Below are 57671 nucleotides of genomic sequence, written 5' to 3'. Positions count from 1 at the left end.
GTACACCCCCGCCGACAATTGCCGAGGCGTAGGGTCGGTGGCATTGATGAAGTGCAGTTCCTGGCGATTTCCCACCAAAAGGTTGAAGCCGCCATACTCAGCCGAGCGTCCTGCGACCTCGCGCAAGTATTCGTCAATCGACAACGGACTGTTCAAGAAATGAGCAACCAGCTCGCCCCGCGAGCGACGACCCGGCGGTTTGCCTGGATCGCGAATATTGGTCAGCGCCGCAAAACGCCCGTCTGCGCTGACTCCCAGCCAAGTGCCACCGGCCTCCAGGTCGCGCCCTGCATACACGTTCGGGGCTTCCTCCCACTGTCCCAGCGGCAGAGTCGGGCGGGCATAGAATTCGTCACGATTGGCCGCCAGAATCAGCGGCTGCGAGTGGTCAGGGCGCCAGGCGAAGACGATCAGGCACATGCAGGTCTCCTTTTTTTGTCACTCTACGCACAGATCCGGTGGACATCCATCGCGCGCTGCTAGAGAGGAATCGGTCGGTCCGGTAACATGCCGCACTGATTTTCGGAGACTCCCATGGAATTTCTGCTCTATCTGGCTCTGGGCGCATGCGCCGGGGTGCTGGCCGGGCTGTTCGGCGTCGGCGGTGGCATCATCATCGTTCCGGTGCTGGTATTCAGTTTCACCCTGCAAGGTTTCGATACGTCGGTGCTCACCCATCTGGCTGTCGGCACCTCGCTGGCGACCATCGTCTTCACGTCGATCCAGTCGGTTCGTGCGCATCATCGCGTCGGCGCGGTGCAATGGCGGGTGGTCGGCTGGATGACCCTCGGCATTCTTGTAGGCGCGGGTCTGGGTGCGTTGACCGCGAGCTACATTGCCGGGCCGTACCTGCAAAAGATCATTGGCGTGTTCGCGATTCTGGTGGCGTTGCAGATGTTTCTCGATCTGCGACCCAAGGCCAGTGAACAACCTCACGGCAAACCAGGCCTGACCATCGCGGGTGTGGTGATCGGCTGGGCGTCGGCGATTTTCGGGATCGGCGGTGGATCGTTGACCGTGCCTTTCCTGACCTGGCGCAGTCTGACCATGCAACAGGCGGTGGCCACCTCATCGGCCTGTGGCTTCCCGATTGCCGTCGCCAGTGCCCTAAGTTTCATGATTCTTGGGTGGCACGATGCGTTGCTGCCACCGCATAGTCTCGGGTTCGTGTACCTGCCCGCCTTGGTCGGCATCGCAGTAACCAGCATGTTCTTCGCAAGGTTTGGCGCGAAACTGGCGCACAAACTGTCGCCCAGAGTGCTGAAACGACTGTTCGCGCTGTTGCTGGTAGTCGTGGGCACGAGTTTTCTGATCTAGTTCTGCTTTGTCGCTCGATGAGCGTTTCTATCTTGAGGAGTCGCAATGCTGCCTTACCCGCAGATTGACCCGGTAGCCGTGGCCATCGGTCCGCTGCAAATTCACTGGTACGGCCTGATGTATCTGGTCGGTATCGGCAGTGCCTGGTACCTGGCGTCACGTCGCTTGAATCGTTTCGATCCGACATGGACCAAGGAAAAGCTCTCGGACATGATCTTCTGGGTCGCGATGGGGGTCATCGTCGGCGGACGACTGGGTTACGTGCTGTTCTACGACCTGCCGAACTACATCGCCAATCCGCTGCTGATCTTCGAAGTGTGGAAGGGCGGGATGGCGTTCCACGGTGGATTCATCGGAGTGATGATCGCCACGTACTGGTTCGGCAAGCGCAACGGCAAGTCGTTCTTCCAGTTGATGGACTTCATCGCGCCGATGGTGCCGATTGGCCTGGGTGCCGGACGCATCGGCAACTTCATCAATGGTGAGCTATGGGGTAAACCGACTGACCTGCCCTGGGCCATGGTTTTCCCTCCATACAGCGATCCTGCGCAACTGCCGCGCCATCCGTCGCAGCTGTATCAGTTTGCGCTCGAGGGTGTGGCACTGTTTGTCATTCTCTATTTCTTCTCCCGTAAGCCGCGCCCGACGATGGCGGTGTCCGGCATGTTCGCGCTGTTCTACGGGATTTTCCGTTTTGTCGTGGAGTTCGTCCGCGTGCCGGACGCCCAGTTGGGTTATCTGGCCTGGGGCTGGGTCACCATGGGGCAGATTCTCAGCCTGCCGATGATCATTGGCGGTCTGGTGCTGATCTGGCTGGCCTACCACCGCGCGCCGGCTGCCAACAAGGCAGCCGTTTGATTCGAATCGCCGAGCTCCAAGGGCTCGGCGGATTCACTGATACAGAGGGCCTTTGGGCATGAAGCAATACCTTGAGCTGTTACAGGACGTCATCGCCAACGGAACGCGCAAGGGCGACCGCACCGGCACTGGCACCACCGCTGTGTTCGGTCGTCAGATTCGCCACAACCTGGCCGATGGCTTTCCGTTGCTGACCACCAAAAAACTGCACTTCAAAAGTATCGCCAATGAGCTGATCTGGATGCTCAGTGGCAATACCAATACCCAGTGGCTGAACGAAAACGGTGTGACCATCTGGGATGAGTGGGCCACCGAAGACGGCGACCTTGGGCCCGTCTATGGCGCGCAGTGGACCGGCTGGCCAACGAAGGATGGCGGCAAGATCAACCAGATCGACTACATGGTCGATTGCCTGAAGAACAACCCCAACAGCCGACGAATCCTGTTCCATGGCTGGAACACCGAATACCTGCCGGACGAGAAGCTGTCGCCGCAGGAGAACGTCAAGGCCGGTCGCCAGGCGCTGGCGGTCTGTCATCTGCTGTATCAGGCGTTCGTCGCAGACGGCAAGCTGTCCATGCAGTTGTACATTCGCAGCTCCGATGTGTTCCTCGGCCTGCCTTACAACATTGCGGCCCTGGCGTTGCTGACTCACATGCTAGCGCAGCAATGCGATTTGATCCCTCACGAAATCATCGTCAGCCTGGGCGATACCCATGCGTACTCGAACCACGAAGAGCAGATTGCAACGCAACTGACCCGCACGCCGAAAAAGCTGCCTCAGTTGAGGATCAATCGTCGTCCAGAAAGCATCTACGACTACCGTTTCGAAGACTTCGAAATTGTCGGCTATGATGCTGACCCAAGCATCAAGGCCCCCGTCGCCGTTTAAGTCTCACTCCTCGCACGACCTCGCCCTGTGGGAACCCGCTTGCTGGCTCCCACACCGGCTGCATGCAATTCCATCATCTCTATTAAAACCGCACAAATATTCTATGTTCTAACCGGTACAAACGAAGTTGTGCGCCTGACTGCAGCCAATAACACTTTCGATTGTTGCAGTTGCGTAATAACTGTTTTGCACGCCCGTAAACAAAATTGTCTTGATAGATATTTTCAATCCATGGATTGAATATATCGAGTTTAAATTCATTGAATGTTTGTTCTATAGTCGGGGCTACCTATAAGTCTTTAGCCTGACACGCGTTCGGAAATAACCATCCATGACCACGACGAACTTCAGCACTGACACCTTTTCCACCCATACCTCCGGTCTCTATCGCACCGCCGCCCGGATACTCAACCAAGCCGGGATCCAGATTAACGGGGCGGCGCCTTCTGATATCCGCTTCAACGGCCCGGGGGTTATCGAAAGGGCGTTTGCTCAAGGGAATCTGGGGCTTGGCGAGGCTTACATGGAGGGGCAGTGGGACAGTGAACATCTGGATGAGTTTTTCCACCGTCTGCTGAAAACCGGCATGACCGATGATGTGAAGCCTATGCGCCTGGTGTTCTATGCGCTGATGGCCAAGTTCATGAACCGGCAGAACGTCAAACGCTCCAAGACCGTCGGCGAAGTGCATTACGATCTGGGTAATGAGTTTTACTCGAAGATGCTTGACTCGCGCATGACGTATACCTGCGGGTACTGGGAGAATGCAACCAGCCTTGAAGAGGCTCAAGCCGCCAAGCTGGATCTGATCTGCCGCAAGCTGCAGCTCAAGCCCGGCATGCGGGTGCTGGATATCGGCTGCGGCTGGGGCAGCTTCATGAGCTACGCCGCCGAGCACTATGGCGTCGAAGCGGTGGGCGTGAGTATTTCCAAAGAGCAGATCGCCTGGGCCCAGGAGCGGTACAAAGGACTGCCACTGGAGTTCCGTTTTCAGGATTACCGAGAGCTGAACGAATCCTTCGATGCCATTGCCAGCGTGGGCATGTTCGAACACGTCGGTCGCAAGAATCATCGTGAATACATGGAACTGGCCCATCGCTGTTTGAAGCCTGGCGGTTTGTTCCTGTTGCACACGATTGGCAAGAACCAGCGTAACTCTTATCCTGACCCGTGGATCGACAAATACATATTCCCCAATGGCGACCTTCCTTCCATCGGGCAAATGGGCGATGCCATGGACGGGCTGTTTGTCGTCGAAGACTTGCACAACTTCGGTGCTGATTACGATAAGACACTGATGGCCTGGCATGACAACTTCATGAAGGCCTGGCCGCAGTTCGAAGCGCAGTTGGGCCAGCGTTTTTTCCGCATGTGGCGCTATTATCTGTTGTCCTGCGCCGGTGCATTCCGCGCCAGGGACATTCAATTGTGGCAATGGGTGCTGTCCAAGGGCGGCGTGCCGCATGGCTACCACCGCAGCCAGATTTAACGCCTCACCGTGTAGGAGGGCGCTTGCCCGCGATGGGGGAACGTCAGTGACAAATATGTCGATTGGCGGACTTTATCGCGGGCAAGCGCGCTCCTACAATGTAAACAATCATCGCTCTACGCTATCGATCAATTAATAAACGATTGATTTCCTCTATTCACCCAGTGTGGACTCACAATGAGCTTAAGCACCGGGTTTTCCCTATCGTTCTCCACATCGAACAGACAAAGGCCGGTTTCGACAGAGACCGCCCAAGCACGTGACCCTTGTGGAGAGAAGCGCATGAGCAACAAACTGACGACCGCATTTGGCGCCCCCGTAGTCGATAACCAGAACATCCAGACGGCAGGCCCCAATGGCCCTGCACTGCTGCAGGACGTCTGGTTTCTGGAGAAGCTGGCTCACTTCGACCGTGAGGTCATCCCGGAGCGCCGCATGCACGCCAAAGGCTCAGGCGCATTCGGCACGTTTACCGTAACCCACGACATCACCCGATACACCCGGGCTAAAATTTTCTCGCAGATCGGCAAGCAGACCGAAATGTTCGCCCGCTTCTCTACAGTGGCAGGTGAACGCGGCGCAGCGGATGCCGAGCGCGACATTCGCGGTTTCGCGCTGAAGTTCTACACCGAAGAAGGCAACTGGGACCTGGTGGGCAACAACACACCGGTGTTCTTCCTGCGCGATCCGCTGAAATTCCCTGACCTGAACCATGCCGTCAAACGCGATCCGCGCACCGGCATGCGCAGTGCTGAAAACAACTGGGACTTCTGGACGCAGCTTCCTGAAGCCTTCCATCAGGTCACTGTGGTCATGAGTGAGCGTGGCATTCCGCGCAGCTACCGCGAGATGCATGGTTTCGGCAGTCACACCTACAGCTTCCTCAGCGCGCAGCACGAGCGTTTCTGGGTCAAGTTCCACTTCGTCTCGCAGCAAGGCATCGCCAATCTGAGCGACGCCGAGGCGCAGGATCTGGTGGGCCGTGACCGTGAGTCGCATCACCGTGACCTGTACGAGAGCATCGAGAACGGTAACTTCCCGCGTTGGAAACTGTTCGTGCAGATCATGCCGGAGAAAGAAGCCGGCTCATATCACATCAACCCGTTCGACCTGACCAAGGTCTGGCCGAAGAGTGACTACCCGCTGATCGAAGTAGGCGTGTTCGAACTGAACCGCAACCCGGAGAACAACTTTGCCGATGTGGAGCAGGCCGCCTTTGCGCCTTCCAGCGTGGTGCCCGGCATCAGCTTCTCGCCAGACAAGATGCTGCAAGGTCGGTTGTTCTCTTACGGTGATGCGCAGCGCTACCGCCTGACCGTCAACTTCCATCAGATCCCTGTGAACTCGCCACGTGCCGCGTTGCACGTGAACAGCTACCACCGCGATGGCGTGATGCGCATCGATGGCAACCGCGGCGGCATGACCTCTTACGAGCCCAACACCAGGGGCGCGTTTCAGGAGCAACCGGATTTCAGAGAGCCGCCGCTGTCCATCGAGGGCGCTGCGGGCCACTGGAACCACCGTGTGGATGACGATTATTTCTCCCAGCCGGGCAATCTGTTCCGCAAGATGAGCCCGAAAGAGAAACAGTCATTGTTCGACAACACAGCCCGAGCCCTGCGCGGCGTATCGGCGCCGATCATTGAGTTGCACATCAAGCACTGCACCCTGGCCGATCCGGAGTACGGCGCAGGCGTGACCGAGGCGGTGGAGCGTATTCATCACGGTTGATTGCGATTAAACAAAGCCCCCGACTGATGAGGTCGGGGGCTTTGTTATGTCTGTTGCCCTACGCCAATTCTCTGTAGGAGTGAGCTTGCTCGCGATTGCGGCGCGTCAGGTACGAATATCTCAGATGACACACCGCAATCGCGAGCAAGCTCACTCCTACACAGGCGGCATTCGCGCTAATGCCCGTGGCTTCTGCCTACGTGAGAATGTTCGAGTTCAGGCGTAACCACGCTGCCGCTTACCTCTAACCGATCCAGAATTCCGCAGTGATCCGGGGCACCTTCGCTGCAGCGCTGGCGAAGGTCGATCAACTGTTCCTGAAGCGCCTGCAGGCTGGCGATGCGTGCACTGACATGCTGGATGTGTTCGTCGATCAGCGCATTGACGCTCTCGCACTGATCCTGAGGACTGTCTCGCAAGGTCAGCAGGCTGCGGATCTCATCAAGGGTCATGTCCAGGCTGCGGCAATTGCGGATGAAGGTCAGGCGCTCGACGTGCTCCTGGGTGTACAGCCGATAGTTGCCTTCGCTGCGAGCAGGCTCGTCCAACAGGCCTTCGCGCTCGTAATAGCGAATGGTTTCAACCGGGCAGTCCGTGAGTTTTGCCAGCTCGCCGATCTTGAAAGACGCAGTCATGGTCATCGATCTCATTTTGTGGCTTGACCCTATAGTGGCTACAGGGTGTTCACTTGGCAACACGCACACCAAGAGACTCAACCGATGAGTGACTCTGTACACAAACATTCGCCGCACGATCATGCCGGGCACGACCATTCGGCTCATGGCCATGATCATCCGGCTCCTGTGGAATTTACCCCCGTAGGCAAGCACGAGCCTCACGCTCACTCTTGCTGTTCCCATGAAGATGCGCCTGCCGTCGTCAACGTTGGCACCGGTTCGACTGACAACGCTCAGCTCAGCCGCTTGCGTATCGAAGCCATGGACTGCCCCACCGAGCAAACGCTGATTCAGAACAAACTGGGCAAGATGTCCGGCATTCAGAAGCTCGAATTCAATCTGATCAACCGCGTGCTGGGTGTCTGGCATGAGTTGCCCTCCACCGATCCGATCCGTGAGGCGATTGGCTCATTGGGCATGCAGGCGGACGTGATCGAGGAGGGCGCCGACAAGGACACGGCATCGCTGCCTGCACCGAAAAAACCATGGTGGCCGCTGGCGTTGTCCGGGGTCATGGCCGTAGCCGCCGAGATCATCCACTTCACCGATGCTGCGCCCACCTGGGTGGTGGCGTTGATTGCCTTGGTCGCGATTTCAAGCGGCGGCTTGACCACCTATAAAAAAGGCTGGATTGCCCTCAAGAACTTCAATCTCAACATCAACGCGCTGATGAGCATCGCGGTGACCGGCGCTGTGCTGATCGGGCAATGGCCGGAAGCGGCAATGGTGATGTTTCTGTTCACCGTGGCTGAACTGATCGAAGCCAAGTCGCTGGATCGGGCACGCAATGCCATTGGTGGTTTGATGCAGCTGACGCCTGAAACCGCGACCGTCCAGCAGGATGGCCAGTGGATTGAGGTCGAGGTCAACCAGATCGCTCTGGGCAGTGTGGTTCGGGTCAAGCCGGGCGAGCGGATCGGGTTGGACGGCGAAGTGGTATCGGGCCATTCCACTATTGATCAGGCGCCGATCACTGGTGAAAGTATGCCGGTGGAGAAGACCATTGGCGATAAGGTGTTCGCCGGGACCATCAACCAGGCTGGCTCACTGGAATACACGGTGACGGCTGCGGCGAAGAATTCGACGCTGGCGCGGATCATTCATGCGGTTGAGGCAGCTCAGGGCGCGCGGGCGCCCACTCAGCGTTTCGTCGACCGTTTCTCGAAGATTTACACCCCGGCCGTGTTCGCTCTGGCACTGGCGATGGCGGTGATCCCGCCGCTGTTCATGGGCGCGGCATGGTTCGACTGGATCTACCGCGCGCTGGTGCTGCTGGTGGTGGCCTGCCCCTGTGCCTTGGTGATTTCGACCCCGGTGAGCATTGTCAGCGGCCTGGCTGCGGCGGCGCGCAAAGGTATTCTGGTCAAGGGCGGCGTCTATCTGGAAATGGGGCACAAGCTCGATTATCTAGCGCTGGACAAGACCGGCACCATTACCCATGGCAAGCCGGTGCAGACCGATTACGTGCTGCTCGACGATACAGTCGGCGAACAGGCTGTGGCGATTTCAGCAAGCCTGGCCGGGCGTTCCGATCATCCGGTTTCGCAGGCGATCGCGACTGCGTACGGTAAGGACGGCCACTTGCAGGTCGAGGTGTTCGAAGCCTTGGGCGGGCGTGGCGTAAAAGGCGAAGTCAACGGGCGCCTGTACCACTTGGGCAACCACCGCCTGGTGCATGAATCGGGCCTGTGTTCGCCAGCGTTGGAGGCCAGGCTGGAAGCGCTGGAAAGCCAAGGTAAGACCGTGGTCTTGCTGTTCGATGAGACAGGGCCATTGGCGCTGTTTGCGGTTGCCGATACGGTCAAGGACAGCAGCCGCGAAGCCATTTCGCAGCTGCATGCGCTGGGTGTGAAAACCGTGATGTTGACCGGCGATAACCCCCATACCGCCAAGGCCATTGCGGCTCAGGTCGGGATCGATCAGGCGCAAGGTAATTTGCTGCCCACCGACAAGCTGCAGGTCATCGAGAACCTTTACGCGCAGAACCATCGTGTCGGCATGGTCGGAGACGGCATCAACGATGCGCCGGCCCTCGCCCGGGCCGAGATCGGCTTTGCCATGGCGGCCGCAGGGACAGATACCGCCATTGAGACTGCCGACGTGGCGCTGATGGATGATGACTTGCGCAAGATACCGGCGTTCATTCGCCTGTCCCGCGATACCTCGGCCGTGCTCAAGCAGAACATCGCACTGGCGCTGGTGATCAAGGTGATCTTTTTGGTCGTGACCTTCGCAGGCATGGCGACCATGTGGATGGCGGTGTTTGCTGATATGGGCGTGAGTCTGCTGGTGGTGTTCAACGGATTGCGGTTGTTGAGGAAGTGACTCGGTTCTCGGCGGATCGCTTTTGATTCTGGCCGGAGGGCGTGGGAGGCCGGCTTGCCGACGATCTGCCGGGAACCGGCGGTAAATTCTATGGACGCGGTGTGTCTGATCCAGCCAGGGCGCCTGATTTAACTGCTGCTGCGCAGTAGATCGTCAGCTAGCTGGACTCCCACGGCCTTCGGCCAGAAGCTTATCTCGGCGTGCCAGATGACTACTTCCCGTATTTCTCCCGCCCCCAGGTAATCATGCCTTCGAGCAGTTCCTTGAGCACCGCACGGGTCGGCTCGGCCAGATCCTTGCGGTAGTGGAACGGCACGAACTCTTCCATGTAGGTGCTTTGCGCAAGTTCCAGCTGAACCGCGTGGATGTTCTGCGCCGGGTTGCCGTAATGGCGAGTGATGTGGCCGCCTTTGAAGCGCCCGTTCAGCACGTGGCTGTAGCTCCTGGCGCCTGCGCAGACCGCTTCGACGCGCTTCTCCAGTTCCGGATCGCAGCTGGCGCCGTTGAAGGTGCCGAGGTTGAAGTCTGGCAAGCGGCCGTCGAACAGGTGCGGGATGTGCCCACGAATCGAGTGGGCGTCGAACAGCATGGCGTAGCCGAACGCGTCACGCAGCCGCTCCAGCTCGATGCGCAGCGTGTCATGGTACGGCGTCCAGATCTGCTCCAGATAACGTGCCCGCTCTTCCTTGCTCGGCTCTTTGCCTTCCTTGAACAACGGATCGCCTTCGAACAAGGTCGAGGGATACAGCCCGGTGGTCGCTCCCGCATAAAGCGGCTTGTCATCGGAGGGGCGATTGAGGTCGATGACGAAGCGCGAATATTCGGCAGCCAGCGTGCTTGCGCCCAGATCATGGGCGAAGTCATAGAGGCGCGGAATGTGCCAGTCGGTGTCCGGCAGGCTCACGGCCTCGTCGACCAGACCATCGCGCACGACAGGCGTCAGATTCAAGCCTGGGTGCGGCATGCTGATCAGCAGCGGTACGCGACCGCGAGTGAAACTCAGAACCTTGTCCACGGTGTTCTCCTGATTCAGAAGGTGCTTTCGACGCCGTGACGCACGACGCGTTTGTCCAGATCGCCGCCCAGCCAGTACGCCAGGTCGGCCGGTCGTTCGATGTTCCATGCCACGAAGTCGGCGACCTTGCCGACCTCAAGCGAGCCATGGGTATCGGCCATGCCCAGCGCTGTGGCGGCATGGAGGGTCGCACCCGCCAGCGCTTCTTCCGGCGTCATGCGGAACAGCGTACAGGCCATGTTCAGCATCAGTCGCAGCGACAGGCCCGGCGAGGTGCCGGGATTGAGGTCGGTGGCGATGGCGATCTTCACGCCGTGTTTGCGCAATGCGTCCATTGGCGGCAACTGGGTCTCGCGCAGGAAATAAAACGCGCCCGGCAACAGCACGGCTACAGTGCCGGAAGCCGCCATGGCGATGGCGTCATCCTCGGTCATGAATTCCAGATGATCCGCCGACAACGCCTGATAACGCGCTGCCAGGCTCGATCCATGCAACGACGACAGTTGCTCGGCATGCAGCTTGACCGGCAGGCCCAGTTGACCCGCCGTAATGAATACCTGCTCGACCTGCTCCGGCGAAAACGCCAGGTATTCGCAGAACGCATCGACAGCATCCACCAGATTTTCCGCGGCCAGCGCGGGCAGCATTTCGCTACAGATGTGGGCGATGTAGTCGTCGGCGCGATCTTTGTATTCCGGCGGCAAGGCGTGTGCCGCCAGGCAGGTGCTGCGCACGGTGACCGGGAGTTTTTCACCCAGCTGGCGGATGACGCGCAGGATTTTGCGCTCGCTGGCCAGGTCCAGGCCGTAGCCGGATTTGATCTCCACCGTGGTCACGCCGTCCTTGAGCAAGTGTTGCAGACCTCGCTCGGCGCTGGCGTAAAGCTGCTCTTCAGTGGCCGCGCGGGTGGCCCGAACGGTACTGGCAATGCCGCCCCCTGCCGCTGCGATGTCAGCGTAGCTGACCCCTTGCAGGCGCTGCTCGAATTCACCGCTGCGATTGCCGCCGAACACCGTGTGGGTGTGGCAGTCGATCAGGCCCGGCGTCACCCACGCGCCGCTCAGATCGAAAGCCCTGATGTCGCCCTGATCCGGCAGTTCGCTATGCGGGCCGATCCACGCGATGTGCGCGCCTTCGGTCACGATGGCGGCGTTCTCGATGATCGAGTAACTGCCGTTCGCCATGCTTGCTGCATGACAGTTATGCCAGAGCGTTTTCATCAGTGCCTCCAGAGAGCAATGTGATTTGGACCCTGTGGGAGTGCGCTTGCTCGCGATAGCTGTGTGTCAGGCAAACAATCCTTGTCTGCTACACCGTGATCGCGAGCAAGCTCACGCCTACAGGTTATTCATCAGCCGTTCGATCCGGCGTTTATCAGGTCCTGCCTGGGCTTCACCCACAACCGGTACGCGATCACCAGCAACACGATCCACACGGCGCCGACCACCAGCGCGGGCTGGCTGTCGGGGAAGTAACCCAGCACGCCGAACACGAACACCATGAACGCCGTGGCAACAAGGGGTGCGACCGGCCAGAACGGCACCGGGAATTTCAGTTGAGCAACTTCATCGGCATTCATCGACCGGCGCATGGCGATCTGTGTGACGAGGATCATCAGCCACACCCAGACCGTCGCGAAGGTAGCGATGGATGCGATCAGCAGGAACACGTTTTCCGGGATCAAGTAGTTCAGCACCACCCCGCAGAGCAGAGCTGCGCCCATGACCAGAACGGTCATCCACGGCACGCCCTGAGAAGACAATTGCGCGAAGCCCTTGGGTGCCTGTCCTTGTTTGGCCAGGCCATACATCATGCGTCCGGCGCCAAAAATATCGCTGTTGATCGCCGAGACGGCGGCAGAGATCACCACGATGTTGAGGATGATCGCGGCGGAGGAAATGCCCAGGTGATCGAAGATCTGGACGAACGGACTGCCCTGGTCGCCGATCTGGTGCCATGGGTACAGTGACATCAGCACGAACAGCGTCAGCACGTAGAACAGCAGGATGCGCAGTGGTACTGCGTTGATCGCGCGTGGAATCACCCGCTCCGGGTTACGGGCTTCGCCAGCGGCGACGCCGATGATCTCGATTCCACCGAAGGCGAACATGACCACCGCCAGCGAGGCGACCAGACCGCCGACTCCATTGGGCATGAAACCGCCCTGGGTCCACAGATTGCTGATGTGGCTCACCGATTCGCCTGACGCAGAACCGATCCCGAACAGCATGATGCCGAAGCCTGCGAGAATCATCGCGATGATCGCGCCGACCTTGAGCAGCGACAGCCAGAATTCCATTTCACCGAAGACCTTGACGCTGCAGAGGTTGAGCGCGCCAATGACAAATACGATGCCGAGCACCCAGATCCAGCGGGGTACCTCGGGAAACCAGAAACCCATGTAGATACCGAACGCCGTGACATCGGCCAGGCAGACGATGATCATCTCGAAAGCGTAGGTCCAGCCCAGCACGAAGCCGGCCATCGGACCCAGATAGGTGGTGGCGTATTCACTGAATGAACCGGCCACCGGATTGCGCACGGCCATTTCGCCGAGTGCGCGCATGACCATGTACACCGCAGCGCCCGCTAGGATGTACACCAGCAGGACCGCAGGTCCCGCGAGTTTGATGGCTGAAGCCGAGCCGTAGAACAGCCCGGTCCCGATCGCCGAACCCAGCGCCATGAAGCGAATGTGGCGAGCGCTGAGCCCACGTTTTAAATCTGTAGCGGTTTGCGGTTTCATTTCACACTTTCCTAGTCTTTCTTTTGCTGTGAAATGACGGTGATTGCGCTGCCCCGTAGGAGCGCGCTTGCCCGCGATAACGTCGGCACATCCAACATCGTTGGCGTTTGACCCACCGCAATCGCGGGCAAGCGCGCTCCTGCAATGGAACGGCTTGATGCTCTCACCCTCATTTCAACGACAGGCCCTCCTGGCCTGTCACCGATCAGAAGCTCGGCAGCAGGTCAGCAGAGACCAATTCGCTCAGACAGTTCGAAGCCAGCAGCTCGGTGGCGGCTTCGATATCTGGTGCGAAGAAGCGGTCTTTTTCGTAGAACGGTACTTTGCCACGCAGGGTGGTGCGGGCGATTTCCAGCTTTTCGGAGGTTTTCAGGCCATTGCGAAGATCCAGGCCCTGACACGCAGCCAGCCATTCTACAGCCAGCACGCCGCGAGTGTTCTCCGCCATTTCCCAAAGGCGCTTGCCGGCAGCCGGAGCCATCGATACGTGGTCTTCCTGGTTGGCGGAGGTGGGCAGGCTATCGACGCTGTGCGGATGGGAAAGCGCCTTGTTTTCGCTTGCCAGGGCCGCAGCCGTCACCTGAGCGATCATGAACCCGGAGTTCACCCCGCCATTGGCAACCAGAAATGGCGGCAGCTGGGACATGTGCTTATCCATCATCAGCGAGATGCGGCGTTCGCTCAGCGAACCGATTTCAGCGATGGCCAGTGCGATGTTGTCGGCGGCCATGGCGACCGGCTCGGCATGGAAGTTACCGCCAGAGATGACTTCACCTTCGGCTGCGAACACCAACGGGTTGTCGGACACCGCGTTGGATTCGATTGCCAGCACTTCGGCAGCCTGGCGCAGTTGGGTCAGGCAGGCGCCCATGACTTGCGGCTGGCAACGCAGGGAGTAGGGGTCTTGAACCTTGTCGCAGTCGCGATGGGATTCGGAAACCTGACTGCCGTCGCCGAGCAGATCGCGATAAGCGGCAGCGGCATCTATCTGCCCACGCTGGCCACGTGCGGCATGAATGCGAGGGTCGAACGGGGCGCGCGAGCCAAGCACGGCTTCAACGGTCAGGGCGCCGCAGCTCAGAGCGCCCGCGAACAGGTCTTCGGCTTCGAACAGGCCACGCAGCGCGTAAGCGGTGGACACCTGAGTGCCGTTGAGCAGCGCCAGACCTTCTTTGGCCGCCAGTGTCAGTGGCTTGAGACCGGCCACTGCCAGCGCCTCGACCGCGTTCAACCATTGCCCTTTGTAACGCGCCTTGCCTTCGCCCAGCAGCACCAGCGACATGTGCGCGAGCGGCGCCAGGTCGCCGGATGCACCGACCGAGCCCTTGAGTGGGATGTGCGGGTACACCTCGGCGTTGATCAGCGCGATCAGCGCATCGATGACCTGACGGCGAATGCCCGAGAAACCACGGCTCAGGCTGTTGACCTTGAGCACCATGATCAGGCGCACCAGTTCGTCGCTGATCGGCTGACCGACGCCAGCGGCATGGGACAAGACCAGCGAGCGCTGGAGGTTTTCCAGGTCGGCGCTGGCGATGCGCGTGGAGGCCAGCAGGCCGAAGCCGGTGTTGATGCCGTAGGCCGTACGGTTCTCTGCCAGGATCTGCTCGACGCAGGCCACGCTGTTGTCGATTTGCTGATCGGCGCTGGCGTCCAGGCTCAGGGTCACGGGTTGCCGATAGATCGCGCGCAATTGCGCCAGGGTCAACTGGCCGGGGATCAGGTTCAGCGGGGTCGCCTTTTGGGAATCGGTCACGATGCTGCTACTCCTTGGTGGATGTCGGTCGCGTGCCTTGAACTGGTTCCTGTCTGTCCCGCGCTTGTGGCGCTCGGGCTGCGACTGATGTTGTTGTGGTTATGCGCTGCCGCATGATCGCGGCAGACCTGAAAGACGGATTCCAAAGACTCTTCGTTCTTGAGCAGCGTCACACTGCTGGCGATATCCGGTGCCAGCCACCGGTCTTCGTCGTAGGCCGGCACGCGCTCGCGCAAAAGGCGCCACGCGGCCTCGGTGCCGACCCCGAATTGCGGGCCTTTGAAAAATTCGAACGCCTGAGCCGCCAACAGGTACTCGATGGCCAGAATCTGCGTGGCGTTCTCCAGTACTTTGAGCAGCTTCAACGCGGCGCTGGTGCCCATGCTCAGATGATCTTCTTGCAGTCCCGAGGTCACGTAGTTGTCGATGACCGCCGGTTGCGCCATCTGGCGGTTTTCCGCGCACAGCGAAGCAGCAACGTACTGCACGATCATCATCCCGGAATTGACCCCCGGCTGGCTGACCAGAAACGCCGGCAGTCCACTGACGGTCGGGTTGATCAGGCGATCAAGACGTCGTTCGGCAATCGAACCCAGCTCAGCCATGGCAATGGCGAGGAGGTCTGCGGCCATCGCGACCGATTGGCCGTGAGGGTTGGCCTGAGACACGACGCGATACGCCTCGGGGGTGCCCAGCAAAAGCGGGTTATCGGTAGCGGAATTAAGCTCGATCTCGATCTGCCGCGTGGCGTGCGCGAGCTGGTCGCGCGTGGCGCCGTGGACCTGGGGTATCGAACGAATGCTCAAGGCATCCTGCGTGCGAATGCCCTTGCTGTTGGCAAGCACTTCGCTCCCCGCCAGCAGTCCGCGCAGGTTCTTGCCTACTTGCTGCATGCCGGGGTGCGGCTTGAGGGCGATGATGGTTTCGTCGAACGCATCCAGCTGCCCGCGCAGCGCTTCGAAAGTCATGGCGCCGATCACGTCGGCCCACTGCGTCAGACGGTTCACGTCGGCGATGGCCAGGCAACTGAGGCCGGTCATGCACGGCGTGCCGTTGACCAGACACAACCCGTCCTTGGCCCCCAGCTCAACCGGCGCCAGGCCCTCTTCGTTCAGTGCCTGAAGTGCCGAGATGACCTGGCCGCGATAGCTCACCTGCCCGACTCCCAGCAACGCCACGCCGATGTGTGCCATGTGGGTCAGATAACCCACCGAACCCTGGGAGGGCACCTGCGGCGTGATGCTATGGTTGAGCAAGGCCAGAAGCGCTTCGACTACCTGGCGATGAATCCCGGACTTGCCCTGGCTGTAGTTAATGATCGCGGCACAGATGATTGCGCGGGTCTGCTCGTCAGGCAGAGCCGGGCCGACACCGCAGGCGTGGCTGAGCAGGGTGTTGCGCGACAGGCGGCTCAGTTGCTCACGCTCCAGCGAAACGTTGCACAGCGCGCCCAATCCGGTGTTCACACCGTAGGCGCGCTCACCGCTGGCAACGATGCTCTGGACGATCGCCTGCGCATTGGCGATACGTNCGGCGACCACGTCCTGCCAGGTGACCTGAGCGTCGCCGATGATGATCTGTTCTGCTCGCGACATGGTTACAGCCGTCCTTAAAGGGTCGCCACGCGCCGCTGGACGAAACGATCAACGTATTCGTCGGCAGGCGAGTAGAGGATTTCTTTCGGTGTTCCGACCTGGATCAACCGGCCGTCCTTGAGGATGGCGATGCGGTTGCCGATGCGCACGGCTTCGTCGAGGTCGTGGGTGATGAAGACGATGGTTTTCTTCAGGGTCGATTGCAGCTCCAGCAGTTGATCCTGCATCTCGGCACGGATCAACGGATCGAGGGCGCTGAAGGCTTCGTCCATGAGGATGATGTCAGTGTCGGCTGCCAGGGCGCGGGCCAGGCCCACACGTTGACGCATGCCGCCGGACAGCTGATGGGGGTATTTTTTCTCGTAGCCTTTCAGGCCCACGGTGGTAATCCAGTGCTGGGCGCGCTCGGCGCATTGCGCTTTGCTTTCGCCACGTATGGTCAGCCCATAAGCGACGTTTTCCATCACGGTCTTGTGCGGCAGCAGGCCGAAGCTCTGAAACACCATGCTGATCTTGTGCCGACGGAAGTTGCGCAGCGCTTCCATGTCGTAGGTCATGATGTTCTCGCCATCGACCAGAATCTCGCCACTGGTGGGATCAATCAGACGGTTGAAGTGACGCACCAGCGTTGATTTACCGGAGCCCGACAGGCCCATGATCACGAAGATTTCGCCGCTGCCGATTGACAGCGACAGGTCGTTCACACCGACCACGCAGCCGGTCTTCGAAAGCACCTGATCCTTGCTCTGGTTCTGTTGAACCATGGCGAGCGCTTCTTTCGCGCGGCCGCCGAAAATCTTGTAGACGTTCCTGACGACGATTTTGCCGTCGGTACTCGCAGTGTCGACACTCATCATTTGTTTGCCTCATGCCGTGGCCGACCATAGGCCTGCGTGATGCGGTCAATGACGACCGCCAGGATGACGATGGCCAGACCGGCTTCCAGTCCGCGCCCGACGTTGAGGGTCTGAATGCCCACCAGTACGTCTTCACCCAGACCGCGCGCGCCGATCATCGAGGCGATGACCACCATCGACAGGGCCATCATGGTGGTCTGGTTGATTCCCGCCATGATGCTCGGCAGGGCCAGCGGCAGTTGCACGCCGAACAGTTGCTGCCAGCGGTTGGCGCCGAAGGCGTTGATCGCTTCCATGACTTCGCCGTCCACCTGGCGAATGCCCAGATCGGTCAGGCGAATCAGCGGCGGTGCGGCGTAGATGACGGTGGCGAAAATCGCCGGAACCTTGCCCAGACCGAACAGCATCAGCACCGGGATCAGGTACACGAAGCTGGGCATCGTCTGCATGATGTCGAGCAACGGCATCAGCACCGAGCGCAGGCGATTGCTGCGCGCCGAAAGAATGCCCAGCGGCACACCGATCAGTACCGAGATGAAGGTCGCGACCAGCATCAGGGCCAGGGTTTGCATCAGCTTGTCCCACAGACCCACGGCGCCGACCAGAAACAGCAGGCCAATGATCACGGCGGTGGTGGTGACTTTGCGGGTGGCGTGCCAGGCGATGATGCCGACGATCGCCAACAGCACCCACCACGGCGCGATGCGCAGCAGGCCTTCGAGTTTGACGATGGCCCACAGCAACGTATCGGAAATGTGCCGGAACACGTCGCCGTAGTTGGTGACCAGTTTGTCGACCCAGTCGTTGACCCAGTCGGCGATGGAGAACGTGAAGCTTTCGGGGAACATAAGCGTGTCTCGATCTATTAGGTGGTGCGTGTCTGCTGTCAGATGCCGCGCTGCCTTTGTAGGAGCGCGCTTGCCCGCGATTGCGTTATGTCAGTCACCACAGATATCAGGTGTGCCGACGTCATCGCGGGCAAGCGCGCTCCTACAGGTCGTATGCCTCAACCCTCTACAACGAAGCATCCACCTTCCTGGCTGCGTCTTCGCTGACCCACTGGTGCCAGACTTCAGGATGTTCCTTGAGGAAGATCTTCGCCAGTTTTGGCGACTCGATGCGGTCCTTGGTCATGCGTGCCAGGTTCTGGTTAAGCAGGTCGATCGGGATGTTGACCTTCTCCATGACCGAGACCAGTTCAGGCGCCTGTTCGTGGAATGCCTTGGACAGGCCAACCTTGATGTCGATGGTCTTGTTCACGCCGGCTTTTTCTTCCAGACGCACCATGTCCACCTGGCCCATCAGCGGCGTTGGCGACCAGTAATAGGCCAGGATCGGCTCGCCACGCTTGTAGCTCGAAAGGATGGCCGCATCCAGGGCCGGGCCGGTACCGGGGCGGAAGTTGGTGTATTTGTCTTCCAGGCCATAGCTTTTCAGCATTTCGCTGTTTTCCAGCTCGCAGGTCCAGCCGGCGGGACAATTGTAGAAGCGGCCTTTTTCCGGCTCTTCGGCGTCCTTGAACAGCGCCGAATATTTGCCCAGATCAGCGATGGACTTGAGGTCTGGCGCCTTGGCTTCCAGCTTGCGCTTGGCGTCGCCTTCAATCACGTAACGAGGCACATACCAGCCTTCCTCTGCGCCTTTGACCGGTGCGCCGACACCGACCACTTTGCCCGCCGCCTCGGCCTTGTTCCAGACTTCGCTGCGGCCTACCCACTCCTCGGCGAAGACCTGAATATCGTTGGTGCCCAAGGCGTTTTCCATGGTGATGGAATTGCCTGGCAGGCTATCGGTTTGGCAGCCATAGCCATTGTTCAGGATCACTTGCAGCACGTCGGTCAGCAGCATCGCGCTTTCCCAGTTCAGACCGGCGAATTTCACCGGTTTGCCGGACTCACACCATCCCGCCGCCTGAGTCGCGCCACTGGCGAGCACGCCGACGGTCAGCAACGTGGATAGCAAGGCCTTTTTCGTTTTCATTGTGTGACGCTCCTGGTCTTGTATGGGCTGTATTGCATGGACTGGGGCAGTAACGAAAGCAGATGGCATCCAGCCGATGGGGGCAGGCACTCTCGGCGCCGCGCCCCGCTTCACTCCAGCTTTAACAGACGTGCCTGACGGGGCTCAGTTCACCGCAGGTGGCGTTATCGAGGTCGCCACCGTCGGCATGCCGTGCTGCTACAGACAGACGTTTGAGCCTGGACTGTCTATCAGCTATCGATCATCGGCAGGTTCAGACCCTGCTCTTTGGCGCAGTCGATTGCAATCTGATAACCGGCATCGGCGTGACGCATGACACCGGTGGCCGGGTCGTTGTGCAGCACGCGGGCGATACGTTCGGCCGCCTCGTCCGTGCCGTCGCAGACGATGACCATGCCCGAATGCTGCGAGAAGCCCATGCCCACGCCGCCACCGTGGTGCAGCGAGACCCAGGTCGCGCCGCTGGCGGTGTTGAGCAGGGCGTTAAGCAGTGGCCAGTCGGACACAGCGTCGGAACCGTCCTGTATCGATTCGGTTTCGCGGTTCGGGCTTGCGACCGAGCCCGAATCCAGGTGGTCACGACCGATTACGACCGGGGCCGACAGTTCGCCGCTGCGGACCATTTCGTTGAACGCCAGGCCCAGCTTGGCGCGCTGTCCCAACCCGACCCAGCAGATACGGGCCGGCAGGCCCTGGAAACTGATGCGTTCGCGCGCCATGTCCAGCCAGTTGTGCAGGTGCGCGTCGTCCGGGATCAGTTCCTTGACCTTGGCGTCGGTCTTGTAGATGTCCTCCGGATTGCCCGACAGCGCAGCCCAGCGGAACGGGCCGACACCCCGGCAGAACAGCGGACGGATGTAGGCAGGGACGAAGCCTGGGAAGTCGAACGCGTTGCTCACGCCTTCTTCCTTGGCCATCTGACGGATGTTGTTGCCGTAGTCGAAGGTCGGGATGCCCTGTTTCTGGAACGCAAGCATCGCTTCGACGTGTTCGGCCATCGACTGCTTGGCGGCCTTGACCACCGCGGCGGGCTCAGTGACAGCGCGGTCGCGATACTGCTCCCAGGTCCAGCCTTTTGGCAGGTAACCATTGAGCGGGTCGTGGGCGCTGGTCTGGTCGGTGACCATGTCCGGACGCACTCCGCGCTTGACCAGTTCTGGGAGGATCTCAGCGGCGTTGCCCAGCAGTGCGATGGAGATCGCTTTGCCTTCGGCTGTGTACTTGGCGATGCGCGCCAGGGCGTCGTCCAGATCAGTGGCTTGTTCGTCGACGTAACGGCTTTTCAGGCGGAAATCGATGCGGCTCTGCTGGCATTCGATGTTGAGCGAGCAAGCGCCGGCCAGCGTCGCGGCCAGTGGTTGCGCGCCACCCATGCCGCCCAGGCCTGCGGTCAGAACCCAGCGGCCTTTCAGGTTGCCGTCATAGTGTTGGCGACCGGCCTCGACGAAGGTTTCGTAGGTACCTTGAACGATGCCCTGACTGCCGATGTAGATCCAGCTGCCAGCGGTCATCTGGCCGTACATCGCCAGGCCCTTGGCGTCCAGTTCGTTGAAGTGTTCCCAGTTGGCCCAGTGCGGGACCAGATTGGAGTTGGCGATCAGCACACGAGGGGCGTTGCTGTGAGTCTTGAACACGCCGACTGGCTTGCCGGATTGCACCAGCAGTGTCTCGTCACTGTTCAAGTTGGTCAGGCTCTCGACGATCTTGTCGTAGCACTCCCAGTTGCGCGCTGCGCGACCGATCCCGCCGTAGACCACCAACTCATTCGGATTCTCGGCGACTTCCGGGTCGAGGTTGTTCATCAACATCCGCAGCGGCGCTTCGGTCAGCCAGCTCTTGGCGGTCAGTTGAGTGCCGCGGGCCGCGCGGATTTCTACATCGCGGCGTTTGGTCCATTGCTGAGCTGGGGTTTTGTTATCAGTAGTCACGTAACAATCCTCGATGATCAATCCGGCCCAGGCACTGGGCTGACGGTGCCTGTGTCGAACAGGCGGAATATGGGTTTAGCAGATCGAGCGCCACTTGCCGTGTATCGAAGCGGGCGCTGACGGCGCTCTTGCATACTCATATTTACTTGTACATACAAGCATATGCAACCGTAAGGCCAACTTCTCGATAGCGGCGAATAAAAGCCGGGAAGGCTCGATGTGTCTGGGGCTGCGCTATGTTGACTACTCAACTGCACTGCCCTCGCACTCGTTACAAGAAGTGCGAGATTGTTACTTTTGGGTGCGAGCGCCCCACGACAGTGCAATCGGTAACAGAAAGTTGAATTGTCTGGTGGTGGTGTTTGGCATTTACTGCGCAACGACCGCCAACCCCGTAGCAGTCTGGCTCGCCGGCGGCAGCGATCTCCCGACGCCACCGCCGCTCGACCGCTACAGGATTGCTCGATAATTTTTTACGCAGGTGTAACCAGGGCGAGCGATGGACCGAACTACTGATCACGCTGCGCACACTGCGGCTTTGCGTAACCGGGAAATGCACCTGCAATGGCTGTTTCTGGCGGGGCAGGAAGGTGACGAGCGCGCGTACCGGACGTTTCTGAGCGAGCTGAGCGGTCACCTGCGCCGTTTTTTGCGTACGCGAATGCAGCGTCAGTCAGGCGATATCGAAGATGTGCTTCAGGAGGTGTTACTGGCCGTTCACAACGCTCGGCACACCTACCGTGTCGATCAGCCGCTAACAGCTTGGGTGTTCGCGATTGCCCGCTATAAACTGATGGACTTTTTTCGAGCCCGCTCACGCAGCGACGTGTTCAATGATGCCCTGGACGACACCGCCGAGCTGTTCGCCGAACCTGAGCTCGAACCTGCCCAGGCGAGTCGCGATCTGAGCAAGCTGCTGGATGAGCTGCCTGATCGCCAGCGACTGCCGATCATGCACGTTAAGCTTGAGGGCCTGTCGGTCACTGAAACAGCAAAGATGACGGGGCTTTCGGAGTCCGCCGTCAAGATTGGCGTGCATCGCGGCCTCAAGGCGCTGGCGGCACGCATACGAGGTGCACGATGAAAACCGATGACCTGATTGCCATGCTCGCAGGCGGTGTCGCTCCCGTGGATCGCGGATTGCTCGCCAAGCGTTTCGCCTTGGCTGTGATCATCGCCGGGTTGGGTTCGCTCGTCATGGTGCTGGCAATTTTCGGTGCGCGGCCAGACCTGTCGGTCGTGTCGAGAACGCCGTTGTTCTGGGCCAAGATCGCCTTGCCGCTATGTCTGGCGGTCGGCTCGCTGTGGATGGTCACTCGGTTGGCGCGGCCCGGGGTGAGCGCCGGTTCCGGGCGCTGGGTGGTCAGTGCGGGGGTGTTGGCGGTGTGGCTGGCCGGCTTGTATGCGTTGACTCAGGCCGAGCCGGATACGCGGGTCGCGATGATCTTCGGCAGGACCTGGCGCACCTGTGCATTCAACATCACCCTGTTGGCGATCCCCGGTTTCATCTCCATTTTTTGGGCGCTACGCAGTATGGCGCCCACGCGTCTGAGTGTCGCAGGCGCCTGTGGTGGGTTGCTCGCCGGCTCGGTGGCGACGATCGCCTACTGTCTGCATTGCCCGGAAATGGAGATTCCGTTCTGGGGTGTCTGGTATCTGCTCGGTCTGTTGCTGTCGACGTTGATCGGTGCGCTGATCGGACCGCGGGTGTTGAGGTGGTAGTAACGCCACTGTTCTGTAGCAGTCAGGCTTGCCGGCGGTGGGATATCAACAGCGTCACCGCCGGCAAGCCGGTCTGCTGCAGGTTGATCCCTGGCATGATCAGATCACCTTCACCGCACGCCCGATGAACTGAATCGGGCCAGTCGGCTTGTTGATCGGTGAGCCTGTGGATTTCTCGAGTGTCAGTTCGAACAGCTGGTTGGGCTGCAGCGGCGGCAGTTTGCCCAGCGGCACCCTGAACACCTCCCCTGGTTTGACCAGCCCCAGCGACACCGGCCCTTGCCAGTCATCGGCCTTGGTCCAGAACTGCAGAGCCTTGTCTTCGGGCACTTCGGTCTCGCTCAAGGGAATCAACTGGATTTCTCTCGCGGCATTGGCCTGAATCACCCAGCCCGGCGCCTTGTCTTGCGGCGCCACCAGGACCACCAGATACGACGGCATGGTTTGAGGAGGGGACTGGGTCAGCAGTGAGGTGCCCAATATAACTGATGCGGCCAGCCCGAGCCCGGCGAGCGTGCGCCAGACATTGAGACTGTCCCACCAGCGAGTTGGCCTCTTGCGGCTCGTTCGTACTGCAATCGGTGGCGCTGTGGAGAGTTCGTCCAGACTTCGCTCGATTCGGTGCCAAAGGCGAGAGGAAGGCGGCAGTGGCTCGGCCATTTCGGTCAATGCGAACAGGCGCGCCTCCCATCCATCGACCGCCCTGCGCAACGCCGGGTCATGATTCAGCCGTTCCTGAACCTCGGCGCGTTGCACCGCCGACAGTGTCCCCAATACGTATTCGCCCGCCAGAATCTGCACGTCATGATCAGGTGTTGTGTCTGATTTTTCGCTCATCCGATGCACTCCCGCAACGCAACAAGGCTGCGCTTGATCCAGGCTTTCACCGTGCCCAGCGGCGCACCCAGTTTTTGTGCGATTTGCTGATGAGAATAACCGTCGACGTAGGCGTAAAAAACACAGTTGCGACGCACGGGGTCCAATTGATCGAGACAGGAATCGATCCGGCCCGGACTGACCCGCCAATCGAATGCATCGGTCACGTTCTGCCAGCCTTCGAGTGTGGCCTGGGCGTGGCTGTCTTCATCGTTGTCGTCGTCCATCGTCACTTCCCGAGCGCTGTTGCGCACGCTGTTCAGTGCCAGGTGTCGGGCAACGGTGAACATCCAGCCGCGCGCCGTCCCCCGGCTGACGTCAAAGCTCGCGGCGGCGTTCCAGATCTTGATGAAGGCGTCGTGGACAATGTCTTCGGCCAGCGCCCGGTCAACGACGATGCGTTGCACCACGCCAAGCAGGCGCGGGCTTTCCTGTTCATAAAGGCGTTGCAGCGCGTGCCGTTCGCCACGGGCGCAGGCATGCAACGCTGCTTCGTAATCAAAGGGAGTCTGAGGTGCGGACACGTCGATCAGCCAGAAAAAGGTACGTCAGCCGCGGCCGTTTGCCGGGCTCCCGCGCAGGAGCATAGACCACTTCCCGCGCAGGACGACGCAACTTTAGGTGTCAGTTACTGGCCCAGAAGATGTAGTCAGCCTGGTACTTGACCACTTCTTTGGCGCCTTTGTTGGCCGCTGAGCAGGTGCTGGCCGGAGCGACTCCGCCTTTGAGCGCAACCCGCTGGATGTAGCTGACGCCGGTCATGGCACCTTTCCCTTCAGCCGGGTTGGCCTTGACCAGTTGGTACGGCAGATTTCCCGCGCCGGACGGCGCAACAGCCAACTGTGTACCGGTCACTTTCGACCCGTCCTTGGCTTCCCATGTGGCTGGAGGCCCGAAGTAGGTACCCACTTGCTTGCCGCTGCGATCATTGAGGACGGCTTTGGGGCCAACGAATGTCCACTCCATCTCTGAAGCGTTGTTGGCTTTGGCTTTGCACTCGTAAGTGATTTCACCTACGCCGGTGGTCTCCATGCTGACCTTGTGGCCAGCTGGAACTTTGATGCTGTCAGGCAGATCGGCTTGGGCGAAAACGGAGGAGGCACAGGTCAGGACCAGTGTACTGGCGGCCAGGCAGAAGTAGTGTTTAGCGTGCATCGCAGTTTCTCCTGAAGGGAATTCCGTTCGGCAGCGAAAGGCTGCTGTCTGTACTACCCGCCAGAAGGCGATCTGGATGCACGGTTCGAAAAATTAATTTTTCAACGTCTGGCCTGACGCTGGATCAATGGTGGCTCAATCGACTGCGCAACAGCAGTACACCCACGATCGCCGACAGAATCGAGCCCATCAATACACCCACTTTTACTTCGTCGATCAGATGCGGTGCGCCAGGGAATGCCAGGTTGCCGATGAACAGACTCATGGTGAAGCCGATGCCGCAAAGCAGTGCGACGCCATACATCTGCATCCAGTTGCTGCCTTCGGGCAGGCGGGCCAGACCTGAGCGAATCGCCAGGGTCGCGGCGAGGAACACACCGACCTGCTTGCCCACGAACAGCCCCAGCGCCACCCCCAGCGGTACAGGATCGATCAGATTGCCCAGCGTGATGCCGGACAACGACACGCCCGCATTGGCGAAGCCGAACACCGGTACCACGGCGAACGCGACCCAGTAGTGCATCTTCTCTTCGAGAAATAACAGTGGCGAACGGGCTTCTTCCTGGCGAGTCCCCAGCGGAATGCACAACGCCAGTGCCACACCGGCCAGCGTCGCATGGACGCCGGATTGCAAGACGAAGAACCACAGCATCAGGCCGAGCAGCAGGTAGGGCAGCAGACGCTGCACGCCCATGCGGTTCATGACGATCAATACGGCGAGCGTGGCGAAAGAGGCGCCGAGCATCGGCAGGTTCAGGCCGCTGCTGTAGAACAGCGCGATGATGGTGACAGCGCCCAGATCGTCGAGGATCGCCAGCGCGGCCAGAAAGACTTTCAGCGACGTCGGAACCCGTTTGCCGAGCAACGACAGCACGCCCAGCGCAAAAGCGATGTCGGTGGCGGCAGGAATCGCCCAGCCGCTCAGGGTTTGCGAGTTGCCCATATTGATAGCGACGTAGATCAGCGCGGGCACCAGCATGCCGCCTGCGGCAGCGAAGCCGGGCAGGGCGCGCTGTCCCCAACTGGCGAGGCCACCGGCGAGTACTTCACGCTTGATTTCCAGCCCGACCATCAGAAAGAAAATTGCCATCAGACCGTCATTGATCCACAGCTCGATCGACAACCCGCCCCAGACGCTGTGCAGTGCGGCAAAGTAATAAGCGGCCATGGGCGAGTTGGCGACGATGATCGCAGCCAGCGCAGCGCCCATCAGGACAATGCCGCCCGCCGATTCGGAGGCGACGAAACTGGCGAAAATCGCGAGGGCGCGTGGGCTTTCTTTCGGAGTGTTGAGCTTCGTCATCGGCGTCCCTGTGTGCTTGCAAAAAGAACGCAAATTAACACAGGTGGCGCGGTCTCCGTCTGTAGAAGCGCTTGCCCGGGATTCAGGCTATGCGGTTGTTCTGATGTGCCGGGTCATCGCTCATCGCGGGCAAGCACGCTCCTGCAGAGGCCGGTCAGATCGCCGTTAGTTCGATCACGCAACAACGGCTGGCGCGCGGCGCATACAGGACGACTTCCAACAACGAACCTTCTGCGTTGTCCAGTTGCAGGCAATCGTGCCGCTCCAGTAACTGCGGCGGATGTTCGCCGACATTGGCCGCCATCTGCTCCGCCGCGCTGAATACCAGAAACGCATTGGCCGAACTGAAGAAGCGCTGAGGTTGCAGCACGTCGATCCACTGTAGCCGCGCTCGAAAGCGGTTCGGCGAATAGATCAGGTTGAAATCGCGGATCGGGCCATCCAGCAAAGTGCAGGACACCCGACTGTCGCCGCTGAAGGCAAACGGGTCGGAAACCAGCAAAGGCTCGCTGTCCTTACCATCGATGTTTAGCGTCATGCCGGCGCCTTGCAGCACCGTGATGATTCGCAGATAACCGGCGAACACCGAAAAATCGCCCGGCTCGCCGATATCGGCAATCGACAGGCGCCAACCGAAACCCTCCAGCCCGTCGCCTGCGTCACGGGTGATTTCCTCGGTGCTGCCTCCACCGTTTTTCCAGGGCATGCGCGGGTAATCGACGGCACGTAGAACAGTCAGGCGGGTCATTTGCTGAAACGTCCTTCCAGGCGGTGGCGGGAGCCGGGGTGGATCAGGCGGGCGGCGGTCACCGGCTGGCGGCCGGACCAGGTACGACGCCGAACCAACAGGCATGGCTCCCCCTTTTCGATCTGCAGCAATTTGCATTCGTCAGGTTCGGCCAGAATCGCCTCGACCACGTGCTCGCCCTCGGTCAGGGGGGCGACCTGGTTGAGGTAGGCGTAGGGCGTCTGTTTGGTGAAGTCCTGTTGCAAATATTCCGGCGCAACCAAGGCGTTGACGAAACGGTCCTCGATTTGCACGGGAATACCGTTTTCGAAATGCACGATCAACGAGTGAAACACCCGCTGGCCTTCGCGCATGTCCAGTGCCAGGGCGCGTTCGGAACCGGCAGCCTCTTCGCACAGGATGATCACCTGACAGGTGTGGGTGTGGCCGCGGGCGGCGATTTCATCGGCGATATTGTGGACTTCGAACAGGGCGGACTGAGTTTTCGGCTCGGCGACAAAGGTCCCGACGCCCTGCATGCGCACCAGCATGCCTTCAGCGGTCATCTCCCGCAGGGCGCGGTTGATCGTCATGCGGCTGAAACCCAGTTGGGTGACCAGTTCACTTTCAGAAGGCACGCGATGGTGCGGCGGCCAGGTCCCGTTCTGGATCTGTTGGGTGATCATTTGCTTCACCCTGGCGTACAGCGGCGCCGGACTGTCACCCATCTGGGCGGCCAGCGGAGAGTTGGCAGGCGGAGTCGGCACTGAAAAGTCCTTGTTATGGCGTAAAAGTCGGAGGCAACTGGCGTCGTATGGCGCTCACGCTAACCATTTACGCGTACAACGACAAGCCTGCCGCAGTTTACCGGGCAGACAAACGTCTGTATATGTATAGACAATTTCAAGCCAGGGGGTGCAAAGCCATGTCCGTTTTCTTTGCCGAACGAGCGTTATTGCCCGCCGGCTGGGCGAATAACGTACGTTTCGAGATCAGCGCCGAAGGTTATCTGACTAGCGTTCAGGCCAATGCCGACCGGCAGGGGGCCGAACTGATCAGCGGTCCGGTGGTGCCGGGCATGCCGAATCTGCACTCCCACGCGTTTCAGCGCGCAATGGCCGGTCTGGCGGAGGTCGCGGGCAACCCGAATGACAGCTTCTGGACCTGGCGTGATCTGATGTATCGCCTGGTCGGGCAAATCAGCCCGGAGCAGTTGGGCGTGATTGCGCGGCAGTTGTACATCGAGATGCTCAAAGGCGGCTTCACCTCGGTCGCTGAATTCCATTACGTGCACCAGGACACCACCGGCAAGTCCTACACGAACCCTGCGGAGCTGGCGCTGCAAGTCAGTCAGGCGGCAAGTTCGGTCGGCATCGGCATGACGCTGCTACCGGTGCTTTATACCCACTCGGGTTTTGGCGGTCTTGCACCGAATGAGGGGCAACGTCGGTTCATCAACAGCACCGAACGTTATCTGGACCTGCAATCGCGCCTCAAACCGATCATGACTGCGCAACCCGCGCAGGCGCTGGGTTTGTGCTTCCATTCTCTACGCGCTGTCACACCCCAGCAGATCACTGACGTAATGGCCGCCAGCGACAGCCAATGCCCGGTCCACATTCACATCGCCGAACAGCAGAAGGAGGTCGACGATTGCCTGGCCTGGAGCGGTCGTCGCCCTCTGCAATGGCTGTACGAAAACGTCGATGTCGACGAGCGCTGGTGTCTGGTGCACGCCACCCACGCAGAGGCCGATGAAGTGGCATCGATGGCCAGGAGTCGCGCTGTGGCGGGACTGTGCCTGACGACTGAAGCGAATCTGGGCGACGGGATCTTCCCGGCCGTGGATTACATCGCTCAGGGGGGGCGTTGGGGTATCGGGTCGGACAGCCACGTCTCGCTCAGCGTCGTCGAAGAATTGCGTTGGCTGGAATATGGTCAGCGATTGCGCGATCAGCGCCGTAACCGGCTGTACCGTCCCGACCAGCCGATGGTCGGGCGCACGCTGTACGACGCTGCGCTGCTAGGCGGCGCCCAGGCGTTGGGGCAGCCGGTTGGCGCGCTGGAAGTCGGCAAACGTGCTGACTGGCTGGTGCTCGATGGCAACGATCCGTATCTGGCGACTGCTTCGGGCGATGGCATCCTCAATCGCTGGTTGTTCGGCGGTGGCGATCGACAGATTCGTGAGGTGATGGTCAACGGTCGGTGGGTGATTCGCGAAGGGCGGCATGCCGATGAAGAAGTAAGCCGCCGGTCGTTTGCGCAGGTGCTGCGCGAGTTGTTGGGTTAAACACAGGCGGATGATGAATCCCCTGTAGGCGTGAGCTTGCTCGCGATAGCGTCAGGTCGGTCACATGGATGTTGACCGGCAAACCGCAATCGCTTGTGTAGGCGCGCGCTTGCCCGCGATTGAGGTTGTCGGTCGACATCACGTTGCGTGACAAACCACATCACGGGCAAACGCGCTCCCACCAGGAAGCGGTGCTATTGAGCGGATTTGGCGATCGTCGAATCCTCAGCCCGCCAGATCAGGCGAGTGGTGTCATAACCCTGTTGTTGCGCCTTCATCACAAGCTCACTGCGCGTCGTCTCATCCACGTGCGCCGTGCGGGACAGTAGCCACAGGTACTTGCGATTCGGGTTACCGACCAGCGCCAGCTTGTAGTCGTCGCTGACGTAGAGCACCCAGTAGTTACCCTTGGCGACACCCGGCAGCAGACGTGAGAACCAATTGTCGAACACCACCCAAAGTTTGTCGGTCTTGCCTTCGACCTGCGGCGAAGCGGTGCCGGTGGCTTCTTCCCACTTGCCTTCCGGCGTGCGGCAGCGATTGGTCACGGCGATGTTGCCGTCATCCTTGAGCGCGTAATGGGCTTCGGACTGCGCGCAGTTGCGCTGGAAAAACATCGGCAGTCGCGCCAGTTCGTACCAGGTGCCCTGGTAACGCTTCAAGTTCACGCGGTCCTCGGTGCGGGGAGCCATGGATTCTGCTTGCGGAACCACTGCGCAGGCTGACAGCCACAGTGCGGTCAGCGTCAGCATGGTAAAACGCATCACTCGGTGAATGTTCATTTGAGACCCTGACCTGAATACAGCACGACCTTATCGGCGGCATATTGAACACTGATAAACGTCTTCTGATCGCCCCAGGTGCAGCTGGACATCCCCAGAGCGCCGGAGCATTCAGTCGGGCTGCCCAGCAGCTGTTCGATTTGCGCCTTCGACATGCCCGCCGAGATTTTTGAATAGTTTTCCTGATTGATCTTGCTGCACGCGGCCAGCAGCACGCAGAACGACAACAACGCGAGAGAGCGCAAAGACATGGGTGAAGCTCCTGAATCGAAAGGGGGCGACGTCGCAGTGTTGGCCGATGGCGCAATCACTGGCGTGATGCCGCAAGCTTAGAAGAGAAAAGAGCGGATCTGGTTCCGCCCCTGTGATGACTTTGCCAGAACGCTTCTGCCAGCCGCTTATGCGAATCGGTAATTAGCGAGGGTGACCAAATTAAGACTAGAATCAGTCCTGCCTAATATTGGGAGGGGCGCCATGAAATTTTCGTCACAAGTCAAGCCGATCAGCTACCTGAAAAGCCATGCCGCCGAGATCGTGAAGACGATTTCGGAGAGTCGAGAGCCAATGCTGATTACACAAAATGGTGAAGCAAAGCTCGTCGTCATGGACGTGAAAACTTACGAGGAGCAGATGGAAACGTTCGCACTGCTGAAGATACTGGCGTTGGGCAACAGAGAAATCGAAGAGGGTCACTTTGAGAATGTAGAGGACGTGTTCGGCGAGCTGGACGGGGCCGCTGACCAATGAGTTTCAACGTCGTCATCCTCCACTCTGCAAAGCTGGATCTGAAAGAACTTCGCGATTACCTGATTGCCAGATTCTCCCGGTCGGTCTGGCTGGACACATCGCAGAATCTGAAAAAAACCATGCTGATGCTGGCTGTCTCTCCGCAAGCGGGATCGGTCCCGGACGAGATCGAGATGCTAAATCTCAGTGAGTATCGACAGGTGTTGTGCGGCATGAACCGCATCATTTATGAGATTCGACAGGATGTGGTGTTTATCCACGCGGTCGTCGATGTGCGCCGGGATATGGTTTCGCTGCTGACGAGGCGTCTTTTGCGCGTTGACCGATAAGCCTCAAAACCGCGACCCGCGCTCCTTCAGAAACTCCACTTCCTCAACAGTAGACTCACGGCCCAGCAGCGCATTGCGATGCGGGTACCTGCCAAAGCGTTCGATCACCACACGATGCTTTTTCGCGTAGTCCAGCGTCCGGGTGAAATACTCGCGATCCGTGGCAGGCAGCAACGGCAGGAGGTTGGCGAAGCGTCGAACGGCTTCGTCCTGAGCGGCTAGGTTTTCGGCGTGTTCGAGCACCAGATAGATAAAGGTGCGTTGCAGCGGGCTCAGCGCCAGATCGCGTTCAAGCTTCAGACCGTGATGGACCAGTTCTTGTGCGCGTTTGTCGCCGGAAAAGGATTTGGGTGTATCGCGGAAAATCATGCGCGGCAGTTGATCCAGCAACAGCACCAGCGCCAGCCAGCCTTGCGGGGTCTCGGCCCATTCGGACAACCCACCCTTGAGCGCCAGCTCCACCAGACCACCGAAGCGGTGTAGCGCGTCGGTGTCCTGAGACTTCTTCTTGCCGAACCAGAGCTTGTTTTTCGCCTTGGCAACCTCGGTCGGCGACTCGGCAGAACCGAACCACCAATCAAGCAGAGGCCGCCAGGGCGCGCTCATGATCCTTACTCTTTGTGGTACGAAGTCGCGCGTTCCACTTCTTCTTTCGAGCCCAGGAATACGGCTACACGCTGGTGCAGGCCGTCAGGCTGAATGTCGAGGATGCGCTGATGACCGTCGGTGGACGCGCCACCCGCCTGTTCCACCAGGAATGACATCGGGTTGGCTTCGTACATCAGGCGCAGTTTGCCCGGCTTGGACGGCTCGCGAGCGTCGCGCGGGTACATGAACAGGCCACCTCGAGTCAGGATGCGGTGCACGTCTGCGACCATCGCTGCGACCCAGCGCATGTTGTAGTTCTTCTTCAGCGGGCCTTCTTCACCGGCCAGCAGTTCTTCGACGTAGCGCTTGACCGGCGCTTCCCAGTGACGCTGGTTGGACATGTTGACCGCGAACTCCTGAGTGGACTCCGGGATCTTGATGTCTTCGTGGCTCAGCACGAAGCTGCCCATTTCGCGGTCCAGCGTAAAGCCTTTGACGCCGTCGCCCAGGGTCAGCACCAGCATGGTTTGCGGACCATAGATCGCGTAACCGGCTGCCACTTGCTGAGTGCCAGGCTGAAGGAAGGCCTTTTCGTTCAGGGCTTCGTTCTGGCTCAGGTATTCATTCGGGCAGCGCAGCACAGAGAAGATGGTGCCGACCGGCGCGTTGATGTCGATGTTGGAGGAGCCGTCCAGTGGGTCGAATACCAACAGGTATGCGCCCTTCGGGTATTTGCCCGGGATCTGATAGGCGTTGTCCATTTCTTCCGACGCCATGCCAGCCAGGTGACCGCCCCATTCGTTGGCTTCGAGCAGGATTTCGTTGGACATCACGTCCAGTTTCTTCTGCACTTCACCTTGAACGTTTTCAGTACCCATGCTGCCGAGGACGCCACCCAGGGCGCCTTTGGATACTGCGTGGCTGATTTCCTTGCACGCACGCGCCACCACTTCGATAAGGAAGCGCAGATCGGCAGGAGTGTTATTGCTGCGGGTCTGCTCAATCAGATAACGACTCAGGGTAACGCGGGACATGGAGAGCTCCGAAGAAGGGGGGAAGAAAAACGCGGACAGTTTAACGCGTGTAACGACTTAATACTGCCTGTCAGACCGACTTGGTAGTGATTGAGTTCACGGGCTACATGAGCGTAGACGCACATCGGTGACAAGTTGGTGTACATCTGCCGGGTTTTTGCGTTTTCGGGATCGGTTCAGCGATAACCCGATCCCAAAATTTTATCTAGACCGTGATGCGCGGAGCGTGCCCAGTGCCATCCAGCCAAGAAAAAGCACCCCAAGCACCAGAACACTCCACAGCCCGATGCGCTTCCAGTCGGGGCCAGTCGAGACTGGAGCCACGGGCGCCGCAACGGCAACCGGCGTCACCGTCAGTTTCGCGCTGCCCAGTGCCGCCAGTTTTTCCGGCGTCACGCCGGGCACCAATGTCGACAGCGGCAGGCTTGCACTCTTTATGGTCGGGTTACCGATGGCCAGGCTGTAGGGCGGAGCACCGCGCCCCAAAAACACCAGTTGTGTCCCACGCACGGCGAAGCTCAGTTTCGGGGCTTCGCTGCCCAGACCTCCACCGCGGTCGTCCACTTCCAGCTTCAGTTGCTGCACGACATCGCCGGGTAATTCCATCTCATCCTGCACCACGTCCCGCCCGTTCTGGGTCAGGCGGTAGAGAAGACCGCTGTCGATGAGCTGCCAGGGTGAATTGCTGTCGCGACGACCATACAGCGCTGCGGGTGCAAGACTGTTGGGCTGGCTGATGGCGACTTTCATGCGCTCAAGCGGCAGGGCGACCGGTAACTGCCAGATATAGACGCCCGGCTTCTCGACGTTGCCGTCGATGGAAGGCGACCAGCTCAGAGGCAGAACGCCGGGGCGTGTGTGAACGACCTGTGCGGACGTCAGCGTCGGCGCCGATTGAGGCGTGCTCCACAGCAGACGCAGATAGCGGGCGTTGCGTCCGGGCAGGGTGACAACGCGCTGCTCGACAAGCTCATCGGCAAACGACAACCGCGCCACCTGGCCTTCGCCCCAACGCTTCCAATGCTGCAGATCGTCGCTGGCTTCGATGCTGAAACGCTGGAAGCCTTCGCGTTCGGTGCTCCAGTCGAGAATCAGTTGGTCCAGAGGCGCCTTGATGGGGCTCGTGTCCAGCAGCCAGCCACGCAGGATTTCCTCGCCCGCTTCGATTTCACCTTGCGGTTGAACCTCGACCAACGTGCCATTGCTCGAACGCTCGACACGGATTCTGGGCTCGGCGTCTCTGGCGTCATCGCTGTTGTAGAGCGGGAACCATTTCACCGCGACCGGAGTTTGGTCATCCTGGCGCTGCGGTTCTGCGAGGGTGATCGCATAAGGCTGAGCCTGACCGTCAGCGTTAAACACACGTACATCATTGAGGTTGCTCTGACGTGCATTAAGCTGCAGGGCCAGCGGCAGTTCGAGGCGATACCACGGGCCTTCGCCGCTGACGGTCAGCTGCGTGTGACTGGCGAAGTCGTCTGGCAGATCCTCTGCCCGGACCTGAGCCTGACCTAACAGCCCTGTGCAGAGTAGAGCGCCGAAAACAGCGCCCTTGACGATGGACGGATGACTCACCAACTGACTCCTGCGCTTCATTGCGGTGCCGAATCCTGAGTCGCATCGTCGGCTGATGGTGGACTGCGGGAAGGGATTTTCGGCGGTAGTGGTGCGAAATATCCCACTACGAGCAACAGAATGCCAACGCCGATAAACGATACGATCCGCTCCAGACCGCCACGATTGCTCAGCTCGACGAAGAACAGTTTGGCGACCACGATGCCGATCAGCGCCGCGCCAGCGATCCAGATTTCACGTCGTGCCCGCAGGTGTCCGCCGATCATCAAGGCCAGCGCCATCAAGGTCCAGACAATGGACAGCCCGGCTTGTACACGCATGGAATCGAAGAGCGCGTCGGTGTCCCAGGCCACATTCGCCCAGTGATGAGCGCTGCGCAGAACCATCGCGGTGACCAGCGCGAACAGCGATGCGCCGGCAATCACCAAGGCAGCCCTGCGTGCGTCTGCGCAATTGATGCCCAACTGCGGCAGTTGCTTGCGCGTCCAACTGACAATGCCGGTCAGAGTGATCAACAGCCCCAGCTCAAGCGGGTTGAGCAAAGGGATGTAGGGCAACGGATCGGCAGCACCTTCGCTGAATCCGTTCGCCAGCCAGAACCACGCCAGCATCAGCAACGCGAGCGGCGCGGCCGCCCATACGCGATACTCGCGAGGGTAGGCATTCAACGGCCAAGGCCCATTGCGCGAAGCGGTCATCGCGAGCAGATACAGGCTTGGCAACAGCGCCCAGCCGAGCCAGCGCCAGGCGTTGTAGGACTCGGACAACACCAGCAATCCATAGCGCAATTCCAGCGACAAAACCCCAATGATCAGCCAACAACCGAGTACATGAGCGGCACTGCGCAAGCGGGGGTGCAGGATTGCGTCGAGCTGTCGCAATGACAACAGGTGAGCGGCCAATACGGCCAGCCAACCCAACCACCCCCAATCGGCGGCGGGGTGGTAATACGGGTCGAAAAGCATGAGACCGAGCAACAGGCAGCTGGTGGGCGTAAGCAATACGCACAGTTGCGCAAGCCCCGACCATTTAAGACGCAATGAGGCGAGGGTCCATAGCACGACGCTGATACCGCCCAGCAGCAACAGCGTTGGCATTTCCCGTGCGCCCGGCACGTAGTGCGTGCTGACGCGCAGGGCGATTGACCACCACGCCGCGCCCCAGATCAGCAGTGCGGGTTGCAACAGACGTTCGCTGAGTGCCAGGCGCAGGGTGCCGATGCGTTCGGTGATAAAAGCACTGATCAGACCGGCGAGGGCGATGATCAGCGGTGTCCAGAAATCGCCTGGATTGAAGCTCTGTGAGTGCTCGCGCCCCACCATCCCCAGAAACGCAGCCCCTGCCCCGAGTTGCAACAAAATGCCGAAGACGCGGGCCAGCATTCTGTTCTGACGCATACCGAGCCAGAACACAGCAGCGCCTTCGACCGCCCAGGCGACGGTCGTCCATTGCGCGCTCAAGCCCAGAGGGACCGCCAGCGTCGCAAACACAACACCCAGCGCCAAGCAGGTTTCCACCAACAGCAACGCCCGATCGGCTCCACCCGCAGCCGACGCACGACCGGCTAGCACTCGTGCGATTCCCATATAAAGGAGGCCCATCACCAGCGCGCTGAAGGCCGGACCGAATTCGAAGTGCTGGACGATCGCGTATTGCAGGCCGAACCCGGCAATCGGCGTGCCGAACAACAGACTGCCATCGACGTAATGACTTTGCGTTGCCGACCAGCGCAGCATGGCCTCGCGACTGTCGTCATCGGGGCCGGTGCTGTGCTCCTGCAATTTACGACGAGCGAACAGCAGACCGATGGCCAGATACATCAGGAAGAACAGAACCAGAAAGGGCTCGGTACTCCAGAACAATTCCGATGTATAGGATTTCAACCCCCACGCGCAGCCGATGCCGAACGTGCCGATGAAGCCGATCAGGTTCAATGGACGCCAGGCCTTGAACCAGGCAATGGCGAAAATGCCTGCGTTGAGTAGCGCGAAGTAACTGAACAGCGCGACATGGCTGCCTTCCCCGCTGGAAGTCAGTAGCGGCGCTGCGAATCCGCCAAGGGCTGCCACGCAAGCCAGAGCCAGCGAGTTCTGGGTAAGTGCCAGGATCGCCGAAAACACCGTGACGGCGATCAGCAAACCGAAGGCCATGCCCGGCGCCAGCAATGTGTGCACTTTCATTGCGGCGAATACGGTCAGGTACAGCACCGCCACACCGGTGCCCTGCAGCATCAAGGCAAAGGACTCGTTGCGCTGTCGCAGCCACCAGCCCAGGCCCAGCAACACTAACGCGGCGAATGCGACCCCGGCGTAACGCGCCTCTATGGGCACGACCATGCCTTCTGTCGCATAGCGCAGCAGGAACGCCAGCCCCAGAAACAGCAGCACAACACCGATTCGCAGCACGGTATTGCCGCCCAGCAGCCAGTCTCTGGCGCGCAGAAGGGCACTGTCGAAGAAATTGGGTCCAGCCGATACCGAAGGGCGAGCAGGTTGCGGCGCGTCGGCTGGTCGGCGCCATTCGGAATCGCTCGAGGTCTGGCCGGGTTCTGGCTCAAGATCCGGAAGATCGAACAGCAGTTCAGGCCCGGAGTCGGCGACAGGCTGGATATTCAGGGGTGCAGGGGCGGGTGCGTCCGGCAGCTGCGTGGCCGCGGAATCCAGCAGGTTCAGACGCGCTTGAACGGCTTGCAGGTCATGCCGGGCTTTTGTCAGCTCGGCCTTCTGCACAGCGACTTCACGGGCCACGGAGGACAGCCGGAAACTCAGGCCCAGCGCCAGTCCCAGCACCGCGCCGACAGCGCCGCCCGTCAGTGACTCATCGAGCACTGCGCCGATGAACAGACCTGCCAGCAAAAGAATCCATTGCACGCTTCGACATCCCTTCTCGGCCGGTGACCGGCGATGGCCAGGAGTATATCGGCCGCTGAAGAGTAGAAGACAAATTGTGTCGGGTACTGAAGACTCGGTCACCGAAGAAGGGGAGAGTGGCGCGCTCCCCATGTAGCAGTCCGGCTTGCCGGCGGTGGCGATTTCGATAATGTCACCGCCGGCAAGCCGGGCTGCTACAACGATGTTGGCGGGCAGCTCAATCGCGCTTATCCCGCCTTCTATGCGCTACTTCAATCCAGCGCCTTCCAGATCTCGTTGGCGTACTCGCGAATGGTTCTGTCCGAAGAGAACCAACCCATGCGCGCAGTGTTCAGCACCGCCGAGCGCCACCATTCTTTCGAGTCATGCCACCGCGCTTCGACTCTGGCCTGTGCCGCCCAGTAGGATTCGAAATCCGCGCAGACAAAGAAACGGTCGTAATTGATCAGTTGATCGATCAGCCCGGCATAGCGATATGGATCATCCGGCGAGAACACCCCACCACGGATCGCTTGCAGCACATCGTTCAAGCGCGAAGACGCCGTAATGTCGTTGTGCGCATTGAACTCTCCCGCATGTTTGCGCGCTTCGACTTCCTGCGCGGTCATGCCAAAGATGAACATGTGTTCCAGCCCGACCTGCTCGCTCATTTCCACGTTGGCGCCATCCAGCGTGCCGATGGTCAGCGCGCCGTTGAGGCCGAACTTCATGTTACTGGTGCCGGACGCTTCAAGGCCCGCCGTGGAAATCTGCTCCGACAGGTCCGCTGCCGGAATGATGCTTTCGGCAAGACTCACGTTGTAGTTGGGGATGAACACCACTTTCAGACGGCCGCGCAGGGTAGGGTCATTGTTGACCGTCCGCGCGATATCGTTAGCCAGTTTGATGATCAGCTTGGCCGAGTGATAACTGGCCGCCGCCTTGCCCGCGAAGATCTTCACCCGCGGCACCCAATTGGTGCTCGGATCGGCACGCATGGCCTGATACAGCGCCACGGTGTGGAACAGATTGAGCAGTTGGCGCTTGTACTCGTGAATCCGTTTGACCTGCACGTCGAACATGGCTTCAGGGTTGAGGGTGATGCCCATGCGTTCCTGAATGATCGACGCCAGCGCCTGCTTGCTGTGCAGACGTTGCGCGGCAAACTCTTTCTGGAAAGCCGGTTGGTCGGCCAGCGGCTCCAGTTTGAGCAGCGCGGTTTCGTGATTGTCGAGGACCTGTTCGCCGAGTTCCTTGACCAGCATCGCCGTCAACTGCGGGTTGGACTGGAACAGCCAGCGACGGAACGTAATGCCGTTGGTTTTGTTGTTGATGCGCTCGGGATAGAGCTTGTGCAGTTGCGCGAAAACAGTCTTGCGCATCAGTTGGGTGTGCAGCGCCGACACTCCATTGATGCTGTGCGAGCCGATGAACGCCAGGTTACCCATGCGCACGCGGCGACCGTTGTCTTCTTCGATCAGCGACACCGCACGCAGCAGGTCGAACAGATCAGGATCGTCTTTGTGCTCGATACGCACGTTGTCGATGTGCTGGGCGTTGATCATGTAGATGATCTGCATGTGGCGTGGCAGCATGCGTTCCATCAGACCGACGGACCAGGTTTCCAGCGCTTCGGGCAACAAGGTGTGGTTGGTGTAGGCGAGGGTGCCGACGGTGATGCGCCAGGCTTCGTCCCATTCCACGTCATACAGGTCGATGAGGATACGCATCAGCTCCGCCACCGCGATCGACGGGTGCGTATCGTTCATCTGGATTGCTGCGTGCTCCGGCAGGCTGTTGATGGTGTAGCCCATGTTCTTGTGGCGGCGCAGCAAGTCCTGCAGCGAGGCCGAGACGAAGAAATATTCCTGACGCAGGCGCAGTTCCTGACCGGCCTCGGTGCTGTCGTTCGGATACAGCACGCGGGAAATACTCTCCGCCCTGACGACTTCTGCCACGGCACCGACGTGGTCACCGGCGTTGAAGCGCTCAAGGTGCAGGTCTTCCACAGCTCGGGCACGCCACAGGCGCAAGGTGTTGACCGCCTTGCCGCGCCATCCGACCACCGGGGTGTCATAGGCAATGGCTCGCACGGTTTCGCCCGCATGCCAGACCTGTCGGGTTTCGCCCGACGCGTCCAGCACCGGCGCACCAGTGACGTCGAGCACTGGCTGCACGCTGCCGCCGAAGCCGATCTGGTAGATCACTTCCGGACGTTCGAACTCCCACGGGTTACCGAAATCAAGCCAGTTTTCGGTCTGTTCCTGCTGCCAACCGTCTACGATGGCCTGGCGAAACAGGCCGTGCTCATAACGAATACCGTAGCCATGACCGGCGATGCCCAGCGTTGACATGCTTTCCATGAAACAGGCGGCCAGACGCCCCAGGCCACCGTTGCCCAATGCGGCATCGGGTTCCAGTGTGCGGATTTTTTCCAGGTCGACGTTCAGGCCCTTGAGCGCTTCGCGAGCGATTTCCATGATGCCCAGATTGCTCAGGCTGTCGAACATCAAGCGTCCGATCAGGAACTCCAGAGACAGGTAATAGACGCGCTTTCTTTCCTGCTTGTAGATGTAGCGCGTGTGGTTCATCCAGCGCTCGGCCATCTTGTCGCGGGTCGCCAGGGCAATGNGCGGCAGCCATGCCGACGGCATACTCGAGTTTGGTGAGCACAGCTTCACGAAAGGCTGCCACTTCAGCGTCACGAACGTTGGGTTCCGGAGACATCGGGTACGACCTCAAGTTGGTTGGACGATTGAAAGGGGTTGTTTGACTGTAGGGCGTGTCGTTGGTTATTTCCTGCCAATTGAATGAGATTTCCGCTTGCACGACCCTCGGTTCGACTCGGGTAAAGCGCTCTGGTTCGCCTGCATTTGAACTTCAAAGGCGTGGGTGGAAACGCTTGCATTGATCGTTCCAACCTTGTTGTCCGCCATAGACTCCCCCGGCTCACAAAACTCTTCAGGTTCATTTCTTTCCCTGTAGCAGTCCGGCCGGGCGACGTTCCGTTTGCCGGCGGTGACGTCTTCGCAATCGCTGCCGCCGGCAAGCCGGACTGCACAGATTGGTCTTAACTCCCAGACACCCAGAGAACAGGGGTGACAGCTGCGCAGAAACAGGCAAGCATGATGATTCGTGGATTCGGGTTTATGATGCCCAACGGCAGATAGATAGAAGCCCCTGAATTGGACTTATGGAGCACCTATGCAGACTTTGTACCCGCAGATCAAACCTTATGCCCGGCACGATCTGGCAGTGGAAGAGCCTCATGTGCTGTACGTCGATGAAAGCGGCTCGCCGGAAGGCTTGCCGGTGGTGTTCATCCACGGTGGCCCGGGTGCGGGATGCGACGCGCAGAGCCGTCGCTACTTCGATCCGAACCTGTATCGCATCATCACTTTCGACCAGCGCGGTTGCGGTCGCTCCACCCCCCACGCCAATCTCGAAAACAACACCACCTGGCATCTGGTCGAAGACCTGGAGCGGATTCGCAAACACCTGGGCATCGACAAATGGGTGCTGTTCGGCGGCTCGTGGGGCTCGACGCTGGCGCTGGCCTACGCCCAGACCCACCCTGATCGCGTTCATGCAATGATTCTGCGCGGCATCTTTCTGTGCCGTCCGCAGGAGATCAAATGGTTCTATCAGGAAGGCGCCAGCCGTCTGTTCCCGGATTACTGGCAGGACTATCTGGCACCGATCCCGCTCGATGAGCGCGGCGACCTGCTCAACGCTTTTCACAAGCGTCTGATCGGCAACGACCAGATTGCGCAGATGCACGCCGCCAAAGCCTGGTCGACCTGGGAAGGCCGCACTGCGACCCTGCGTCCGAATCCGTTGGTGGTTGATCGGTTCTCCGAGCCGCAACGCGCGCTGTCGATCGCCCGGATCGAGTGCCACTACTTCACCAACAATGCATTTCTTGAAGAGAACCAGTTGATTCGCGACATGCCCAAAATCGCGCACCTGCCGGGGATCATTGTGCATGGTCGGTACGACGTGATCTGCCCGCTGGACAATGCATGGGAGCTGCATCAGGCGTGGCCGAACAGCGAACTGCAGGTGATTCGCGATGCGGGCCACGCGGCGTCGGAACCGGGTATCACCGATGCGCTGGTGCGCGCCGCCTCGCAAGTGGCTCGCCGTTTGCTGGATCTGCCGCCAGAAGAGGCGTGATCTGAGTCGGACGCGGTAGTGGGTCTACTGTAGGAGCGCGCTTGCCCGCGATTGCGTCAGTCCGCACATTTCATCGACACCTGACACACCGCTATCGCGGGCAAGCGCGCTCCTACAGGGTGATAACCCTGGAAAACGAGGATCATGAATGAAAGGTCTGCTTCAGCGCGTGCGCGGCGCACGCGTCGAGGTCGCTGGCGAAACCGTCGGCGCCATCGATCAGGGTTTACTGGTATTGGTGGGGGTCGAACCGCAGGACACCCGCGCCAGCGCCGACAAATTGCTGCACAAGCTGCTTAACTATCGGGTGTTCAGCGACGCCGACGGCAAGATGAATCTATCGTTGAGCGATGTGAAGGGCGGTCTGTTGCTGGTTTCACAGTTCACATTGGCGGCAGACACACGAAGCGGCATGCGTCCAAGCTTCTCGAAAGCGGCGCCTCCTGCCTTGGGCGCTGAACTGTTTGACTATCTGCTTGAGAAGGCTAAAACCTCGCACGGGCAGGTAGCGGCGGGCCAATTTGGTGCGGATATGCAGGTGCATTTGGTGAATGATGGCCCGGTGACATTTTTACTGGAGACCTAAAGCGGCGATTCTGGCTGCCATACCCGAATTTATTAGGCAAAAAGCCATAAATACTTTGCTTCCCCTAATGCGTTGTAACGCGGGCTACTAGATAATCGCGCGCTACAAAGACGGGCGATTGCTCGTCAAATTGGTAAAAACGCAGACTGGTCCGACGTCGTTTGGGGAATCATTGGCCCCTTTCGGAGTCGGAACAATGCTCGCCAACCCGGCATTTGATAGCTGGCCGTTGGTTTCTTCATCTGTTTTCGGCGAGGGTTGCTCGTGATTGTTAGTCCATGTAATGCACCAAAGACCCCTGGCAAGCGCCTGCGCAGGGCCTTGTTGGCCGGGTCGGCTCTGTTTTGTCTTTTCGGCGCCGGTCAGCTCTGGGCGTTCGATCTTGACGACGTGGCGACAAAGGCCAAAGAATTGGCCGGACAGAAATTCGTAGCGCCAAAGAGCAACCTTCCTGCGGAATTCCGCGACATGAAGTTTGCCGACTATCAGAAAATTCGCTTCCTGCAGGACAAGGCGGAATGGGCCAATGACAAAACCCCGTTCAAGCTGTCCTTCTACCACCAGGGCATGCACTTCGACACGCCGGTCAAGATCAACGAAGTGACGGCCACCACCGTCAACGAGATCAAGTACGACCCGAGCCGCTTCGATTTCGGCGATGTGAAGTTTGATCCAAAGTCGACCGAGAACCTGGGTTACGCTGGTTTCCGCGTCACCTACCCGATCAACAAAGACGACAAGCAAGACGAGATCATGACCATGCTGGGCGCGAGCTATTTCCGCGTCATCGGCAAAGGTCAGGTTTATGGCTTGTCCGCACGCGGCATGGCCATCGACACTGCGATGCCGTCCGGTGAAGAATTTCCGCGGTTCACCGAGTTCTGGATCGAGAAGCCGGGCACTGACGACAACCATCTGGTGATCTTCGCGCTGCTGGATTCCCCGCGCGCCACTGGCGCCTACAAGCTGACCCTGCGTCCGGGCACCAACACGCTTGTCGACGTTCAATCGCGCATGTATCTGCGTGACAAAGTCGGCAAACTGGGCGTTGCGCCGCTGACCAGCATGTACCTGTTCGGCGCCAACCAGCCGTCGAAAGTCCTCAACTATCGCCGCGAGCTGCACGACTCCAGCGGTCTGTCGATTCAGGCGGCCAACGGCGAGTGGATCTGGCGTCCGCTGAACAACCCGAAACATCTGTCGGTCAGCAGCTTCTCGGTTGAAAACCCACGTGGTTTCGGTCTGCTGCAACGTGGTCGCAACTTCAGCCACTACGAAGACCTGGACGACCGCTACGACAAACGTCCGAGCGCCTGGATCGAGCCGAAGGGTGACTGGGGCAAGGGCACTGTCGATCTGGTCGAAATCCCGACTGCCGACGAAACCAACGACAACATCGTTGCCTTCTGGAAGCCGGAAACCCAACCTGAGCCAGGCCAGCCGATTGACTTCAACTATCGTCTGCACTGGACCATGGATGAAGACTCCATTCACTCGCCGGATCTGGGCTGGGTCAAGCAGACTCTGCGCTCCACGGGTGACGTGAAGCAGTCCAACCTGATTCGTCAGCCGGACGGCAGCGTTGCCTATCTGGTCGATTTCGTCGGCCCGACACTGGCCAAAATGGGTGAAGATCCGGCGATTCGCAGCCAGGTCACCACCGATGACAACACCGATCTGGTGGAAAACAACCTGCGCTACAACCCTGTTACCAAGGGCTGGCGTCTGACGCTGCGTCTGAAGGTCAAGGACTCGAACAAACCTGTGGAAATGCGCGCTTATCTGCTGCGCGAGACTCCAGCCGAGCCGGGTAAGGAACCTGCGGTCATCACTGCTGACAAATCAGACAAGAAGCCTGAGAAAAAAGCGGATGCCAAACCGGCTGTAGTGGCAGTGGCACCGAAAGACGAGAAAGCCGAAATCGTGAAAACCGACGCCGTGAAGGTCGGTGACGCGAAGGACGCCAAAGTCGCCAAGGCAGATGCAAAAGCTGACGCCAAGGCAGACGGCAAAGACGCGGCCAAAGCCGATGCCGCCAAGCCTGCCGATGCCGCCAAGCCTGCCGATGCTGCCAAGGTCGCCGATGCCAAGTCCGACGAAGCCTCGCGTCCTGAAGCCGCGCTAGGCGATGCCGCCAAGGCGAACAAAGGCAGCAAAGAAACCCCGCAGCCAGCGGTAGAGGCTGCATCCACCCAACAGGGGCCGGCCATGATTCAACAAGTCCTGACCGAGACCTGGAGCTACCAGTTGCCAGCCGATGAGTAATTCTCAAGCCGTGCCAGAGTCTCTTTCCGAGTACCTTGCACATTTGCCAATGAGCGACGAGCAGCGGGCCGAACTGGCCAGCTGCACCTCGTTCGCTGAGCTGCATGAACGCCTTTCGGCGCAGACCGTCACCGACTCCGCCGAGGCCGCCCAGGCTTCGGTGGGCCGTCGTCTGACACTGACGACCGCTGACGAACTGCAAGACGCAGAAATGCTGAGCGTGGATGCCAGTGGCCGTGTGGTTTTGAAGGCGACGCCGCCGATTCGTCGGACCAAAGTCGTACCGGAGCCATGGCGGACCAACATCCTGCACCGTGGCTGGCGTCGGCTGACCGGCAAAACCAACCCTCCGAAGCCGAGCAAGGATGACTTGCCGCGTGATTTGCCCAAGGCGCGCTGGCGTACGGTCGGTTCTATCCGCCGCTACATCCTGCTGATCCTCATGCTGGGCCAGACCATCGTCGCTGGCTTTTACATGAAGGGCATCCTGCCGTATCAAGGCTGGTCGCTGGTTTCGTTCGACGAAATCAGCCATCAGACCCTCTGGCAAACCGCTGTTCAAGTGATGCCATATGCGTTGCAGACCAGCATTCTGCTGCTGTTCGGTATCTTGTTCTGCTGGGTATCCGCCGGTTTCTGGACGGCACTGATGGGCTTCCTCGAGTTGCTCACCGGGCGCGACAAATACCGTATTTCCGGCGCCAGCGCGGGTAATGAGCCTATCGAAGCCGGTGCCCGCACCGCGCTGGTGATGCCGATCTGCAACGAAGACGTGCCTCGCGTATTCGCCGGTCTGCGCGCCACTTTCGAGTCGGTTGCCGCTACCGGTGACTTGGATCGCTTCGATTTCTTCGTGCTCAGCGACACCAACGAAACCGACATCGCCGTTGCCGAGCAGCAGGCCTGGCTGGACGTCTGCCGTGAAACCGGCGGCTTCGGCAAGATCTTCTATCGTCGTCGCCGCCGTCGCGTAAAACGCAAAAGCGGCAACCTCGATGACTTCTGCCGTCGCTGGGGCGGTGATTACCGTTACATGGTCGTCCTCGACGCTGACTCGGTCATGAGCGGTGAGTGCCTGACCAGTCTGGTACGCCTGATGGAAGCCACCCCGGACGCCGGTATCATCCAGACCGCGCCACGTGCCTCGGGCATGGACACGCTGTATGCGCGCATGCAGCAGTTCGCCACCCGCGTCTATGGTCCGCTCTTCACCGCCGGCCTGCACTTCTGGCAGTTGGGTGAATCCCACTACTGGGGTCACAACGCGATTATCCGCATGAAGCCGTTCATCGAGCACTGCGCACTGGCGCCGTTGCCCGGTAAAGGCGCTTTCGCCGGTGCGATTCTGTCTCACGACTTCGTTGAAGCCGCGCTCATGCGTCGTGCGGGCTGGGGCGTGTGGATTGCCTACGATCTGCCGGGCAGTTATGAAGAACTGCCGCCCAACCTGCTGGATGAACTCAAGCGTGACCGTCGCTGGTGCCACGGTAACCTGATGAACTTCCGCCTGTTCCTGGTCAAAGGCATGCACCCGGTACACCGCGCGGTGTTCCTGACCGGCGTGATGTCTTATCTGTCGGCACCGTTATGGTTCTTCTTCCTGGTGCTGTCCACCGCGTTGCTGGCGGTGAATACGCTGATGGAGCCGACGTACTTCCTCGAACCGCGCCAGCTCTATCCGCTGTGGCCACAGTGGCACCCGGAGAAAGCCGTCGCGTTGTTCTCGACCACCATCGTTCTGCTATTCCTGCCGAAACTGCTCAGTATCGTGCTGATCTGGGCCAAGGGCGCAGTCGGTTACGGCGGTCGCATCAAAGTCACCTTGTCGATGCTGCTGGAGATGCTGTTCTCCATGCTGCTCGCCCCGGTGCGGATGATTTTCCATACCCGTTTCGTACTGGCCGCGTTTCTCGGCTGGGCTGCGACCTGGAACTCGCCGCAGCGTGACGACGACTCGACGCCGTGGAGCGAAGCGGTCAAGCGTCACGGTCCACAGACCCTGCTGGGCTTTGCCTGGGCCTTGTTGGTGGCCTGGCTGAACCCGAGCTTCCTGTGGTGGTTGGTGCCAATCGTCGGGTCGTTGATGCTGTCGATCCCGGTGTCGGTGATTTCCAGCCGGACCAATCTGGGCCTGAAAGCGCGTGACGAAAGCCTGTTCCTGATTCCAGAGGAGCACACCCCGCCGCAGGAACTGGTCTCCACTGATCAGTACACCCACGAGAATCGCTGGCATGCTCTGAACGATGGTTTCGTACGTGCCGTCGTCGATCCGCAGCAGAACGCTCTGGCGTGTGCATTGGCGACCTCGCGTCACCGTCATGCCGAGCCTATCGAGTGGATGCGTGTCGAGCGCGTGCGTCACGCCATCAAGGGCGGTCCGGAGCATCTGAACAACAACGAACGCCTGCAATTGCTGAGCGATCCTGTTGCGCTGGCGCGCCTGCACGAAGCGGTCTGGGCAGAAGGCAACGAAGCCTGGCTCGAAGCCTGGCGCGCGTCGGTCAAGGCCGATCCGCATGCACCGCTGCTGCCACTGCAGCCGGCCACTCACGTCAATGAGCACTCGCTCGTCAACGCATAAGTGACCCCCCGAAGTGGAAACGCCGCCGAAGAGCAATCTTCGGCGGCGTTTTTGTTAGGGGTACGTTAAACCCGAAACTTGCCCACCATCGCCTGCAGCTGCTCTCCCAGCCGCGCCAGTTCCAGGCTGGAAGCGGCGGTTTCTTCGCTGGCAGCGGCGGTCTGCTCCGAAACATCGCGTACGGTCTGCACGCTGCGGTTGATCTGCTCGGCGACCACGCTTTGCTCTTCGCTGGCGGTGGCGATCTGCTGGTTCATGCTCTGGATGGTCGAGACCGTCCGGGTGATGCTTTCCAAGGCGCAGCCGGCGCGTCGACTCAGCTCTACACCTTTGTCTGTCATCCCGCGACTCGCATCCAGCGTGCTGACCAGCTGCTGCGTCCCGTTTTGCAGCGCGGCAATCAGCACTTCGATTTCTTCGGTCGACTCCTGAGTGCGTTGCGCCAGGCTGCGTACTTCGTCGGCCACTACTGCAAAGCCGCGCCCTGCGGCTCCGGCGCGCGCCGCCTCGATCGCAGCATTGAGCGCCAGCAGGTTGGTCTGCTGCGACACCGACTTGATCACGTCTAACACGCAGCCGATCTTGTCGCTCTCGGTTTTCAGCTGTCCCATGGCCTGAGTCGAGTTGTTCACTTCGGCTGCCAGGCGCTCAATCTGGCAGATCGCGTCGGCCACCACCTTGTCGCCCTCCCGTGCTTGCTGATCGGCCTGTTGCGCCGCTTCGCTGGCCTCCTCGGCATTGCGGGCGACCTCCATCACTGTCGACGTCATCTGATTCATTGCGGTGGCGAGCTGGTCGGTTTCGCCTTTCTGGTTGTTCACCCCCGCGCTCGTCTGCTCCGTCACCGCCGACAGTTGAACCGCGGCGCTCGCCAGTTGGGCAATGCCGTCGCCGATCCCGCTGATGAGAGTGCGCAACCTGAGCGTCATGTCCTGCATGCTCTGTTGCAGGCTACCCATTTCGTCGCGGCGTTCGACGTCGAGATCGACGCTCAGGTCGCCCTCTGCGATGCGCTGGGCGGCGCTCAGAGTCTGGCGCAATGGCACGATGATCTGGCGGGTGATCAGCCACGCCGCAAGAACCCCGAGCACAATCGCCAGCCCGGCAACGCTGCTCAGGGTTGTGCGTGACTGCGCGGCTTCGGCATCGCGCCGCTGGCTCTGCAACGTGCTGATCGCGTCGGTGGAAGCAAGCAACGTGTCAGCCATGCCTTCCATCAACTCGTGCGCCGCCTCGGCGTTGGTCTGAAGGTTTTTGAGCTCGCCCAGTTGTGCGCGATAAGCGTGCAGCGCCTTTCTTGCGTTCGACAGCCCCTCAGCGTTTGCGTCTGTCTGATCAGCCGCGATCTGCTCAACCTCCTTCAGCGCCTCATCGATGGCCGCAATCGCGGCCAGTTCGAAGCTGTCCTGACCACTGTAGACATAGGCCTGAACCTCGTAGCGCGCGGTCTGGATCTGCCTGCGCAGCTGCAGCAGGTTCGTGAACTCGTCCATCCGTTCGCTGCTGTCCTGCTCCTGACTGACGGCTTTGAGCACTTCACTTTCTACCTGGCCGACCGATCTGAGCGCTTGCTCCGAAAGCTTCGCCAGTTCAATCCGCGAGTTCTCTCGGGTTTTCAGAAGCTGAGCGAGGTCGGTGAAGGTTTTTTCCAGCGAAACCAGAACTTCGCTCTGCTTGTTCAGCTGTTTGAGGATGTCGTCGGGATGGTCGTCTTCGCGCAGCGTCACCAGGTGCGATTCGATCTCGTTGATCCGGTCCACCACGCGGCGGGCGCTGTCCGGTGTGTTCTCCACCCGGAAGGTGATTCGCTCGGAGCGAAGGTCCTTGGTCATTGCGTTGAGCCGGGCAATCGCGGTGAGCGACTCCGAGCGTTCGATCATTGTGTCCAGGCCGTGCCAGCCAGTGAGGGTGATCACCAGCGTTAGCAGCAACACCAGGCCGAAACCCAATGAAAGCCGAAGCTTGACGCTGGTGTTGACCAGTGCCCGGTTGATTCCTTGCCACATGATGCGTCTCCTGCGAGTGAGCGGTAAACGCGCATCGGCAGGGAAGGCGGAGGGATGACCTGAAGGCGTTGTAGGAGATTTCTGAGCGATGCCGAGGGGTGAAGCAGCTCACAAAACATCAGGTGGGTAGTGACTTTGTGGGAGCCGGTTTGCTGGCTCCCACATATTTTGCCCCTGGTTGCGGTGTCGGGTCAGACTCTGAAGCGTCCAACCAACCCCTGCAGATGCGTGCCCAATCGCGCGAGCTCGATACTTGATGCGGCCGTTTCTTCACTGGCGGCCGACGTCTGCTCCGACACGTCACGCACATTGAGCACGCTGCGGTTGATCTCTTCGGCCGTTGCGCTCTGCTGTTCGGCAGCGGCCGCGATCTGCTGGTTCATGGCCTGAATCGCAGACACGGTTCGGGTAATGCTTTCCAGCGACCCACCGGCCCTGCGAGTGAGTTCGACGCTGCTGACGGTCAGTTCGCGGCTGGTGTCCATGATCGTCGCCACTTGCTGAGTGCCGTTCTGCAAGCCCGCAATCAGGTCCTCGATCTCTTCGGTGGACTTCTGCGTGCGCTGTGCCAGGCTTCGCACCTCATCGGCCACCACCGCGAACCCGCGACCGGCCTCGCCGGCACGAGCCGCTTCAATGGCGGCATTGAGCGCCAGCAGGTTAGTCTGTTGCGCCACGGACTTGATCACATCCAGCACGCTGCCGATTTTGTCGCTCTCGCGCTTGAGTTCACCCATGGCCTGAGTGGAATGCCCCACCTCGCTGGCCAGACGCTCGATCTGGGCGATGGCTTCGTTAACCACCTTGTCACCCTCGCGAGCTTGCTGATCGGCCACCACAGCGGCTTCAGAAGCCTCCTCAGCGTTGCGCGCGACTTCCTGCACGGTTGCTGTCATCTGATGCATCGCGGTGGCGACCTGGTCGGTTTCGACCTTCTGGCTGTTGACCCCGGCGCTGGTCTGCTCGGTCACCGCTGACAGCTCTTCGGCAGCACTGGCGATCTGGGTGACGCCATCGCTGATGCCGCCGATCAGTTCGCGCAGGCTCAAGGTCATGCGCTGAATGCCGTGTTGCAGCTGGCCTAGCTCGTCGTGGCGATCGATGTTCAGGTTGTGGGTCAGGTCGCCCGAAGCGACTCGGTCGACGGCAGCCAGCGTCTGCTTCAGCGGCAGGGTGATCTGGCGGGTAATCGCCCAGGCGGCGAGTACACCGAAAAGCAGCGCCAACACGGTCGCCAGCCCGAGTGTCGACTGTGCCTGGCGGCTGTCGGCATCGCGCTTGGCGTTTTGCGAAGCGGTGAGTTTGTCGCTGTGGTCGAGCAGCTGCTGGCCAAGACCGGTCATCTTCTCCAGTGCCTGGCGGCTGACCTGCTGAGCGTCGCGGTATTGACCCACCGCGGCGCCATAGCCCTTGAGCGCCAGGTTGGCCTTCTGCAATTGAGGAATGTATTGCGACGAAACATCTCCGGCCAGCGTGTTCACGCCGACAATGGCTTCCTCGATGGCGGCGGTGGCGTTCTTCTCGAAATCGGCATTACCGCTGAAGGTGTAGCCGCGCACCTGAAAACGCGCCTGCTGGATCTGCTTGCTGACGCCGACGGCGCTGTTGAATTGCAGAATGTTGTCGTGCTGGATCAACGCCTCTTCGATCTTGTTGACCTCAGTCACAGCGGCGTCGGCAGTGGCGCCCAGGTTCACGCGGCTGGCTTCGCGTACCTGAATGGCCTTGGTCATCTCATCGAATGCGCGACGGTAGTCGGCAGCGGACTGAATCTGGGCATCGAGCAATTTCAGGTCATCCACGCCTGAAATCTTGCTTCGGGCGCTCTTGAGATCGCTGTCGAGCTTGTCCAGCGCGGTCATGACTGCCGTTGCGGCTTCAGCGCTGGCCTGGGTTTCATAGCGCATGCGGGCGGTACGCAGCTCTATCGTCTGCTCGCTGATCTGCGAGATGCTCGCCAGTTTGTCGCCGCGCTCGATCAGCGACGACACACTCGACCAGCCGGTGGCAGTGATGACCAGCGTCAGCAATAGCACCAGGCCAAAGCCGATACCGAGCTTGCGACTGACGCTCACGTTTCCGAGACGTTGGGCAGACCAGCGATACATGATGATTCCTTGGGTATTGTTTTTATGGACGTCTTGTTATCGGCGGTAGCACGCCGAACTGAAACGCTGGGCAATGAGCCATATCAGCCAAATGCGGGATCAGGCCAAGCCGTAGGACGCGGATACGAATGTGTCATAAACCCTGTAGGAGTGAGCTTGCTCGCGATTGCGGTGGGCGCTGCCATCCATTCATCAGTCATAACGTCATCGCGAGCAAGCTCACTCCTACACGATTCTGGTGCGGCTGGATGAGTTAGAACAACCGGGCGAGCAGGGCGGTGACGGCGGTCTCGACGCGCAGTATGCGGTCGCCCAGTTGTACCGGGTTCAGGCCTGAGGCGCGCAGCAGGTCAACTTCATAGGGGATCCAGCCGCCTTCGGGGCCAATCGCCAGAGTCACCGGCTCGTCGACCGCACGTGGGCAGGCCGCGAAGTCGCCGGGATGGCCGACCAGTCCAAGGGTGCCGTCGACGATGGCAGGCAGGCGGTCTTCCACGAAAGGCTTGAAGCGTTTCTCGATGACGATTTCGGGCAATACGCTGTCCCGGGCCTGTTCCAGTCCCAGAATCAATTGCTCGCGAATCGCGGAGGGCTCCAGAAACGGCGTCTGCCAGAAGCTTTTTTCGACGCGATAACTGTTCACCAGGATGACCTTCGGCACGCCCATGGTGGCGACCGTCTGAAACACCCGGCGCAGCATCTTCGGGCGTGGCAAAGCGAGGACCAGGGTCAGCGGCAGCTTGGCGGGCGGGTGGCGGTCAAAAACCACTGAGAGTTCAGCTTCGCGAGGCTCCAGACGCAGCAACTCGGCACTGCCCAGCAGTCCGCCCACGCGACCGACGCGCAGGCTGTCACCCACTTCGCAGCGATGCACCTCTTGCATGTGCTTGAGGCGCCGGTCGCGCAGGACTACGCGATCAGCCGCAATGAAATCGGCGTCTTCCAGAAGCAGCAGATTCACGGCTGGGTCGCTGGCGGCTGATCTTGCTTGTCTTCGGCCTTTTCATCGTCTTCATGGTCGCCACGCTTGGTGACCATCGAACTGCATAGCACGCCGATCTCGAACAGAAGCCACATCGGAACGGCCAGCAGGGTCTGCGAAAAGATGTCCGGCGGGGTGAGAATCATGCCGACCACGAAGCAGCCGATCACCACGTACGGGCGAATCTTCTTCAGGTATTTGACGTCGACGATGCCGATCCACACCAGCAGCACGACCGCTACCGGAATTTCAAACGCCACGCCGAAGGCCAGGAACAGCGTCATGACGAAATCCAGATAACTGGCAATATCCGTCATCATCGACACACCTTCCGGGGTCACGCTGGCGAAGAAGTGGAAGATCAGCGGGAACACCAGGAAGTAGGCGAATGCCATCCCGGCGTAGAACAGAATGATGCTGGAGATCAGCAGCGGCACGGCCACGCGTTTCTCGTGCTTGTACAGGCCAGGCGCAATGAAACCCCAGATCTGATACAGGATCACCGGCATTGCCAGAAACAGCGCGACCATCATGGTCAGCTTGAACGGTGTCAGGAACGGCGAGGCCACGTCGGTGGCGATCATCGTCGCGCCTTCGGGCAGGAACTTGCGCAACGGAGCCGACACGAAGGTGTAGATCTTCTGCGTGAAGTAGAACAGCGCGCCGAAGATCACGAAGATCGCCAGCACACAACGCAGCAGTCGCGAGCGCAGCTCAGTAAGGTGCGAGACCAGCGGCATTTGCTGGTCGTTTTCCGGGATTTCGCTCATGGGGCTCGTGGTGGCTGTGTCGAATCGTTGGCGGAAGGCGCGTTCTGCACGGCGGTCGTCGAAGCGGGCGCAGGTGTCGGCGCAGGCTGGGCGGGCTCAATGTGGACAGGCTGTGGACTGACCGACGCGCTTTCGGCAGGCGCTGCCGGGCCGATGTCAGCGCTCGGCGCAGGCGACGGTGCAGCGCCCATGACAGGCTGGCTGGCTGGCGGCTTCTCGGGCTGCGTGCCCGGTTGCGCGGCAGGCTGAGCCGGCGGTTGCTGCGGCTGCATGATTTTGCGTGCTTCTTCTTCCAGCGAAAGAATGTGCTCGTTATGCAATTGACGGCGAATCTCGTCGGCGCCGATTTCGCGCTCAACTTCCTGTTTGATCGCATTGAAGCTGCGTTTCAGACGCCCGACCCAGAGCCCGGCGGTACGCGCTGCTCCCGGCAGGCGCTCGGGGCCCAGCACGAGCAGGGCGACGAGACCGACCAGCAGCAGTTCAGAGAAGCTGATACCAAACATGCGTCACGACCTAGTCTTTACGGATGGGCTCTTCGACCTTGTGCGCCTGGCCGTCGATGGTGTGCGGCTGATTCAGCGGCTGACTCTGTGCAGTGGTCTGCGCAGTCGACTGTGGCTGTACCGGCGGTTGCTCGGCAGGCTTCTCGTCGTCGTTCATGGCTTTGCGGAAGCCCTTGATCGACTCGCCCACGTCGGTGCCCAGGTTCTTGAGTTTCTTGGTGCCGAAGACCAGTACGACGACCACAAGAATGACGATCCAGTGTTTCCAGTCAAAAATGCCCATGTCACGTTCCTCACAAGAAATTCAGTGCCCGAAGGCGCGGTGTTCAGTCTGCCGAGCGAGCGGCTTTTTCGGCGTGTCCGGACAGCCCGAAGCGGCGGTCCAGCTCATCGAGTACGGCTTGTGGATGCTGACCCAGCGCTGCAAGCATGACCAGGCTATGGAACCACAAATCCGCGGTTTCGTAGATGACATCACTGCAGTCACCGCTGATGGCGGCATCCTTGGCGGCAATGATGGTTTCGACCGACTCTTCGCCGACCTTCTCCAGAATCTTGTTCAATCCCTTGTGATAGAGACTGGCGACGTAGGAGGAGTCGGCAGCCGCGCCTTTGCGTTCTTCGAGCACTTGCGCAAGGCGGGACAAGGTATCAGTCATGTTCAGTGTCCTGCTTGATAAATGGCTTCAGGGTCTTTGAGCACCGGGTCCACGGTTTTCCAGCCGGCATCGTCATAAACACGGTAGAAGCAGCTTTCGCGGCCGGTATGGCAAGCGATGCCTCCGATCTGCTCGACCATCAGGACGATGACATCGGCATCGCAGTCCAGAAGCAATTCATGCAGTTTCTGCACGTGGCCCGATTCTTCGCCTTTGCGCCACAACTTGCCACGGGAACGCGACCAGTAGATGGCGCGGTTTTCGGCAGCGGTCAGGCTCAAGGCCTCGCGGTTCATCCAGGCCATCATCAGGACTCGCCCGGTCTTGTGATCCTGCGCAATCGCTGGCACCAAACCGTCGCTGTCCCACTTAATCTCGTCCAGCCAGTCTTTCATCGTCGGCTCCGGCCGCTCGCTCTGTGAATGGGTTAGTGTGCCAGCGGCCAGCGCCGATGGCTATCGGCGAACGACCAGATAAAGCCCTGCCACCAGCATCAGCAGCGCGGGCCAGGCACTGAGCGCGATCAGTTCGTCGCCCGTCTGGGTGTGAGCAGTGGCCAGAACCACGCCACCGGCCAGCAGCCCGGCGCCGATCAGGCGCAGTGCCCAGTGATCGCCTTTGTTTGCATAAGGCGGTGGCGGATCGGAAAGATGCGGCTGCGACAAGCGCTCCAGCAGATCGCGGGTCATGTTGGCCAGATGCGGGATCTGTTCGACCTGGGATTGCAGGTTGCCGATCAGCGTCTTGGGGCTGACGCGCTCGCGCATCCAGCGCTCCAGAAACGGTTGCGCGGTGCTCCAGAGGTCCAGCTCCGGATACAGCTGGCGGCCCAGACCTTCAATGTTGAGCAGGGTCTTCTGTAAGAGGACCAATTGCGGCTGCACCTCCATGTTGAAGCGCCGAGCGGTCTGGAACAGGCGCATCAGCACCTGGCCGAAGGAGATGTCTTTCAGCGGCTTTTCGAAGATCGGCTCGCACACGGTACGAATCGCGGCCTCGAATTCGTTGAGTTTGGTCTCCGCAGGCACCCAGCCCGAATCGATGTGCAGCTGAGCGACGCGGCGATAGTCACGTTTGAAGAAGGCAAACAGGTTGCGCGCCAGATAGTCCTGATCTTCGGGTGTCAGGCTTCCGACAATGCCGCAGTCGATCGCGATGTATTGAGGGTCCCACGGTGCCACCGTGCTGACGAAGATGTTGCCGGGGTGCATGTCCGCATGGAAAAAGCTGTCGCGGAAGACTTGGGTGAAAAACAGCTCCACGCCGCGTTCGGCGAGTTTCTTCATGTCGGTGCGTTGATCGGCCAGGGTTGCGAGATCGGTAACCTGAACGCCGTAGATGCGCTCCATCACCAGCACTTTCGGGCGGCACCAGTCCCAGTAGACTTGCGGCACGTAAAGCATGGTCGAGCCTTCGAAGTTGCGGCGCAGCTGGCTGGAGTTGGCCGCTTCACGCAACAGATCGAGCTCGTCGTAGATGGTCTTTTCGTAGTCGGCGACAACGTCTACCGGGTGCAGCAGCCGGGCGTCTGCAGACAGTCGTTCGGCGATCTTGGCAAGAATGAACAACCAGGCCAGGTCCGATCCAATGATCGGTTTGAGCCCCGGACGCACGACCTTGACCACCACTTCTTCGCCGGTTTTCAACTGCGCGGCATGCACCTGTGCCACCGAGGCCGAAGCCAGGGGCGCGACATCGAAACGCGCAAACACCTGACTGATCTTCGCACCCAACTGCGATTCGATCAGGGCGATGGCTTTTTCGGACTCGAACGGCGGTACGCGATCCTGCAACAGCATCAGCTCATCGGCGATGTCTTCGGGCAGTAAGTCACGTCGGGTCGAAAGCAGTTGACCGAACTTGATGAAGATCGGCCCCAGATCCTGCAACGCCAGGCGCAGCCGGGCGCCACGGGTCAATTCGTTCTTGCGTCGCGGAATCCAGCGCCAGGGCAGGACGAAACGCACTGCCAGCAGCCACCATGGCAGCGGCAGGGCAAACAGCAGATCATCGAGGCGGTAACGAATTACGACACGCTGGATGCGAAACAGGCGGCGGACGGCAAGCAGGCTCATGCGTTATCGCTGGATTTGAGGGATTGGGCCAGACGCTCGAAGCGGGCTTCGAGGCGTTCCAGGTCTTGTTTGGTCTGATCCAGTTCGGCGAAGCGGGCTTCAGCCTCGCGTTTGCCGACCAGAGTGCGTGATTCTTCGGCCAGATAGTCGGCCAGGTTGTGGCTCAGGCTGGCGAAACTGTCGGTGGTCCACCGAGCGCTGCTGCGCAGGTGCCCCCCGATCAAAGTCGTGGCGACGGGGCCGAGCCAGCGTTGCAGCTCGTATTCCCAGTCCAGATCCAGATCCTGTAATACGCCCACCAGTTCCAGCAACACGGCGCTTTCGCCATCGAGCTCGACTTCCGGGCTGTGCAGCACGGCGGTCTTGTCCTTGCTCACGGTCAGGCGCATAAGACTCGCTGCCGGTGCGCGCAGCGTCACATCGGCCCCGCCTTCCCAATTCGCGGCCAGCATGAGGCCTTCGTCGCTGGGCAGGATGTACAGATGAAATGCCGGGCTCGTGCACTCGACCGCGATCACCTTGCCGCTCAGCCGGTCAAGGCGTGGCAGGGCGGTGCTGTCCATCTGCAGCACGCGATTGATGCCGTGCTCTGCGCTGGCGAGCAAGCCGCTGATCAGCATCAGGGCTTGATACCGCGATGCAGGGCAACGATGCCGGATGTCATGTTGTGGTAAGTCACGCGGTCGAAACCGGCTTCTACCATCATCGACTTCAGGGTTTCCTGATCCGGGTGCATGCGGATCGATTCGGCCAGGTAGCGATAGCTTTCCGAATCGTTGGTGATCAGCTTGCCTGCCAGTGGCATGAAGGCGAACGAGTAGGCGTCGTAGACCTTGGACATGACCTTGTTGGTCGGCTTGGAAAATTCCAGCACCAGCAGACGGCCGCCCGGCTTGAGCACGCGCAGCATGGAGCGGATGGCGTCTTCTTTGTGAGTGACGTTGCGCAGACCGAAGGCGATGGTCACGCAATCGAAGTGGTTGTCGGGGAACGGCAGCTTTTCAGCGTCGGCCTGGACGAACTTGATGTTGCCGGCCACGCCGCGATCAAGCAGCCGGTCGCGACCGACCTTGAGCATCGACGCGTTGATGTCGGCAAGCACGACCTCACCGGTGGGGCCGACCAGATGGGAGAACTTCTTCGCCAGATCGCCTGTGCCGCCCGCGATGTCGAGTACGCGGTTGCCCGTGCGAACACCGGAAAGCTCGATGGTGAAGCGTTTCCAGAGGCGGTGCATGCCCCCGGACAGCACGTCGTTCATCAGGTCGTACTTGGCTGCAACGGAGTGGAAAACCTCGGCGACTTTCTCGGCCTTCTGGCTTTCTGCTACGGTTTTGTAGCCGAAGTGGGTGGTGGGTTCGGCATCGCTGCCTTTGCGCGGATCGTTCATATCGCTGTCACCGGAATAAAGTGCGGCCATTCTAATCGCCGGGGCTGGCTTTGTCTTGACAAGGCTTAGCGTGAACAGTTTCTTCGCCGATTGCCGCTGGTATAGTGGCCCGACGATTTACCCCGATGAAGGAGCCTGCCGATGGCCCGAATTACCGTAGAACGCCCGCATGCGCTGGGTAAGGACAAGGCCCGCGAGAAGGCTGAACTGCTGGCTGAGAAGCTGGGCGACAAATATGGCATCGAGCACACCTGGAAGGGTGACACTGTGTCGCTGGAAGGCAAGGGCGCCAAAGGCACGGTTGAGGTTGAAGACGCGCTGGTGCGGGTCAACATCGAATTGAATTTCTTCCTCTCGGCCATGAGCAGCACGATCCAGTCCGAGGTCGAGCGGCAGCTGGATAAAGCGTTGACGGCCTGAGTGC

General features: G+C 60.1%; 50 protein-coding genes and 3 pseudogenes (1 of these 53 running past the window's edge). 16 read left to right on the top strand and 37 right to left on the bottom strand.

Going from position 1 to position 57671, the window contains the following annotated elements:
* Positions 1-420, bottom strand: partial view of an NRDE family protein gene (locus tag D3M70_RS23080; protein ID WP_120127934.1) — the 5' portion only. The gene continues 327 nt to the left of window position 1, outside the view; the window shows 420 of its 747 coding nt (coding positions 1-420); the start codon lies at positions 418-420; its stop codon lies off the left edge, out of view.
* A gap of 114 nt (positions 421-534) precedes the next feature.
* On the opposite strand from D3M70_RS23080, the gene D3M70_RS23075 reads away from it, so the two are divergent.
* From D3M70_RS23075 to D3M70_RS23055, 5 genes are all read left to right on the top strand, one after another.
* On the top strand, positions 535-1317 hold the full coding sequence (locus D3M70_RS23075; RefSeq protein ID WP_120127933.1) for a sulfite exporter TauE/SafE family protein: 783 nt from the start codon (positions 535-537) through the stop codon (positions 1315-1317).
* A gap of 45 nt (positions 1318-1362) precedes the next feature.
* Positions 1363-2175 (top strand): prolipoprotein diacylglyceryl transferase, encoded by an 813-nt coding sequence (gene lgt / locus D3M70_RS23070; protein ID WP_120127932.1) that lies wholly within the window; start codon positions 1363-1365, stop codon positions 2173-2175.
* A 58-nt stretch (positions 2176-2233) separates the two neighbouring features.
* Positions 2234-3067, top strand: a complete 834-nt coding sequence (locus D3M70_RS23065; protein ID WP_120127931.1) for a thymidylate synthase — start codon at positions 2234-2236, stop codon at positions 3065-3067.
* A 331-nt stretch (positions 3068-3398) separates the two neighbouring features.
* The gene (gene cfa, locus D3M70_RS23060) at positions 3399-4556 is read left to right on the top strand and encodes a cyclopropane fatty acyl phospholipid synthase (protein WP_120127930.1); all 1158 of its coding nucleotides are present in this window, start codon (positions 3399-3401) and stop codon (positions 4554-4556) included.
* 282 nt (positions 4557-4838) lie between these two features.
* A complete protein-coding gene (locus tag D3M70_RS23055) occupies positions 4839-6287 on the top strand; it encodes a catalase (protein ID WP_120127929.1) in 1449 nt (482 codons plus the stop codon).
* A gap of 176 nt (positions 6288-6463) precedes the next feature.
* On the opposite strand, the gene cadR is transcribed toward D3M70_RS23055, so the two are convergent.
* Positions 6464-6922 carry a Cd(II)/Pb(II)-responsive transcriptional regulator gene (gene cadR, locus D3M70_RS23050; protein WP_120128402.1) on the bottom strand — a complete coding sequence of 153 codons (459 nt, stop codon included), beginning with the start codon at positions 6920-6922 and terminating at the stop codon, positions 6464-6466.
* Positions 6923-7006: 84 nt separating this feature from the next.
* On the opposite strand from cadR, the gene D3M70_RS23045 reads away from it, so the two are divergent.
* The gene (locus tag D3M70_RS23045; protein ID WP_120127928.1) at positions 7007-9289 is read left to right on the top strand and encodes a heavy metal translocating P-type ATPase; all 2283 of its coding nucleotides are present in this window, start codon (positions 7007-7009) and stop codon (positions 9287-9289) included.
* Between the two features lie 211 nt (positions 9290-9500).
* Here the strand turns inward: D3M70_RS23045 and hutG are convergent, their stop codons facing one another.
* The 10 genes and pseudogenes from hutG to hutU all read right to left on the bottom strand — a co-directional run bounded on the left by hutG (position 9501) and on the right by hutU (position 21166).
* Entirely contained in the window at positions 9501-10304 is an 804-nt protein-coding gene (gene hutG, locus D3M70_RS23040; RefSeq protein WP_120127927.1) for an N-formylglutamate deformylase, read from the bottom strand.
* Between the two features lie 14 nt (positions 10305-10318).
* Entirely contained in the window at positions 10319-11524 is a 1206-nt protein-coding gene (gene hutI, locus D3M70_RS23035) for an imidazolonepropionase (RefSeq protein WP_120127926.1), read from the bottom strand.
* Positions 11525-11655: 131 nt separating this feature from the next.
* Complete coding sequence (locus D3M70_RS23030) at positions 11656-13050, bottom strand: amino acid permease (protein ID WP_120127925.1); 1395 nt, start codon at positions 13048-13050, stop codon at positions 11656-11658.
* A 205-nt stretch (positions 13051-13255) separates the two neighbouring features.
* A complete protein-coding gene (gene hutH / locus D3M70_RS23025; RefSeq protein WP_375233019.1) occupies positions 13256-14806 on the bottom strand; it encodes a histidine ammonia-lyase in 1551 nt (516 codons plus the stop codon).
* Positions 14803-16336: pseudogene (hutH, locus tag D3M70_RS23020) on the bottom strand (histidine ammonia-lyase); the annotation flags it as partial. The pseudogene hutH (D3M70_RS23020) and the gene hutH (D3M70_RS23025), both read right to left, overlap by 4 nt.
* 1 nt (position 16337) lies before the next feature.
* Positions 16338-16401, bottom strand: a 64-nt coding sequence (locus D3M70_RS33595; protein WP_256659981.1) for a hypothetical protein, incomplete at its 3' end; no start/stop codon positions are given.
* Positions 16402-16415: 14 nt separating this feature from the next.
* The gene (locus D3M70_RS23015) at positions 16416-17255 is read right to left on the bottom strand and encodes a glycine betaine/L-proline ABC transporter ATP-binding protein (RefSeq protein ID WP_120128399.1); all 840 of its coding nucleotides are present in this window, start codon (positions 17253-17255) and stop codon (positions 16416-16418) included.
* Complete coding sequence (locus D3M70_RS23010) at positions 17255-18106, bottom strand: proline/glycine betaine ABC transporter permease (protein WP_120127923.1); 852 nt, start codon at positions 18104-18106, stop codon at positions 17255-17257. Before D3M70_RS23010 ends, D3M70_RS23015 begins: the two co-directional genes overlap by 1 nt.
* A gap of 166 nt (positions 18107-18272) precedes the next feature.
* A complete protein-coding gene (locus D3M70_RS23005; RefSeq protein WP_120127922.1) occupies positions 18273-19238 on the bottom strand; it encodes an ABC transporter substrate-binding protein in 966 nt (321 codons plus the stop codon).
* Between the two features lie 230 nt (positions 19239-19468).
* Positions 19469-21166, bottom strand: coding sequence for a urocanate hydratase (gene hutU / locus D3M70_RS23000; RefSeq protein ID WP_120127921.1), 1698 nt, complete (start codon positions 21164-21166; stop codon positions 19469-19471).
* A 499-nt stretch (positions 21167-21665) separates the two neighbouring features.
* Between hutU and D3M70_RS22995 the strand changes: the two genes are divergently transcribed.
* Both D3M70_RS22995 and D3M70_RS22990 read left to right on the top strand, forming a co-directional pair.
* The gene (locus D3M70_RS22995) at positions 21666-22250 is read left to right on the top strand and encodes a sigma-70 family RNA polymerase sigma factor (RefSeq protein WP_120127920.1); all 585 of its coding nucleotides are present in this window, start codon (positions 21666-21668) and stop codon (positions 22248-22250) included.
* On the top strand, positions 22247-22888 hold the full coding sequence (locus D3M70_RS22990) for a DUF1109 domain-containing protein (RefSeq protein WP_120127919.1): 642 nt from the start codon (positions 22247-22249) through the stop codon (positions 22886-22888). The genes D3M70_RS22995 and D3M70_RS22990 overlap by 4 nt, the downstream gene beginning before the upstream one ends.
* Before the next feature lie 99 nt (positions 22889-22987).
* Here D3M70_RS22990 and D3M70_RS22985 read toward each other — a convergent pair whose 3' ends face one another.
* The 6 genes from D3M70_RS22985 to hutC form a co-directional block, all read right to left on the bottom strand.
* Positions 22988-23725: an anti-sigma factor domain-containing protein gene (locus tag D3M70_RS22985; protein ID WP_120127918.1), complete on the bottom strand. Its 738-nt coding sequence runs from the start codon at positions 23723-23725 to the stop codon at positions 22988-22990.
* Positions 23722-24288 (bottom strand): sigma-70 family RNA polymerase sigma factor, encoded by a 567-nt coding sequence (locus D3M70_RS22980; protein ID WP_120127917.1) that lies wholly within the window; start codon positions 24286-24288, stop codon positions 23722-23724. Before D3M70_RS22980 ends, D3M70_RS22985 begins: the two co-directional genes overlap by 4 nt.
* A gap of 100 nt (positions 24289-24388) precedes the next feature.
* A complete protein-coding gene (locus D3M70_RS22975) occupies positions 24389-24919 on the bottom strand; it encodes a DUF3455 domain-containing protein (RefSeq protein WP_120127916.1) in 531 nt (176 codons plus the stop codon).
* A gap of 124 nt (positions 24920-25043) precedes the next feature.
* Positions 25044-26222, bottom strand: coding sequence for a Na+/H+ antiporter NhaA (nhaA, locus tag D3M70_RS22970; RefSeq protein WP_120127915.1), 1179 nt, complete (start codon positions 26220-26222; stop codon positions 25044-25046).
* Between the two features lie 154 nt (positions 26223-26376).
* Positions 26377-26970 (bottom strand): HutD family protein, encoded by a 594-nt coding sequence (locus tag D3M70_RS22965; protein ID WP_120127914.1) that lies wholly within the window; start codon positions 26968-26970, stop codon positions 26377-26379.
* Positions 26967-27677 (bottom strand): histidine utilization repressor, encoded by a 711-nt coding sequence (gene hutC / locus D3M70_RS22960; protein WP_177418473.1) that lies wholly within the window; start codon positions 27675-27677, stop codon positions 26967-26969. The genes D3M70_RS22965 and hutC overlap by 4 nt, the downstream gene beginning before the upstream one ends.
* A 197-nt stretch (positions 27678-27874) precedes the next feature.
* Between hutC and D3M70_RS22955 the strand changes: the two genes are divergently transcribed.
* Complete coding sequence (locus D3M70_RS22955) at positions 27875-29239, top strand: formimidoylglutamate deiminase (RefSeq protein WP_120127912.1); 1365 nt, start codon at positions 27875-27877, stop codon at positions 29237-29239.
* Between the two features lie 194 nt (positions 29240-29433).
* Here D3M70_RS22955 and D3M70_RS22950 read toward each other — a convergent pair whose 3' ends face one another.
* Together D3M70_RS22950 and bamE are read right to left on the bottom strand one after the other, a co-directional pair.
* The gene (locus tag D3M70_RS22950) at positions 29434-29991 is read right to left on the bottom strand and encodes a lipocalin family protein (protein WP_256659980.1); all 558 of its coding nucleotides are present in this window, start codon (positions 29989-29991) and stop codon (positions 29434-29436) included.
* 26 nt (positions 29992-30017) lie between these two features.
* Entirely contained in the window at positions 30018-30272 is a 255-nt protein-coding gene (gene bamE / locus D3M70_RS22945) for an outer membrane protein assembly factor BamE (RefSeq protein ID WP_081563693.1), read from the bottom strand.
* Between the two features lie 223 nt (positions 30273-30495).
* Between bamE and D3M70_RS22940 the strand changes: the two genes are divergently transcribed.
* Together D3M70_RS22940 and D3M70_RS22935 are read left to right on the top strand one after the other, a co-directional pair.
* Complete coding sequence (locus tag D3M70_RS22940) at positions 30496-30768, top strand: type II toxin-antitoxin system Phd/YefM family antitoxin (RefSeq protein ID WP_120127910.1); 273 nt, start codon at positions 30496-30498, stop codon at positions 30766-30768.
* Positions 30765-31097, top strand: a complete 333-nt coding sequence (locus D3M70_RS22935; protein WP_120127909.1) for a type II toxin-antitoxin system RelE/ParE family toxin — start codon at positions 30765-30767, stop codon at positions 31095-31097. The genes D3M70_RS22940 and D3M70_RS22935 overlap by 4 nt, the downstream gene beginning before the upstream one ends.
* Positions 31098-31100: 3 nt before the next feature.
* On the opposite strand, the gene D3M70_RS22930 is transcribed toward D3M70_RS22935, so the two are convergent.
* The 5 genes and pseudogenes from D3M70_RS22930 to D3M70_RS22910 all read right to left on the bottom strand — a co-directional run.
* The gene (locus D3M70_RS22930) at positions 31101-31703 is read right to left on the bottom strand and encodes a DUF924 family protein (RefSeq protein ID WP_120127908.1); all 603 of its coding nucleotides are present in this window, start codon (positions 31701-31703) and stop codon (positions 31101-31103) included.
* A 5-nt stretch (positions 31704-31708) separates the two neighbouring features.
* A complete protein-coding gene (locus tag D3M70_RS22925; RefSeq protein WP_120127907.1) occupies positions 31709-32719 on the bottom strand; it encodes a class 1 fructose-bisphosphatase in 1011 nt (336 codons plus the stop codon).
* Between the two features lie 201 nt (positions 32720-32920).
* Positions 32921-34315 (bottom strand): DUF3999 domain-containing protein, encoded by a 1395-nt coding sequence (locus tag D3M70_RS22920; protein ID WP_120127906.1) that lies wholly within the window; start codon positions 34313-34315, stop codon positions 32921-32923.
* Positions 34312-37164, bottom strand: a complete 2853-nt coding sequence (locus D3M70_RS22915) for a DUF2339 domain-containing protein (RefSeq protein WP_120127905.1) — start codon at positions 37162-37164, stop codon at positions 34312-34314. The genes D3M70_RS22920 and D3M70_RS22915 overlap by 4 nt, the downstream gene beginning before the upstream one ends.
* Positions 37165-37415: 251 nt before the next feature.
* Positions 37416-39774 (bottom strand): annotated as a pseudogene (locus D3M70_RS22910) (glycogen/starch/alpha-glucan phosphorylase); the annotation flags it as partial.
* A 573-nt stretch (positions 39775-40347) separates the two neighbouring features.
* On the opposite strand from D3M70_RS22910, the gene pip reads away from it, so the two are divergent.
* From pip to mdoH, 4 genes are all read left to right on the top strand, one after another.
* Positions 40348-41319, top strand: a complete 972-nt coding sequence (gene pip / locus D3M70_RS22905) for a prolyl aminopeptidase (protein ID WP_120127903.1) — start codon at positions 40348-40350, stop codon at positions 41317-41319.
* Between the two features lie 148 nt (positions 41320-41467).
* Complete coding sequence (gene dtd / locus D3M70_RS22900; protein ID WP_120127902.1) at positions 41468-41905, top strand: D-aminoacyl-tRNA deacylase; 438 nt, start codon at positions 41468-41470, stop codon at positions 41903-41905.
* A gap of 258 nt (positions 41906-42163) precedes the next feature.
* Entirely contained in the window at positions 42164-44170 is a 2007-nt protein-coding gene (locus tag D3M70_RS22895; RefSeq protein ID WP_165869866.1) for a glucan biosynthesis protein G, read from the top strand.
* Positions 44163-46751, top strand: a complete 2589-nt coding sequence (gene mdoH / locus D3M70_RS22890) for a glucans biosynthesis glucosyltransferase MdoH (RefSeq protein WP_120127900.1) — start codon at positions 44163-44165, stop codon at positions 46749-46751. Before D3M70_RS22895 ends, mdoH begins: the two co-directional genes overlap by 8 nt.
* A gap of 65 nt (positions 46752-46816) precedes the next feature.
* Here the strand turns inward: mdoH and D3M70_RS34315 are convergent, their stop codons facing one another.
* From D3M70_RS34315 to ubiE, 12 genes and pseudogenes are all read right to left on the bottom strand, one after another.
* Positions 46817-47680, bottom strand: coding sequence for a methyl-accepting chemotaxis protein (locus D3M70_RS34315; RefSeq protein ID WP_375233030.1), 864 nt, complete (start codon positions 47678-47680; stop codon positions 46817-46819).
* A pseudogene (locus D3M70_RS34310) lies at positions 47675-48631 on the bottom strand (methyl-accepting chemotaxis protein); the annotation flags it as partial. The gene D3M70_RS34315 and the pseudogene D3M70_RS34310, both read right to left, overlap by 6 nt.
* Positions 48632-48948: 317 nt before the next feature.
* A complete protein-coding gene (locus D3M70_RS22880) occupies positions 48949-50865 on the bottom strand; it encodes a methyl-accepting chemotaxis protein (protein WP_120127898.1) in 1917 nt (638 codons plus the stop codon).
* A gap of 253 nt (positions 50866-51118) precedes the next feature.
* On the bottom strand, positions 51119-51826 hold the full coding sequence (locus D3M70_RS22875; protein WP_120127897.1) for a 16S rRNA (uracil(1498)-N(3))-methyltransferase: 708 nt from the start codon (positions 51824-51826) through the stop codon (positions 51119-51121).
* On the bottom strand, positions 51823-52617 hold the full coding sequence (tatC, locus tag D3M70_RS22870) for a twin-arginine translocase subunit TatC (RefSeq protein WP_120127896.1): 795 nt from the start codon (positions 52615-52617) through the stop codon (positions 51823-51825). The genes D3M70_RS22875 and tatC overlap by 4 nt, the downstream gene beginning before the upstream one ends.
* A complete protein-coding gene (gene tatB / locus D3M70_RS22865; protein ID WP_120127895.1) occupies positions 52614-53123 on the bottom strand; it encodes a Sec-independent protein translocase protein TatB in 510 nt (169 codons plus the stop codon). Before tatB ends, tatC begins: the two co-directional genes overlap by 4 nt.
* A gap of 10 nt (positions 53124-53133) precedes the next feature.
* Positions 53134-53406, bottom strand: coding sequence for a twin-arginine translocase TatA/TatE family subunit (locus tag D3M70_RS22860; protein ID WP_120127894.1), 273 nt, complete (start codon positions 53404-53406; stop codon positions 53134-53136).
* Between the two features lie 43 nt (positions 53407-53449).
* On the bottom strand, positions 53450-53782 hold the full coding sequence (locus tag D3M70_RS22855; RefSeq protein ID WP_120127893.1) for a phosphoribosyl-ATP diphosphatase: 333 nt from the start codon (positions 53780-53782) through the stop codon (positions 53450-53452).
* Positions 53783-53784: 2 nt separating this feature from the next.
* A complete protein-coding gene (gene hisI / locus D3M70_RS22850; protein WP_120127892.1) occupies positions 53785-54177 on the bottom strand; it encodes a phosphoribosyl-AMP cyclohydrolase in 393 nt (130 codons plus the stop codon).
* A 60-nt stretch (positions 54178-54237) separates the two neighbouring features.
* Positions 54238-55857 (bottom strand): ubiquinone biosynthesis regulatory protein kinase UbiB, encoded by a 1620-nt coding sequence (ubiB, locus tag D3M70_RS22845; RefSeq protein WP_120127891.1) that lies wholly within the window; start codon positions 55855-55857, stop codon positions 54238-54240.
* Positions 55854-56477: an SCP2 domain-containing protein gene (locus D3M70_RS22840; RefSeq protein WP_120127890.1), complete on the bottom strand. Its 624-nt coding sequence runs from the start codon at positions 56475-56477 to the stop codon at positions 55854-55856. The genes ubiB and D3M70_RS22840 overlap by 4 nt, the downstream gene beginning before the upstream one ends.
* Positions 56477-57247, bottom strand: coding sequence for a bifunctional demethylmenaquinone methyltransferase/2-methoxy-6-polyprenyl-1,4-benzoquinol methylase UbiE (ubiE, locus tag D3M70_RS22835; RefSeq protein WP_110951120.1), 771 nt, complete (start codon positions 57245-57247; stop codon positions 56477-56479). Before ubiE ends, D3M70_RS22840 begins: the two co-directional genes overlap by 1 nt.
* A 141-nt stretch (positions 57248-57388) precedes the next feature.
* Here ubiE and D3M70_RS22830 point away from each other — a divergent pair, with 141 nt between their 5' ends.
* Positions 57389-57667, top strand: coding sequence for a polyhydroxyalkanoic acid system family protein (locus D3M70_RS22830; RefSeq protein ID WP_120127889.1), 279 nt, complete (start codon positions 57389-57391; stop codon positions 57665-57667).
* Positions 57668-57671: the final 4 nt, after the last annotated feature.

This window comes from Pseudomonas sp. LS-2 (assembly GCF_003605735.1).
In the GTDB taxonomy this organism is placed as follows: Bacteria; Pseudomonadota; Gammaproteobacteria; order Pseudomonadales; family Pseudomonadaceae; genus Aquipseudomonas.
Note: the sequence above shows the minus strand (reverse complement) of the source record. Positions and strands in the feature narration are given on the sequence as shown.

Coding starts and splice junctions, on each gene's coding strand:
- D3M70_RS23075 (WP_120127933.1), top strand. CDS start 535: ATGGAATTTCTGCTCTATCTGGCTCTGGGCGCATGCGCCGGGGTGCTG.
- lgt (WP_120127932.1), top strand. CDS start 1,363: ATGCTGCCTTACCCGCAGATTGACCCGGTAGCCGTGGCCATCGGTCCG.
- D3M70_RS23065 (WP_120127931.1), top strand. CDS start 2,234: ATGAAGCAATACCTTGAGCTGTTACAGGACGTCATCGCCAACGGAACG.
- cfa (WP_120127930.1), top strand. CDS start 3,399: ATGACCACGACGAACTTCAGCACTGACACCTTTTCCACCCATACCTCC.
- D3M70_RS23055 (WP_120127929.1), top strand. CDS start 4,839: ATGAGCAACAAACTGACGACCGCATTTGGCGCCCCCGTAGTCGATAAC.
- cadR (WP_120128402.1), bottom strand. CDS start 6,922: ATGACTGCGTCTTTCAAGATCGGCGAGCTGGCAAAACTCACGGACTGC.
- D3M70_RS23045 (WP_120127928.1), top strand. CDS start 7,007: ATGAGTGACTCTGTACACAAACATTCGCCGCACGATCATGCCGGGCAC.
- hutI (WP_120127926.1), bottom strand. CDS start 11,524: ATGAAAACGCTCTGGCATAACTGTCATGCAGCAAGCATGGCGAACGGC.
- D3M70_RS23030 (WP_120127925.1), bottom strand. CDS start 13,050: ATGAAACCGCAAACCGCTACAGATTTAAAACGTGGGCTCAGCGCTCGC.
- D3M70_RS23015 (WP_120128399.1), bottom strand. CDS start 17,255: ATGAGTGTCGACACTGCGAGTACCGACGGCAAAATCGTCGTCAGGAAC.
- D3M70_RS23010 (WP_120127923.1), bottom strand. CDS start 18,106: ATGTTCCCCGAAAGCTTCACGTTCTCCATCGCCGACTGGGTCAACGAC.
- D3M70_RS23005 (WP_120127922.1), bottom strand. CDS start 19,238: ATGAAAACGAAAAAGGCCTTGCTATCCACGTTGCTGACCGTCGGCGTG.
- D3M70_RS22995 (WP_120127920.1), top strand. CDS start 21,666: ATGGACCGAACTACTGATCACGCTGCGCACACTGCGGCTTTGCGTAAC.
- D3M70_RS22990 (WP_120127919.1), top strand. CDS start 22,247: ATGAAAACCGATGACCTGATTGCCATGCTCGCAGGCGGTGTCGCTCCC.
- D3M70_RS22985 (WP_120127918.1), bottom strand. CDS start 23,725: ATGAGCGAAAAATCAGACACAACACCTGATCATGACGTGCAGATTCTG.
- D3M70_RS22975 (WP_120127916.1), bottom strand. CDS start 24,919: ATGCACGCTAAACACTACTTCTGCCTGGCCGCCAGTACACTGGTCCTG.
- nhaA (WP_120127915.1), bottom strand. CDS start 26,222: ATGACGAAGCTCAACACTCCGAAAGAAAGCCCACGCGCCCTCGCGATT.
- D3M70_RS22965 (WP_120127914.1), bottom strand. CDS start 26,970: ATGACCCGCCTGACTGTTCTACGTGCCGTCGATTACCCGCGCATGCCC.
- hutC (WP_177418473.1), bottom strand. CDS start 27,677: ATGGGTGACAGTCCGGCGCCGCTGTACGCCAGGGTGAAGCAAATGATC.
- D3M70_RS22955 (WP_120127912.1), top strand. CDS start 27,875: ATGTCCGTTTTCTTTGCCGAACGAGCGTTATTGCCCGCCGGCTGGGCG.
- D3M70_RS22950 (WP_256659980.1), bottom strand. CDS start 29,991: ATGCTGACGCTGACCGCACTGTGGCTGTCAGCCTGCGCAGTGGTTCCG.
- bamE (WP_081563693.1), bottom strand. CDS start 30,272: ATGTCTTTGCGCTCTCTCGCGTTGTTGTCGTTCTGCGTGCTGCTGGCC.
- D3M70_RS22940 (WP_120127910.1), top strand. CDS start 30,496: ATGAAATTTTCGTCACAAGTCAAGCCGATCAGCTACCTGAAAAGCCAT.
- D3M70_RS22935 (WP_120127909.1), top strand. CDS start 30,765: ATGAGTTTCAACGTCGTCATCCTCCACTCTGCAAAGCTGGATCTGAAA.
- D3M70_RS22930 (WP_120127908.1), bottom strand. CDS start 31,703: ATGAGCGCGCCCTGGCGGCCTCTGCTTGATTGGTGGTTCGGTTCTGCC.
- D3M70_RS22925 (WP_120127907.1), bottom strand. CDS start 32,719: ATGTCCCGCGTTACCCTGAGTCGTTATCTGATTGAGCAGACCCGCAGC.
- D3M70_RS22920 (WP_120127906.1), bottom strand. CDS start 34,315: ATGAAGCGCAGGAGTCAGTTGGTGAGTCATCCGTCCATCGTCAAGGGC.
- pip (WP_120127903.1), top strand. CDS start 40,348: ATGCAGACTTTGTACCCGCAGATCAAACCTTATGCCCGGCACGATCTG.
- dtd (WP_120127902.1), top strand. CDS start 41,468: ATGAAAGGTCTGCTTCAGCGCGTGCGCGGCGCACGCGTCGAGGTCGCT.
- mdoH (WP_120127900.1), top strand. CDS start 44,163: ATGAGTAATTCTCAAGCCGTGCCAGAGTCTCTTTCCGAGTACCTTGCA.
- D3M70_RS34315 (WP_375233030.1), bottom strand. CDS start 47,680: ATGACGCTCAGGTTGCGCACTCTCATCAGCGGGATCGGCGACGGCATT.
- D3M70_RS22880 (WP_120127898.1), bottom strand. CDS start 50,865: ATGTATCGCTGGTCTGCCCAACGTCTCGGAAACGTGAGCGTCAGTCGC.
- tatC (WP_120127896.1), bottom strand. CDS start 52,617: ATGAGCGAAATCCCGGAAAACGACCAGCAAATGCCGCTGGTCTCGCAC.
- tatB (WP_120127895.1), bottom strand. CDS start 53,123: ATGTTTGGTATCAGCTTCTCTGAACTGCTGCTGGTCGGTCTCGTCGCC.
- D3M70_RS22860 (WP_120127894.1), bottom strand. CDS start 53,406: ATGGGCATTTTTGACTGGAAACACTGGATCGTCATTCTTGTGGTCGTC.
- D3M70_RS22855 (WP_120127893.1), bottom strand. CDS start 53,782: ATGACTGATACCTTGTCCCGCCTTGCGCAAGTGCTCGAAGAACGCAAA.
- hisI (WP_120127892.1), bottom strand. CDS start 54,177: ATGAAAGACTGGCTGGACGAGATTAAGTGGGACAGCGACGGTTTGGTG.
- ubiB (WP_120127891.1), bottom strand. CDS start 55,857: ATGAGCCTGCTTGCCGTCCGCCGCCTGTTTCGCATCCAGCGTGTCGTA.
- D3M70_RS22840 (WP_120127890.1), bottom strand. CDS start 56,477: ATGCTGATCAGCGGCTTGCTCGCCAGCGCAGAGCACGGCATCAATCGC.
- ubiE (WP_110951120.1), bottom strand. CDS start 57,247: ATGAACGATCCGCGCAAAGGCAGCGATGCCGAACCCACCACCCACTTC.
- D3M70_RS22830 (WP_120127889.1), top strand. CDS start 57,389: ATGGCCCGAATTACCGTAGAACGCCCGCATGCGCTGGGTAAGGACAAG.